The organism is Sphingomonas sp. EC-HK361 (assembly GCF_902498785.1).
GTDB lineage: Bacteria > Pseudomonadota > Alphaproteobacteria > Sphingomonadales > Sphingomonadaceae > Sphingomonas.
Window position 1 is genome coordinate 111938 of sequence record NZ_LR701492.1, and the last position, 55030, is coordinate 166967.

At 66.6% G+C, this 55030-nt stretch carries 59 protein-coding genes and 2 riboswitches (2 of these 61 cut by a window edge); of the genes, 34 read left to right on the forward strand and 25 right to left on the reverse strand.

The genetic code is table 11. The features are described 5' to 3' along the window. The 3 genes from BOS5A_RS00905 to BOS5A_RS00915 all read left to right on the forward strand — a co-directional run. A protein-coding gene (locus BOS5A_RS00905) for an EAL domain-containing protein (RefSeq protein WP_151953339.1) crosses the window boundary here: on the forward strand, window positions 1-5 show its end. Its footprint begins 2620 nt before the window's first position; only the last 5 of its 2625 coding nucleotides appear in the window; its start codon lies beyond the left edge, outside the window; its stop codon occupies window positions 3-5. 495 nt (window positions 6-500) lie between these two features. Beyond that, window positions 501-2312, forward strand: coding sequence for a ribonucleoside-diphosphate reductase subunit alpha (locus tag BOS5A_RS00910; RefSeq protein ID WP_442800492.1), 1812 nt, complete (start codon window positions 501-503; stop codon window positions 2310-2312). A gap of 64 nt (window positions 2313-2376) precedes the next feature. Continuing rightward, the gene (locus BOS5A_RS00915; RefSeq protein WP_234419134.1) at window positions 2377-2799 is read left to right on the forward strand and encodes an endonuclease domain-containing protein; all 423 of its coding nucleotides are present in this window, start codon (window positions 2377-2379) and stop codon (window positions 2797-2799) included. A gap of 71 nt (window positions 2800-2870) precedes the next feature. Here the strand turns inward: BOS5A_RS00915 and BOS5A_RS00920 are convergent, their stop codons facing one another. Beyond that, window positions 2871-3113, reverse strand: a complete 243-nt coding sequence (locus tag BOS5A_RS00920; protein WP_151953437.1) for a DUF2171 domain-containing protein — start codon at window positions 3111-3113, stop codon at window positions 2871-2873. Between the two features lie 74 nt (window positions 3114-3187). Between BOS5A_RS00920 and BOS5A_RS00925 the strand changes: the two genes are divergently transcribed. The 7 genes from BOS5A_RS00925 to BOS5A_RS00955 all read left to right on the forward strand — a co-directional run bounded on the left by BOS5A_RS00925 (window position 3188) and on the right by BOS5A_RS00955 (window position 6365). Continuing rightward, window positions 3188-3577: a hypothetical protein gene (locus tag BOS5A_RS00925; protein ID WP_442800490.1), complete on the forward strand. Its 390-nt coding sequence runs from the start codon at window positions 3188-3190 to the stop codon at window positions 3575-3577. 127 nt (window positions 3578-3704) lie between these two features. Continuing rightward, the gene (locus tag BOS5A_RS00930) at window positions 3705-3905 is read left to right on the forward strand and encodes a hypothetical protein (protein ID WP_151953342.1); all 201 of its coding nucleotides are present in this window, start codon (window positions 3705-3707) and stop codon (window positions 3903-3905) included. Then, window positions 3902-4072 carry a hypothetical protein gene (locus tag BOS5A_RS00935; RefSeq protein WP_199857156.1) on the forward strand — a complete coding sequence of 57 codons (171 nt, stop codon included), beginning with the start codon at window positions 3902-3904 and terminating at the stop codon, window positions 4070-4072. The genes BOS5A_RS00930 and BOS5A_RS00935 overlap by 4 nt, the downstream gene beginning before the upstream one ends. Before the next feature lie 17 nt (window positions 4073-4089). Next, complete coding sequence (locus tag BOS5A_RS00940) at window positions 4090-5154, forward strand: ribonucleotide-diphosphate reductase subunit beta (RefSeq protein ID WP_151953343.1); 1065 nt, start codon at window positions 4090-4092, stop codon at window positions 5152-5154. 119 nt (window positions 5155-5273) lie between these two features. Beyond that, window positions 5274-5828, forward strand: a complete 555-nt coding sequence (locus BOS5A_RS00945) for a DUF4145 domain-containing protein (protein ID WP_234419135.1) — start codon at window positions 5274-5276, stop codon at window positions 5826-5828. A gap of 11 nt (window positions 5829-5839) precedes the next feature. Beyond that, on the forward strand, window positions 5840-6109 hold the full coding sequence (locus tag BOS5A_RS00950) for a DUF4160 domain-containing protein (RefSeq protein ID WP_267903794.1): 270 nt from the start codon (window positions 5840-5842) through the stop codon (window positions 6107-6109). Further along, entirely contained in the window at window positions 6102-6365 is a 264-nt protein-coding gene (locus BOS5A_RS00955) for a DUF2442 domain-containing protein (protein WP_151953346.1), read from the forward strand. Before BOS5A_RS00950 ends, BOS5A_RS00955 begins: the two co-directional genes overlap by 8 nt. 37 nt (window positions 6366-6402) lie before the next feature. Here BOS5A_RS00955 and BOS5A_RS00960 read toward each other — a convergent pair whose 3' ends face one another. The 7 genes from BOS5A_RS00960 to BOS5A_RS00990 form a co-directional block, all read right to left on the reverse strand. After that, entirely contained in the window at window positions 6403-6576 is a 174-nt protein-coding gene (locus tag BOS5A_RS00960) for a CopG family transcriptional regulator (protein WP_234419136.1), read from the reverse strand. A 145-nt stretch (window positions 6577-6721) separates the two neighbouring features. Next, a complete protein-coding gene (locus BOS5A_RS00965) occupies window positions 6722-7144 on the reverse strand; it encodes an ExbD/TolR family protein (protein ID WP_151953347.1) in 423 nt (140 codons plus the stop codon). Between the two features lie 229 nt (window positions 7145-7373). Beyond that, complete coding sequence (locus tag BOS5A_RS00970; protein ID WP_234419137.1) at window positions 7374-9824, reverse strand: glycoside hydrolase family 31 protein; 2451 nt, start codon at window positions 9822-9824, stop codon at window positions 7374-7376. A 135-nt stretch (window positions 9825-9959) separates the two neighbouring features. Next, window positions 9960-10760, reverse strand: coding sequence for a transglutaminase family protein (locus BOS5A_RS00975; RefSeq protein ID WP_151953348.1), 801 nt, complete (start codon window positions 10758-10760; stop codon window positions 9960-9962). Window positions 10761-10776: 16 nt separating this feature from the next. Then, a complete protein-coding gene (locus BOS5A_RS00980) occupies window positions 10777-11712 on the reverse strand; it encodes an alpha-E domain-containing protein (RefSeq protein ID WP_151953349.1) in 936 nt (311 codons plus the stop codon). After that, a complete protein-coding gene (locus BOS5A_RS00985) occupies window positions 11713-13194 on the reverse strand; it encodes a circularly permuted type 2 ATP-grasp protein (protein WP_151953350.1) in 1482 nt (493 codons plus the stop codon). Window positions 13195-13396: 202 nt separating this feature from the next. Further along, window positions 13397-15388, reverse strand: coding sequence for a protein-disulfide reductase DsbD family protein (locus tag BOS5A_RS00990; RefSeq protein WP_151953351.1), 1992 nt, complete (start codon window positions 15386-15388; stop codon window positions 13397-13399). A 79-nt stretch (window positions 15389-15467) separates the two neighbouring features. On the opposite strand from BOS5A_RS00990, the gene BOS5A_RS00995 reads away from it, so the two are divergent. Then, window positions 15468-17099, forward strand: a complete 1632-nt coding sequence (locus BOS5A_RS00995) for an alkaline phosphatase family protein (RefSeq protein ID WP_151953352.1) — start codon at window positions 15468-15470, stop codon at window positions 17097-17099. Between the two features lie 95 nt (window positions 17100-17194). Here the strand turns inward: BOS5A_RS00995 and BOS5A_RS01000 are convergent, their stop codons facing one another. Then, the gene (locus BOS5A_RS01000) at window positions 17195-18121 is read right to left on the reverse strand and encodes a right-handed parallel beta-helix repeat-containing protein (RefSeq protein WP_151953353.1); all 927 of its coding nucleotides are present in this window, start codon (window positions 18119-18121) and stop codon (window positions 17195-17197) included. A 161-nt stretch (window positions 18122-18282) separates the two neighbouring features. Between BOS5A_RS01000 and BOS5A_RS01005 the strand changes: the two genes are divergently transcribed. After that, on the forward strand, window positions 18283-19707 hold the full coding sequence (locus BOS5A_RS01005) for an aldehyde dehydrogenase family protein (RefSeq protein WP_151953354.1): 1425 nt from the start codon (window positions 18283-18285) through the stop codon (window positions 19705-19707). Between the two features lie 16 nt (window positions 19708-19723). Further along, a complete protein-coding gene (locus BOS5A_RS01010; RefSeq protein WP_151953355.1) occupies window positions 19724-20875 on the forward strand; it encodes a saccharopine dehydrogenase family protein in 1152 nt (383 codons plus the stop codon). 129 nt (window positions 20876-21004) lie between these two features. Here BOS5A_RS01010 and BOS5A_RS01015 read toward each other — a convergent pair whose 3' ends face one another. The 3 genes from BOS5A_RS01015 to BOS5A_RS01025 are packed head-to-tail and all read right to left on the reverse strand — an operon-like array spanning window position 21005 to window position 23965. Next, window positions 21005-21304, reverse strand: a complete 300-nt coding sequence (locus tag BOS5A_RS01015; protein WP_151953356.1) for a hypothetical protein — start codon at window positions 21302-21304, stop codon at window positions 21005-21007. 40 nt (window positions 21305-21344) lie between these two features. Continuing rightward, window positions 21345-21647, reverse strand: coding sequence for a hypothetical protein (locus BOS5A_RS01020; RefSeq protein ID WP_151953357.1), 303 nt, complete (start codon window positions 21645-21647; stop codon window positions 21345-21347). Further along, a complete protein-coding gene (locus BOS5A_RS01025) occupies window positions 21644-23965 on the reverse strand; it encodes a ribonuclease R family protein (protein ID WP_151953358.1) in 2322 nt (773 codons plus the stop codon). The genes BOS5A_RS01020 and BOS5A_RS01025 overlap by 4 nt, the downstream gene beginning before the upstream one ends. Window positions 23966-24045: 80 nt before the next feature. On the opposite strand from BOS5A_RS01025, the gene dinB reads away from it, so the two are divergent. After that, a complete protein-coding gene (gene dinB / locus BOS5A_RS01030) occupies window positions 24046-25128 on the forward strand; it encodes a DNA polymerase IV (RefSeq protein WP_267903795.1) in 1083 nt (360 codons plus the stop codon). After that, window positions 25121-25432: a hypothetical protein gene (locus BOS5A_RS01035; protein WP_151953360.1), complete on the forward strand. Its 312-nt coding sequence runs from the start codon at window positions 25121-25123 to the stop codon at window positions 25430-25432. The genes dinB and BOS5A_RS01035 overlap by 8 nt, the downstream gene beginning before the upstream one ends. On the opposite strand, the gene BOS5A_RS01040 is transcribed toward BOS5A_RS01035, so the two are convergent. Both BOS5A_RS01040 and BOS5A_RS01045 read right to left on the reverse strand, forming a co-directional pair. Further along, window positions 25405-26319, reverse strand: coding sequence for an ROK family protein (locus BOS5A_RS01040; RefSeq protein ID WP_151953361.1), 915 nt, complete (start codon window positions 26317-26319; stop codon window positions 25405-25407). The genes BOS5A_RS01035 and BOS5A_RS01040 overlap by 28 nt on opposite strands. 3 nt (window positions 26320-26322) lie before the next feature. Beyond that, complete coding sequence (locus BOS5A_RS01045; RefSeq protein WP_151953362.1) at window positions 26323-26763, reverse strand: MarR family winged helix-turn-helix transcriptional regulator; 441 nt, start codon at window positions 26761-26763, stop codon at window positions 26323-26325. Window positions 26764-26850: 87 nt separating this feature from the next. Here BOS5A_RS01045 and hppD point away from each other — a divergent pair, with 87 nt between their 5' ends. The 5 genes from hppD to BOS5A_RS01070 all read left to right on the forward strand — a co-directional run bounded on the left by hppD (window position 26851) and on the right by BOS5A_RS01070 (window position 31802). Then, entirely contained in the window at window positions 26851-27912 is a 1062-nt protein-coding gene (gene hppD, locus BOS5A_RS01050) for a 4-hydroxyphenylpyruvate dioxygenase (protein ID WP_151953363.1), read from the forward strand. A 259-nt stretch (window positions 27913-28171) separates the two neighbouring features. Beyond that, the gene (gene hmgA, locus BOS5A_RS01055; protein ID WP_151953364.1) at window positions 28172-29449 is read left to right on the forward strand and encodes a homogentisate 1,2-dioxygenase; all 1278 of its coding nucleotides are present in this window, start codon (window positions 28172-28174) and stop codon (window positions 29447-29449) included. A 64-nt stretch (window positions 29450-29513) separates the two neighbouring features. Next, window positions 29514-29870, forward strand: coding sequence for a Rieske (2Fe-2S) protein (locus BOS5A_RS01060; protein ID WP_151953365.1), 357 nt, complete (start codon window positions 29514-29516; stop codon window positions 29868-29870). Between the two features lie 22 nt (window positions 29871-29892). Next, on the forward strand, window positions 29893-31362 hold the full coding sequence (glpD, locus tag BOS5A_RS01065) for a glycerol-3-phosphate dehydrogenase (protein ID WP_234419138.1): 1470 nt from the start codon (window positions 29893-29895) through the stop codon (window positions 31360-31362). A 59-nt stretch (window positions 31363-31421) separates the two neighbouring features. Beyond that, window positions 31422-31802, forward strand: coding sequence for a glycine zipper 2TM domain-containing protein (locus tag BOS5A_RS01070; protein ID WP_151953367.1), 381 nt, complete (start codon window positions 31422-31424; stop codon window positions 31800-31802). Between the two features lie 9 nt (window positions 31803-31811). Here the strand turns inward: BOS5A_RS01070 and BOS5A_RS01075 are convergent, their stop codons facing one another. Beyond that, window positions 31812-32981, reverse strand: a complete 1170-nt coding sequence (locus tag BOS5A_RS01075) for an NAD(P)/FAD-dependent oxidoreductase (protein ID WP_267903800.1) — start codon at window positions 32979-32981, stop codon at window positions 31812-31814. Beyond that, window positions 32978-34507, reverse strand: a complete 1530-nt coding sequence (gene proS / locus BOS5A_RS01080; protein WP_151953369.1) for a proline--tRNA ligase — start codon at window positions 34505-34507, stop codon at window positions 32978-32980. Before proS ends, BOS5A_RS01075 begins: the two co-directional genes overlap by 4 nt. Before the next feature lie 166 nt (window positions 34508-34673). On the opposite strand from proS, the gene BOS5A_RS01085 reads away from it, so the two are divergent. Then, the gene (locus BOS5A_RS01085; RefSeq protein ID WP_234419139.1) at window positions 34674-35576 is read left to right on the forward strand and encodes a DMT family transporter; all 903 of its coding nucleotides are present in this window, start codon (window positions 34674-34676) and stop codon (window positions 35574-35576) included. Here the strand turns inward: BOS5A_RS01085 and BOS5A_RS01090 are convergent. The 6 genes from BOS5A_RS01090 to BOS5A_RS01115 form a co-directional block, all read right to left on the reverse strand. After that, window positions 35573-36088 carry a CcdC protein domain-containing protein gene (locus BOS5A_RS01090; protein WP_151953370.1) on the reverse strand — a complete coding sequence of 172 codons (516 nt, stop codon included), beginning with the start codon at window positions 36086-36088 and terminating at the stop codon, window positions 35573-35575. The genes BOS5A_RS01085 and BOS5A_RS01090 overlap by 4 nt on opposite strands. Before the next feature lie 40 nt (window positions 36089-36128). Further along, the gene (gene gcvPB, locus BOS5A_RS01095) at window positions 36129-37745 is read right to left on the reverse strand and encodes an aminomethyl-transferring glycine dehydrogenase subunit GcvPB (protein WP_151953371.1); all 1617 of its coding nucleotides are present in this window, start codon (window positions 37743-37745) and stop codon (window positions 36129-36131) included. Beyond that, window positions 37742-39100, reverse strand: a complete 1359-nt coding sequence (gene gcvPA / locus BOS5A_RS01100; RefSeq protein ID WP_151953372.1) for an aminomethyl-transferring glycine dehydrogenase subunit GcvPA — start codon at window positions 39098-39100, stop codon at window positions 37742-37744. Before gcvPA ends, gcvPB begins: the two co-directional genes overlap by 4 nt. A gap of 117 nt (window positions 39101-39217) precedes the next feature. Further along, entirely contained in the window at window positions 39218-39589 is a 372-nt protein-coding gene (gene gcvH / locus BOS5A_RS01105; protein WP_151953373.1) for a glycine cleavage system protein GcvH, read from the reverse strand. 1 nt (window position 39590) lies between these two features. After that, window positions 39591-40757 carry a glycine cleavage system aminomethyltransferase GcvT gene (gene gcvT, locus BOS5A_RS01110; RefSeq protein WP_151953374.1) on the reverse strand — a complete coding sequence of 389 codons (1167 nt, stop codon included), beginning with the start codon at window positions 40755-40757 and terminating at the stop codon, window positions 39591-39593. 167 nt (window positions 40758-40924) lie between these two features. Then, a riboswitch (glycine riboswitch) is annotated at window positions 40925-41015 on the reverse strand. Window positions 41016-41104: 89 nt separating this feature from the next. Beyond that, window positions 41105-41746 carry a hypothetical protein gene (locus tag BOS5A_RS01115; protein WP_199857158.1) on the reverse strand — a complete coding sequence of 214 codons (642 nt, stop codon included), beginning with the start codon at window positions 41744-41746 and terminating at the stop codon, window positions 41105-41107. Between the two features lie 130 nt (window positions 41747-41876). On the opposite strand from BOS5A_RS01115, the gene ispH reads away from it, so the two are divergent. The 5 genes from ispH (at window position 41877) to ppa (ending at window position 45324) form a co-directional block, all read left to right on the forward strand. Next, a complete protein-coding gene (gene ispH / locus BOS5A_RS01120) occupies window positions 41877-42833 on the forward strand; it encodes a 4-hydroxy-3-methylbut-2-enyl diphosphate reductase (RefSeq protein WP_151953375.1) in 957 nt (318 codons plus the stop codon). Window positions 42834-42858: 25 nt separating this feature from the next. Next, window positions 42859-43815 (forward strand): homoserine kinase, encoded by a 957-nt coding sequence (gene thrB / locus BOS5A_RS01125; RefSeq protein ID WP_151953376.1) that lies wholly within the window; start codon window positions 42859-42861, stop codon window positions 43813-43815. Next, window positions 43812-44255, forward strand: coding sequence for a ribonuclease HI (rnhA, locus tag BOS5A_RS01130; protein ID WP_151953377.1), 444 nt, complete (start codon window positions 43812-43814; stop codon window positions 44253-44255). The genes thrB and rnhA overlap by 4 nt, the downstream gene beginning before the upstream one ends. A 62-nt stretch (window positions 44256-44317) precedes the next feature. Further along, window positions 44318-44379: riboswitch (Fluoride riboswitch) on the forward strand. A 20-nt stretch (window positions 44380-44399) separates the two neighbouring features. Beyond that, the gene (gene crcB / locus BOS5A_RS01135) at window positions 44400-44783 is read left to right on the forward strand and encodes a fluoride efflux transporter CrcB (protein ID WP_151953378.1); all 384 of its coding nucleotides are present in this window, start codon (window positions 44400-44402) and stop codon (window positions 44781-44783) included. Between the two features lies 1 nt (window position 44784). Continuing rightward, window positions 44785-45324 (forward strand): inorganic diphosphatase, encoded by a 540-nt coding sequence (gene ppa / locus BOS5A_RS01140; protein ID WP_151953379.1) that lies wholly within the window; start codon window positions 44785-44787, stop codon window positions 45322-45324. 163 nt (window positions 45325-45487) lie between these two features. On the opposite strand, the gene BOS5A_RS01145 is transcribed toward ppa, so the two are convergent. The 3 genes from BOS5A_RS01145 to BOS5A_RS01155 are packed head-to-tail and all read right to left on the reverse strand — an operon-like array spanning window position 45488 to window position 47723. Continuing rightward, the gene (locus BOS5A_RS01145; protein ID WP_151953380.1) at window positions 45488-45661 is read right to left on the reverse strand and encodes a YegP family protein; all 174 of its coding nucleotides are present in this window, start codon (window positions 45659-45661) and stop codon (window positions 45488-45490) included. A gap of 26 nt (window positions 45662-45687) precedes the next feature. Then, window positions 45688-46773 carry an NAD(P)/FAD-dependent oxidoreductase gene (locus BOS5A_RS01150; protein WP_151953381.1) on the reverse strand — a complete coding sequence of 362 codons (1086 nt, stop codon included), beginning with the start codon at window positions 46771-46773 and terminating at the stop codon, window positions 45688-45690. After that, window positions 46770-47723 carry an alpha/beta hydrolase gene (locus BOS5A_RS01155; RefSeq protein WP_151953382.1) on the reverse strand — a complete coding sequence of 318 codons (954 nt, stop codon included), beginning with the start codon at window positions 47721-47723 and terminating at the stop codon, window positions 46770-46772. The genes BOS5A_RS01150 and BOS5A_RS01155 overlap by 4 nt, the downstream gene beginning before the upstream one ends. A gap of 51 nt (window positions 47724-47774) precedes the next feature. Here BOS5A_RS01155 and BOS5A_RS01160 point away from each other — a divergent pair, with 51 nt between their 5' ends. The 8 genes from BOS5A_RS01160 to BOS5A_RS01195 form a co-directional block, all read left to right on the forward strand. Continuing rightward, complete coding sequence (locus BOS5A_RS01160) at window positions 47775-48248, forward strand: A24 family peptidase (RefSeq protein WP_151953383.1); 474 nt, start codon at window positions 47775-47777, stop codon at window positions 48246-48248. Window positions 48249-48300: 52 nt separating this feature from the next. Further along, window positions 48301-49332, forward strand: a complete 1032-nt coding sequence (cpaB, locus tag BOS5A_RS01165; protein ID WP_151953384.1) for a Flp pilus assembly protein CpaB — start codon at window positions 48301-48303, stop codon at window positions 49330-49332. A gap of 1 nt (window position 49333) precedes the next feature. Beyond that, window positions 49334-50866: a type II and III secretion system protein family protein gene (locus BOS5A_RS01170; RefSeq protein WP_151953385.1), complete on the forward strand. Its 1533-nt coding sequence runs from the start codon at window positions 49334-49336 to the stop codon at window positions 50864-50866. A 32-nt stretch (window positions 50867-50898) separates the two neighbouring features. Further along, window positions 50899-51531 carry a CpaD family pilus assembly lipoprotein gene (locus BOS5A_RS01175; protein WP_442800491.1) on the forward strand — a complete coding sequence of 211 codons (633 nt, stop codon included), beginning with the start codon at window positions 50899-50901 and terminating at the stop codon, window positions 51529-51531. Continuing rightward, window positions 51531-52820, forward strand: coding sequence for an AAA family ATPase (locus BOS5A_RS01180; RefSeq protein WP_151953387.1), 1290 nt, complete (start codon window positions 51531-51533; stop codon window positions 52818-52820). The genes BOS5A_RS01175 and BOS5A_RS01180 overlap by 1 nt, the downstream gene beginning before the upstream one ends. Before the next feature lie 37 nt (window positions 52821-52857). Beyond that, complete coding sequence (locus BOS5A_RS01185) at window positions 52858-53826, forward strand: type II secretion system F family protein (protein ID WP_151953388.1); 969 nt, start codon at window positions 52858-52860, stop codon at window positions 53824-53826. Between the two features lie 13 nt (window positions 53827-53839). Continuing rightward, window positions 53840-54853: a type II secretion system F family protein gene (locus BOS5A_RS01190; RefSeq protein ID WP_199857159.1), complete on the forward strand. Its 1014-nt coding sequence runs from the start codon at window positions 53840-53842 to the stop codon at window positions 54851-54853. 81 nt (window positions 54854-54934) lie between these two features. Further along, on the forward strand, window positions 54935-55030 hold the start of the coding sequence (locus tag BOS5A_RS01195; protein ID WP_151953389.1) for a hypothetical protein. 318 nt of this gene lie beyond the right edge of the window; the window shows 96 of its 414 coding nt (coding positions 1-96); its start codon is at window positions 54935-54937; its stop codon lies beyond the right edge, outside the window.

Genomic DNA, 55030 nt, shown 5'->3' on the forward strand with positions numbered 1-55030 from the left:
CCTGATCGATGGAAGGCCTTGCGCCGAGTTAACTGAGTCCTTCGCGCAACAGTAAATTTTTTTGCGATCGTGCATTCTTGCGCTTGAAAATCGCGCAAGCGGCAGAAGTCCACGCGTCGCGGCCAGAGCAGCCGCACAGGACGCCATTCCCGATGGTTTCGGCCGCATTTATCGACTTGCGCGCGGATTCGCTTTGGCACAATCTGTTGGGGTTGAGTTCGGGGGCGAACCCAATCGCTGGTAGAACAGCCCGTGCAACCCTATATTGCACGCACGGAGTTCTGCGCGCTTTTCACAGGCGTGCGGTCCTGTTTTGTTCTTAGGCTTGGGTCGATCTCCGTGTAGGATGGGGGTTCGCCCCCGAGTCGAACGCGCTGCCCCCGGGCAGATCGGACGACACGTCGAAGCCGGGAGCGGATGACATGGATTTCAGGGACACGAGCGAGCAGACCATGACGACCGAGACACTCAGCGCGGACGCGCCGGCCGCTGCCGAAGCGATGACATCGACCTCGATCGCGAAGCCCTATCCGGTCGAGGTCGATCACAGCCGCGACGCGCTGCTTACCGATTTCGGCAAGGACACGCTGAACGACCGCTATCTGTTGCCGGGCGAAACCTATCAGGATCTCTTCGTTCGCGTGGCCAGCGCCTATGCCGACGACGCCGCGCACGCGCAGCGCCTCTACGATTACATCTCGAAGTTGTGGTTCATGCCTGCCACCCCCGTGCTGTCGAACGGCGGCACCGGGCGGGGACTGCCGATTTCCTGTTACCTCAACTCGGTGCCCGACAGCCTCAACGGCATCGTCGATACCTGGAACGAGAATGTCTGGCTCGCCTCGCGCGGCGGCGGCATCGGCACCTATTGGGGCAATGTCCGCGGCATCGGCGAACCGGTCGGGCTCAACGGCAAGACCAGCGGCATCATCCCGTTCGTGCGCGTCATGGATTCGCTGACGCTGGCGATCAGCCAGGGGAGTCTCCGCCGCGGCTCGGCGGCCTGCTATCTCGACATCAGCCATCCGGAGATCGAGGAATTCCTCGAGATCAGAAAACCTTCGGGCGACTTCAACAGAAAGGCGCTGAACCTCCACCACGGCGTCCTCATCCCCGACGCCTTCATGGAAGCCGTGCGCGACGGCGCCGAATGGACGCTGAAGTCCCCCAAGGATGGCTCGGCGCGCGGCAAGGTCGATGCGCGTGCGCTCTTCCAGAAGCTCGTCGAGACGCGGCTGGCGACCGGCGAACCCTATATCGTCTTCGCCGATCACGTGAACCAGAACATGCCCAAGCATCACCGCGATCTGGGCCTCAAGGTTTCGACCTCGAACCTGTGCAGCGAGATCACGCTGCCGACCGGCCGCGACCATCTCGGCAACGATCGCACCGCGGTCTGCTGCCTTTCGTCGCTGAACCTCGAGACGTGGGACCAGTGGAAGGACGAGAAGGGCTTCGTCGAGGACGTGATGCGTTTTCTCGACAACGTCCTGCAGGATTATATCGACCGCCACGAACCCGGCATGGAGCGCGCCGCCTACAGCGCGGGCCGTGAGCGCTCGGTCGGCCTCGGCGTCATGGGCTATCACAGCTTCCTCCAGGCGCGTGGCCTCCCCTTCGAGGGCGCGATGGCGAAGTCCTGGAATCTCCGGATGTTCAAGCAGATCCGCCAGCAGGTCGACGAAGCGTCGATGCAGCTCGCGGTCGAGCGCGGCCCCTGCCCCGATGCCGCCGACATGGGCGTCATGGAGCGGTTCAGCTGCAAGATGGCGATCGCACCGACCGCGTCGATCAGCATCATCTGCGGCGGCACCTCCGCCTGCATCGAGCCGATCCCGGCAAATATCTACACCCACAAGACGCTGTCGGGCAGCTTTTCGGTCAAGAACCCCTATCTCGAAAAGCTGCTGAGCGAGAAGTCGAAGAACTCCGACGCGGTGTGGAACTCGATCCTCGAACATGGCGGCAGCGTCCAGCATCTCGAATTTCTGAGCGCCGACGAGAAGGACGTGTTCAAGACCAGCTTCGAGATCGACCAGCGCTGGCTCCTCGAACTGGCCGGCGATCGCACGCCCTATATCGACCAGGCGCAGTCGCTGAACCTGTTCATCCCGGCGGACGTCGAGAAATGGGACCTCTTGATGCTCCACTTCCGCGCGTGGGAGCTCGGCATCAAGTCGCTCTATTACCTGCGCTCGAAGTCGGTCCAGCGTGCGGGCTTCGCCGGCGGGGTGGAAAACGACAACACGCTCGAGAAGCCGAAATACGAGTTCGCGACGACCGATTATGACGAGTGTCTGGCGTGTCAGTGAGCTAGTATCCCTCTCCCTGCGGGAGAGGGAGGGAGCCGCGAAGCGGCGGAAGGGTGAGGGCGACGTGCAGCTCTACCAAGATCAACCCGGCGGAACCGTCCAGCGCGCTCGCGAACTTCGTCGCGAGGCGCCGGAACTGGAATGCCGCCTGCTCCGCGCGTTACGCGAAGCTTTTCCCGCGCTGAAATGGCGCCACCAGGTGCCCGTCGGCCGCTATTATGCCGACATTCTGTGTTTCTCGGAACGCCTTGTGATCGAGGTAGACGGCGATACCCACGGCGAAAGAACGGCCTATGACGAAGCTCGCACGCGCTCGATCGAGCGCGACGGCTTCCACGTAATCCGGGTGACAAACGTCGACGTAACGACGAACCTCCAAGGCGTCCTAACCCAAATCTCCTTCTCCCTCCGGGAGAAGGAAGGGACCCATGCGCAGCATGGGAAGGATGAGGCCGACCACGCCAAGGAAAAGGGCGCCGCCGCATGACCGGCACCGCCCTCACCCTTCCGCGCCTGCGGCGCTCCCTCCCTCTCCCACAGGGAGAGGGAAAGGCAGGCCTATTCCTCTTCCTCGAAGGTCACCGCAACATCGCCGTTGGCGGAGAGCCGCACCGTGTCGCCCTCGACGTCCGCGACCAGCCCGAGCGAGATGAAGTGGTGGTGTCCCTCATGAGACCCTTGCCCGCTGTCCTTCTTGGTCAGCTTGATCCGGTCGCCCTCGACCTTGTCGACGGTGCCGACATGGACACCGTCCGCGCCGATGACTTCGGCATGTTCCTTGATCTGGGCAGCATCGACCATCGTCATTCTCCTCGGGTTGGTTCGGCGGGGAAACGAGCCGCGCGGCGAATGGATGCATGCGATAGGGTCGCGGCATGACTCGCCCACATCGCTCCCCCCCCAGGGATGGTTCGACCACCCAAATCCCGTTCGGGCTGAGCCTGTCGAAGCCCCGCCCTTCTTCCATAACGGCGGGACGAACCGGCGTCGGCGCCGCGCTCCTCCTCCTCGCCGCCTGCGCACGCCAGGTGCCGAGCGCGGTGAACCACGCCGCCGACACGCCCGGCTTCCTGCTCGGGCTATGGCACGGCTTCATCTTCCCCGTCGCCTGGGTGCTGTCGCTCTTCGTGCCCGAGATCGCCATTTATGCGGTGCCGAACGATGGCGGCTGGTATGATTTCGGCTATTTCGTCGGGATCGTCTTCCTCGGCGTCGGCGCGCGCAGCACCCGCACCGTCTATGTAACCCGGCGAGCGCGGCGATGAGCTGGCAGGTCGTCATCATGTTCGGTGCGGGCACCTTCGGTTTGCGCCCGCAAACCGAAGAGTCGCCGCGGCGGGCAGCGGGGTCGGCGCAGCCGGCCACGTCTGACGGCGTGGCGGGTAAGTTACAATGACGCTCCAGATCGCCATCATGTTCGCCGTCGCAGCGGTCTTCAGCCTCACCGGTGCCGGCCTCCTGATCGCGCTCGTCCGCCCGGCTGGGCCCGCCAAGGTCTATGTCTACCGCATGGTCGGTATCATGGCGCTGTCGCTTGGCGTCGTCCTCGCCTTCTCCGCGACCGCGATGTGGCAGTGGAGCACGGAAAGATGAGCCTGCCCCTCGTCAGGGCGATCCGCCTGGTACAGCTCGCGTCGTTGCTCGCGCTCGTCGCCGTATTCCTCCGCCCCAATGCGCGGTGGAGCTTGCGCGGACGTCTGCCCGTCGCTCTCGCCGTCTTCGTCAGCAGCGCCGTCCTGCTTCTTCTCGATATCCTTTAGAACCGGAGTATCCGCCCATGTCCCTCCTCCAGGCCTCCAAGCAGTACAAGCCCTTCGAATATCCCTGGGCGTTCGAATTCTGGAAGCGCCAGCAGCAACTCCACTGGCTCCCCGAAGAGGTGCCGCTGGGCGAGGATTGCCGCGACTGGGCGCAGAAGCTCACCGATCACGAGCGCAATCTGCTGACGCAAATCTTCCGCTTCTTCACCCAGGCGGACGTCGAGGTGCAGGATTGCTACCACGAGAAATACGGCCGCGTTTTCAAGCCGACCGAGATCAAGATGATGCTGACCGCGTTCAGCAACATGGAGACGGTCCACATCGCCGCCTACAGCCACCTGCTCGACACGATCGGCATGCCCGAAAGCGAATACGGCGCCTTCCTCGAATATGCCGAGATGAAGGAAAAGCATGATTACATGCAGAATTTCGGCGTCGACAACGATCAGGACATCGCCCGCACCCTCGCGATGTTCGGCGGCTTCACGGAGGGCGTGCAGCTCTTCGCCAGCTTCGCGATGCTGATGAACTTCCCGCGCTTCAACAAGATGAAGGGCATGGGCCAGATCGTCACCTGGTCGATCCGCGACGAGACGCTCCACTGCGAGGGCATCATCAAGATGTTCCACACCTTCGTGAAGGAACGCCAGTGCCTGACCAAGGCGGTGAAGGACGACATCGCCGATGTCTGCCAGACGACGATCCGCCTGGAGGACAATTTCATCGACCTCGCTTTCGAGATGGGCCCGGTCAACGGCATGACGCCCAAGGAGATCAAGAAGTACATCCGCTACATTGCGGACTGGCGGATGAACCAGCTGGGCCTCAAGCCGATCTACATGATCGACGAGCACCCGCTGCCCTGGCTCGCCCCGATGCTGAACGGCGTGGAGCACGCCAACTTCTTCGAAGCCCGCGCGACGGAATATTCCAAGGCCGCGACGAAGGGGCAATGGAACGACGTGTGGGATTCGTTCGACAAGCGGCAAAAGGCGAAGGTGGGGAAGCCGGCGGCGAATGAGGATGCGGGCGACGCGGCTGGCGGGGATATGTTCTCGCGGGCTGGGGTTGCGGCGGAGTGAGTCGGCTTGTTATGCCACCGCAACAGCCGACATCTTTCCAGAGTGACTGCCCTCATTGTCTTTCGACTAAGTCCACGTTTACGGTAGCTTACCAATGGCCAGATCGCTTGATGTCGCATATGGCATCGGTCTTAGCGATATGCGCTGTTTGCAATCGTGGACTGATATTAAAGCTATGCTTACAGAATCCCGATTTTGCTTTTCCGAATCTTTGCGCCTTCTCGGTGGACTTTGACGTATTATTTCCGAACCCATTTGAAATATATCCAGCCGCAACATCCTATGCGCCCGACAATGTCCCTGCCAATATTCAAAGTTTTTTCTTGCAGGGTGTCGAAAGCTATCGAAGTCAGAGATGGGACGCGGCGGGATCGATGTTTCGAAAGACGCTTGATATTGCAACAAAAGCCCTTTTCCCGTCAGAGAGGTCGTCCACGCTATATAAGCGGATTACCTCTATGGTAGGTTCGGGCCTGCTCACATCTGCTATGGGTGATTGGTCTCATGAGATACGCCTTGATGGTAATGAGGCAGTTCACGATGACGAACCTGAGACTGAAGCAGACGCTCTGGCAGCACTCAAATTTACTGAGGCGTTTTTGACTTACTCCTTTACTTTACCGGCTATGGTCGAAGCAAATCGAGCTAAGCGCGAATCTACAAAGGTTGCATAGCGCCGAGACCGATGCCCATCATTTCACTCTTCTTCGGCATCATAATCCGGATGTATTTCGACGATCATCCGCCGCCACACTTCCATGCCAGTTATCAGGGTTTCGAAGCCTTCGTCCGCATCGATGACGGCGAGATCATGCACGGCTCGCTACCACGCAAAGCGGCGCGGATCGTTCGGCAATGGGCTCTCGACCACAGGGCCGAACTCATGGCAAACTGGCAGCGCGGCGCTGACTTGCTGCCGATGGAGATGATCGCCGGAGCCGACCTCGATGATTAAGCTGACCAACATCCGCCCCGAAGGCGAAGTAGCCCTGTGGCTTACCTTCTCCGACGGCTCGACCGCCCATTGGTCGGCAATCGAACTCATCGCACGCGATACGGTGATGACGCGTCCGCTTGCCGATCCCGCCTATTTCGCCCGCGCCTTTATCGAGGGCGGAGCATTGGCCTGGCCGAATGGCTTCGAGCTCTCTGCGCCAAGCCTCCACCGCCGCCTCGAGGAAGCCGGCACCCTACTCCGCCCGGCCGCTTAACAGGATCGTCGTCGCCAAGGCCGTTCACCTTTCGCGGCTAATCGCCGATCTGCGGTCGTGGCAACGGCTTTGGTGAACCCCATGATGCCAGCCAGCGCTTCACGGCATTATGCCCGATCACCCGACCCGCCTTCACATCGGCATTGGCACGCGCATCGCCCGCAGCCTCGGCGATGGGATCAGTGTCGAACAGAACGTCGTTGCTCGTCATAGGTCATCGTCCCCTCCAATCGTCGCCCCTGCGACGGCAGGGGCCTATGTCTGCTCGAATGGCCACCCAATAGAGCCATGGATCCCCGCCTCCGCGGGATGACGTGATTTGGTCATGGCGAACCAATCTAACGGTTGGCTTTCCACTACTCCACCATCCCCGCATTCCCCTCGAACCCCAGCCGCGTGATCCCCGCGCGTTTCACCGTCGCCGTCGTCTGCACGAAGGTGTCGTAGCGGGCTTGCGGGTCGGTCTTCATCACCAGCATCGCCTGCGGGTCCTGCGCCAGCGTCCCCAGCCGCGCGGCGAGCGCTGCCTGGCTTACCCTCGCCCCGTCGAGCGCCACCGCGCCGCCGCGTGCGATCTCCAGCCGGTGCATCGTCCGGGGCAGCGCCTTGTCCGGTCCCGGCTGCGGCAGGTCGATGGGGATCTGGTGCATCGTCGCGGGGAGCGTGATGATGAACATCACGAGCAGCACCAGCATCACATCGATCAGCGGGGTGATGTTGATCCCGTCGATCGGCGCGTGGCTGGTGGCGCTGTGGGTGGCAGGAACGAAGCGACGCATGGCACTCTCTCCCCGGTTGTTGTGATGGTATTACGTCACATGAAGGGCGGGATGTCAATTGGCGGAGAAGCGTTGCGGGCGGCGGCAAGTGGATGATGATAGCCTTATGGCGCGACTGCTTCGTCAAACCCTTCGAGATTGCCGCCCTCACCCTTCGCCGGCTGCGCCGCCTCTTCCCTCTCCCGCCGGGAGAGGGCCAAAAGCAGCTGGGCTGAAACCGCCCGCGTGACTACCGCGCGAAGGTCAGCCTCACCCTGCCCGGCTGATCGGGGACCACCACCGTCGTCGTGCGCGCGGTTGCATCCCAATCGCCCTTAACCGCCTTGCCACCCAGCGTGACGCGACCGGCGCGGTCGCGGGCGTGGACGATGACCGCGATCTCGCGCCACCATGGCGCAAAGCTGCCGTCGCGGCCTGCAAAGTCGACGCTCACCGCGCCGCCCTTCACCGTGCACGTGACGTGCTGGCGCAGATAGGCGCCGCGCTGGAACGCCATCGTCTTGCCGTCGTCGAGATAGATGTCGCCCGCGCAGTCCTCGCCCGGATAGACGTGGAGCTCCAGCGGCCCGTTCGGCGTCTCGGCGGTGCTCTGCGTCACCGGCTGGCGCGGCAGGATGGTGCCCGCGCGCACGAACACGGGCAGGTCGGCGAGCGTCGGCTTCACCTCCAGCGTCGTGAACGCCGGGTCCTTGCCCTTCACGCCTGCGACCGGCATCCCCGTCCAGTAATCATACCAGCCGCCGGCGGGCAGGCACACCGGATACGCCATCGGCGAGTCGGGCTTGGGATTGCCGCCGATGAGCAGCTTGTCGCCGAGCGTGAACGCCATCGACTGATCACACGAGAAGGCGGTCGCCGCGGGATAATCGTAGAACACCGGCCGGGTGATCGGGTCGCCGGTGCGCGCGTTCAGTTCGGCCAGGCCGTAGAGATACGGCATCAACCGGTAGCGCTCCTCCACGAACTTGCGCCGGATCGCGAGGTGCGCGGGGCCATCGACCCAGGGTTCGGCGCGCGGCGTGCCCGTCGCGGCGTGATCGCGGAAGACGGGGGTGAAGGCGGCATATTCGAACCACTTCGTCAGCAGGTCCGCGCTCGGCCCGCCGGTGAAGCCGCCCACGTCCGCGGCGCTATAGGAAAAGCCGGAAAGCCCGAGATTGACGATCTGCTGGATCGACAGCTTCAGATGATCCCAGCTCGACGAATTGTCGCCGGTCCACGTCACCGCATATTTCTGCCCGCCGGCATAGCTCGCGCGCGTCATCACGAAGGCGCGGTCGTCGGGGCGCAGGGTCTTCAACCCCTCATAGGTCGCGCGGGTGTTTTCCATGCCGTAGACATTGTGGATCTCCGCATGGCTGGCCGAGCGCGGGGCGAAGTCGTCGGTGTCGATGCGGTGGACGGTATCGAGCGGCATCGTCTTCGTCGGCGTGTCGAAGATCGCCGGCTCGTTCATGTCGTTCCAGAAGCCGGCGATGCCGTCGTCCAAGAAGTCCTTGAAAAGCCCGCCCCACCATTTGCGCGTCTGCGCCTGCGTAAAATCGGGGAACACCGACGGCCCTGGCCATACCGGCGCGGTATACATCGATCCGTCGGGATTGTGCAGGAAGTGGTCGCCCGCCTTGCCGCTGTCGAACGGCGCATAGCCCTGGTTCGGCGCATTCGCGACGTGGAGATCGACGATCGTGATGAGCTTGATGCCCTTCGCCTCCATGTCGGACGCGAGGCCCTTCAGGCTCGGAAAGGTCTTCGTGTTGACGGTAAACGGCCGGTTGCGGTCCTGATAATCGATGTCGAGCCAGATGACGTCGGTCGGCACGCGGTCGCTGCGCAGCCGGTCGGCGATCCCGCGGACTTCGTCGGCGCTCATATAGCTGTAGCGCGACTGCTGGTAACCGAGCGCCCACTTCGGCGCGAGCGGTGCCTTGCCGGTCAGGTCGGTATAACGCCGCACGACCTCTGCGGTCGAAGGCCCGGCGATGATGTAATAATCGATTCCGCCGCCATTGCTGCCGAAAGCAAGCGTAGCGTCGTCGCGGTGCCCGAAATCGAACCAGGCGCGCCGCGTGTTGTCGAGGAACACGCCGTAGCTGCCCCCCGCCCCACCGACCCCTATGAAGAAGGGGATCGACTTGTAGATCGGATCGGTGCTGCTCGAAAAGCCGAACGCGTCGGTATTCCAGTCGACGAAGCTGCCGCCGCGCCTGTCCACGCCGCCGGTCTTGTCACCCAGCCCGTAATAATGCTCCGCCTGCGGCATGGCCTTTCGGAGCGTGAAGCCGGGGCCGTCGAGCGAGAGCGGCGCGGCGGCATCGGCGAGGATGACCTTTCCCGCTTTGTCCGTGACGGTCAGCGCGAGCGTCTGCGGATCGACCGATACCTTGAGCGCTGCGGTGGCGAAGCCGTTGGCGCTCGGCATCGTCCTCGCCCGCGCGATGCGCGTCGCGTGCGACACCGCCCAGCTTGCATCCTCGGGCATGGTCCCACCGGGAGCGATGCGAACGCGCAGGATCGAATCGGTGAGCGCGGCGACCTGCATTGTCGCCTGCGTGCCACGCACGATCAGATCCGTGGAGGCCGGGGCGGCGGCCTGCGCAATCGCCGGGGTCGCGGTGCCGAGGCCACAGACAACCATCGTAGCAGAGAGGCTGAGCGCCAGGCGGCGGTGACGAAGCGACATCGGTGATCCTCCCAAGCCCCCGCACCTCGAATCGCGCGCGTGGAAGCGGTTTCATGCATAGCGCGGCGCGATGCGGGTGCAATCGTCCCCATCATTCCCGCGAAGAAGAAGGCCATGTCTTGGCGCTTAGGGCCGTTAGTCTTCCCGCTGAACGCTCACATCGACATCCAGGCACTCGCGCCCCTCCCCCAGCCGGGAACCCGCGACCGCGGTTGCGCCATGAGCGTCGAGCGCGACGGCGACGCGGACATGCCGATCCTCGGGCGACTGCGCGATCGTCGGGTCGAACCCGACCCAGCCGATGCCGTCGACGAAGCCCTCCGCCCAGCTATGCGGGCTTGGCCGGTGATCCCCCGCGACCGCGCTGTAACCGGAGACGAACCGCGCCGGGATGCCGAGCACGCGCGCGGCGGCGACGACGACATGCGCCATGTCGCGCGCTGTCGCCTCCGGGCCTTCGAACGCCTCCCCGGCCGTCCGGGCGGCGTCCCCCCGCTCGCGGTCCAGCGCGAACCGTGCGTTCACCGCGCCGTTCAGCGCCTGCAGCCGCGCGGCCGGGGTAACGCCGCGCGTCACCTCGTTCGCGAACGCGGTCAGCGCCGGCGAGGGCGCGGTCAGCGCGGTCGAGCGCAGGAACACCGCCGGCGGCAACGGATCGAGCGCGCCGTGCACCACCCCACCGCTCGCGCTCGTCACGACCTCGCCCGATACGGCGATCTCGATCGTGTCGATCGGCCCCTCGACATAGAGCATCGTCGTCAAATTGCCGAAGCCGTCGCGGTGCTCGCGCAGCCGCGCGTCGCAATCGACGTCGATCCGCCACGATGCCACCGTCTGGTCGTGCGAATCCTCGGGTGTCATGCGCAGCAGCTGGACGATGCGCCCCTGCGGCGCCGTGAAACGATAGGTCGTACGGTGCTCGACCGAGAGTCTCATAGAGCGGTCTGGCGCATCAGGTGAACCGGAACTGGCGGCCGATCGCCGCGTGGAGCGCATCGTTCTCCGCGATGAAGGTCTGCAGATGCTGGTGCAGCCCCTTCGCGATCACGTCCCCGGTGCGCGCACGCGCGAGCCGCGCCTGCCGTGCGCGCGCCATCCGGTCCGCCTCGCCGTGCAGCCCGGTGCGCTTGGCGAGCAGGCCAAGCACGTCGACCGTCTCCTCCGCCGCAGCGGCCAGGCTGCGCGGCAGCTCGGCCCGCGTCATCAACAGGTCGATGACGTTGGAGGGCCTCAGCCCGTCGTCATAGAGCCAGCGATAGGCGGTCACCGCGGACACCGTCTGGAGTAGCGTCGTCCACTGGTCGCGATCGACGACGCCGCCCACCTGTTCGCCCTCGGGCAGCAGCAGATGGTATTTCACGTCGATGAGCCGCGCGGTGTTATCGGCCCGCTCGATCGCCTGGCCAAGCCGGATGAACCACGTCGTCTGGTTCCTGAGCATCCGGTGGATCGCCCCTTCGAACCCCCGCGTCTCCATCTTGATCGCATCGACCAGGTTCAGCGTCGCGCTGGTGTTGCCGGGACTGGATCGGCTGTCGAACAACAGCCATGCGCGGTTGATCGCGGTCCACGCCTCCCGGGTCAGCGCGGTGCGCACCGCACGCGCATTATTGCGCGCCATGTCGAGGCAGCGCACGATCGATCCCGGATGCGACCGGTCGAGCGTCAGGAAGCGCGCCACATTCTGCTGGGTGGGCGCGCCGCCATTTTCGGCGAACGCCTCCACCCCATCGGTCACCGCGATCGCCGATTGCCACGCCGCCTCGCCCGCCGGCGTCGGCGACAGCGCATCGAGCCTGACCGTCGCCTCGACCAGCCGCGCGATGAAATCCGCCCGCTCGACATAGCGGCCGAGCCAGTAGAGCGAGGAGGCGGTGCGCGACAGCATCTAAAGAAGCGGCGCCATGGATTGGGTCTGCGTCTGCTCCTGCGCGCCGCGATCGAGCAGGACGAAGCTGTCCTTCGTGCCGCCCCCTTGCGACGAGTTCACGACGAGCGAACCCTTTTTCAGCGCAACGCGGGTCAGCCCGCCGGGCACGACCTGGACGCCCTTCGACCCGCTCAGCACAAACGGGCGGAAATCGACATGGCGCGGCGCCAGCCCATCCTCGGCGAGCGTCGGCACCGTCGAGAGCGCAAGCGTCGGCTGCGCGATATAGCGGTGCGGCTCGGCGATCAGCGCCGCGCGGAAATCCTCGATCTCGGCCCGGCTCGCGGTCGGCCCGACGAGCATGCCATAACCGCCCGACCCGTCGACCAGCTTCACGACCAGCTCCGACAGGTGATCGAGGACGTATTTGAGCGCATCCGGCTCGCGGCACCGCCACGTCTCGACATTCGGCAGCTTCGGCTCGCCGCCCGAATAGAAGCGAACGATCTCTGGCATGTAGCTGTAGATCGCCTTGTCGTCGGCGATGCCGTTGCCCGGCGCGTTGATGATCGCGACATTCCCGGCGGCATAAGCGGCGATGAGCCCCGGCACGCCGAGCATCGAATCGGGGCGGAAGACGAGCGGGTCGAGATAGTCGTCGTCCACCCGGCGATAGATGACGTCCACCTTCACCCGCCCCGCGATCGTGCGCATCCAGACGATATCGTCATCGACGACGAGGTCGGCCGCCTCGACGAGTTCGATCCCCATCGAGTCCGCCAGAAAGCTGTGCTCGTAATAGGCCGAGTTATAGTGGCCGGGCGTCAGCACGACGCAGACCGGCGCGGCCCCCGTGCCGCGCGGCGCGACCGACTGCATCGTTTCCAGCAGGCGATCGGGATAACTGTCCACCGCCGCGACGCGGAATTCGCGGAACAGTTCGGGGCAGAGTCGGACCATCGCCTCGCGATTTTCGAGCATGTAGCTGACGCCCGAGGGCGTGCGGGCGTTGTCCTCCAATACGTGAAACGCGTCGGGACCGGTGCGGACGAGATCGATCCCGCAGATATGCGCCCAGATGCCGTGCGGCGGGCGAATGCCGGCAATCTCGGGGCGGAACTGCGGGTTGCCGAGGATCAGGTCGGGCGGCAGGATACCTGCATCGAGGATTCGCCGCGCGCCGTAGATGTCGTCCAGGAAGGCGTTGATCGCCTCGACCCGCTGGATCAGCCCTTCGCTCAGCCGCGCCCATTCGTCCGCCAGGAACACCCGCGGCACGATGTCGAACGGGATGATCCGTTCCGACGCATCGCTGTCGCCATAGACCGCGAAAGTGATGCCGAGCTGGCGAAAGGTCGTCTCCGCCGATTGCTGGCGACGGCGCAATTCACCGGGTGGCGTATCGTCGAGCCAGCGTCCCAGCGCGGCCAGTTCGGGGCGTGCCCCGGAGCGGGAACCCCCGCCTGCCCCCATGATCTCGTCGAACGCCCGTTTCCCCATCGACCGAAGACGCCTCCGTAACGGTTCCGTTCCATGCTGCGTCGCATTGCTGCGCCGCACAAGGGGAATTGTCGGCGCTATGGTGCAAGTCCCCTCCGTCACCCGGCCTTGAGCCGGGGTCCCGCTGCCCTTGATGGCGGAAAGAAGCGGGACCCCGGATCAGGTCCGGGGTGACGATAATTTCTTACAGCGTCAGCATACCTTAGAGGCTGGCGAGCATCCCGGGCGTGAGAACCTGCGGCAACACGCGCGGCTCCGTGGCCCCCGGCGCATAGTAAAGATACAGCGGCACCCCGGCGCGGTTGTGTGCCTCGATGAAGCGCCCGAGCGCTGGGTCGCCATCGGTCCAGTCGCCGACCAGCACCGCGACCTTCTCCTTCGCGAAGGCCGCACGCGTCTCTTCCGTGTCGATCGCGACCTTTTCGTTGACCTTGCACGTCAGGCACCAGTCCGCGGTGAAATAGGCGAAGACCGGGCGCCCTTCCGCGCGCAATGCCGCAAGCCGTACTTCGCTGAACGGCTCGCCCGACGCTGTACTGATCGCGGCCTGCGCTGGCTTGCGCGGCACGATGACGGTTGCGACGCACGCCGTCGCCAGGAGCGCGCCTATGCCGGCGACCCCAAACCCAATTCCCCGCATCTGCCGTCGACCCCCGACCCACAGCACGATCGCCGCGAACAAGGCCGCGCCAAGCCCTGCCGTCATGCCATCGACCCCGGCCTGCCGCCCGAGCACCCACGCGAGCGCAAGCGCGGTCAGCCACATCGGCACGCTCAGGATACGCCGGAACGTCTCCATCCACCCGCCCGGTTTCGGCAGGCGTGCACGCAGCGCCGGGACGAAGCCGAGCAGCAGGAACGGCAGCGCGAGCCCGATCCCGAGCCCCGCAAACACCGCGAGCGCGGCTGGCCATGGCAGCACCAGCGCCGCGCCGAGTGCGGCCCCCATGAACGGCCCCGAACACGGCGTCGCGATGAAGGCCGCGAGCGCGCCCGTCATGAAGGCGCCGCCCGCGCCGCTCCGGTTGACGAAGCGCGGCGTCGCGAATTCGAACACGCCCGAAAGATTCAGCGCGATGCCGACGCTCAGCAGCAGCAGCAGCACGACGACGCGTGGGTCCTGCAGCTGGAACGCCCAGCCGACCGTGCTTCCGCCGGCGCGCAGGCCGAGGATGAGCGCGCCGAGCGCAAGACACACTGCGACGACCCCGGCGGTATAGCCGAGTGCTTCCCGCCGTGCCGCGGCTTCGTCGGCGTGGTTGCGGGTGAGGGCCAGCGCCTTCAGGCTCAGGATCGGGAAGACGCACGGCATGATGTTGAGGATCAGCCCGCCGAGCAGCGCGCCGGCAAAGGCGATCGCGGCAGCCTTCAGCCACCCGCCGCCGCCCGCTGAATCCGCGACGACGCCGGGGACTACTTTCACGCGCAATCCCTGATCGCGGCCGATCCGCAGCACGCCCTCGAGCGCCGCCGCCTTGCCGCTCGCCTTCGTGGCGATCAGCAGGCGGTCGCCGTCGCGCGTCACCGTCTGCGGCGCGGCGTAATCCACGACGCCGGCGGAAAGCGGAAAGAAATACGCATCGGCGAGCGGCGCGCTGGCAGGATAGGGCACCGCGATCCGCGCGGCGGCGTCCTTCACCGCGATCGTCGCGGGCGCATCGAGCGGCTTTGGAATGGCGCGCCGCCAGGCATCGAACTTCGCGTGCCGCTCAGGCTCGACCGCGCCGTCACCAACCGTGAGATCAAGCGTTAGGTCCGCCGATTCCGGCACGCAGAGCGTCGTCGTGCAGACGAGATAGTCCGTGTGCAGCCGCACCGGCAGCGCCGTCCCGGCGGCCAGCCCTGCCGGGACATGGAGCGTGACGAGCGGCGCATAGGGTCGCTCGAACACATAGTTCATCAGTCCCGCGATCAGCAGAGTCTGCGGCACCGGATACAGCGGCGCGGTGACGGTCGCCCCCTTCGGCAGCGTCCAGCCGAGCTTGGCCGGAAACCCCGCGTCGCCCGGATTTTCCCAATAGCCGTGCCACCCCGCATCGGGCCGCGTGTCCAGCGCGATCGTCACGTCCGATCCGGCGCGCGGCTGCTCGCTTTCCGCCACCAGCCGGATCGCGAGGTGGCGCGTCTGCGCGGTCGCCACGGGCGCGACCAGCAACCCCGCCAGCATCATCAAAGCGAAACAAACCCGACGCATGGCGATCCTTGTCTGACACGGCGCACCGTCCCATAGCGGGCGCCGTCTTACCGTGCACCTAAAGGACTTCGGCCTCCGCATGAAAGCGCTCATCACCAGCCTGTTCGCGGGCGCCGCCCTTTTCGTTACCCCAGCCGCCGCGCAGGACGCGCCACCCCCGGCCTACCCCGCAACCAAACCAAAACTGATCGTCGCGATCTCGGTGGACCAGTTTTCCGCCGATCTCTTTGCCGAATATCGCAACCGCTACACCGATGGCTTCGCGCGTTTGTTGAACGGCGCGGTCTTTCCGTCGGGCTACCAGAGCCACGCCGCGACCGAGACGTGCCCCGGCCATTCTACGATTTTGACCGGCATGCGCCCCGCGCACACCGGCATCGTCGCAAACAACTGGATCGAACAGGACGCGCCGCGCAAGGACAAGACGGTCTATTGCGCGGAAGATCCCAGCGTCCCCGGCACCGATCACGACCACTACACCGTCTCCGACAAGCATCTGAAGGTCCCGACGCTTGGTGAGATGATGAAGGCGGCCGATCCGCGAACCCGCGTCGTCTCGGTCGCGGGCAAGGACCGCGCCGCGGTGATGATGGGCGGCCACAAGGTGGACGAACTGTGGTGGTGGGACGGCAAGACCTATGCGAGCTATGCCGGCCGCGCGGTGCCGCCGGTCGTCCAGCGCACCCGCGATGCGGTCGCCGCACTCATCGCCAGGCCGCAGGCACCGCTGCCGCTTCCCGGCTATTGCAAGCCGCTCGATCGCGCGGTGCAGGTGGGCGACCAGACCCTCGGCACCGGGCGCTTCGCGCGCGAGGCCGGTGACGCAAAGGCGTTCCGCGCGTCACCTGCATCCGACGCCGCGGTGTTTGCGATGGCGGCGGGGCTCGTGCAGGACATGAAGCTGGGCAAGGGTCCCGCGACCGACATCATCGCGATCGGCGCGTCGGCGACCGATTATATCGGTCATGCCTATGGCAATCAGGGCACCGAGATGTGCATCCAGATGGCCGAGCTCGACCACACGCTCGGCAGCTTCTTCGCGACGCTCGACGCGACGGGGGTGGACTATGAGGTCGTGCTGACCGCCGATCACGGTGCACACGACATGACCGAGCGCCAGCGCGAGCGCGCGATGCCGATGGAGAGCCGCGTCGATCCGGCGACCGCGATCCCCGCCGTCGCCACGCAGATCGCGGCGGACCTGAAGATCGCCGAGCCGATCATGATCGGTGCCGAGGGCGACGTGTATCTCGCGAAGTCCCTTACGCCGGCCCAGCGGACACGCGTGCTGGCGGAGGCGAAGCGCCGCTACGCCGCCATGCCGCAGGTTGCCGCCGCGCTCACCCGCGACGAGATCGCCGCGACGCCGATGCCGAGCGGCCCGCCCGAGACGTGGACGCTCGCCGAGCGTGCCCGTGCCTCGTTCGACCCGGCGCGATCGGGCGACCTGCTGATCCTGCTGAAGCCGCGCGTCACGCCCATCACGAAGCCCGGCCCCGGCTATGTCGAGACGCACGGCAGCCCCTGGGACTATGACCGCCGCGTGCCGATTTTGTTTTGGCGCAAGGGGCAGCCGGGGTTCGAGCAGCCGCTGTCGGTGGAAACGGTGGACATCGCCCCGACGCTCGCCGCGACGATCGGGCTCAAGGTGTCGGGGCTTGACGGGCGCTGCCTCGATCTCGATCCGGGTGCTGGGGATAGCTGTAAATAGACCTGTCACCCCAGCGAAGGCTGGGGTCCATGTCTGGCTGGTGTGCCACCCGTGAGAGACATGGATCCCCGCCTTCGCGGGGATGACGATCGAAACTACCGCGTCTCGTACATCCTCACACCCTTCCCCAGCGTGTTCGCTCCCACCGCCAGCGTGTCGCCCGAAAGATTCGCCACAAACGCCGGCGATCGTGTCTCCCCCGGCGCCAGGCTCGCGGAGTTCCCCTCGATCTTCAGCCCCGCGGAGGAAAATGTCCGCTTCTCCGCCGCGACGACGACGAACCCGGTCCAGTTCTCCTTGTCGCGCCCCTGGACGAAGGTATTGCGCGTGATGATCCCCCGCGCGCCTTCAGGCAGGTCGATCATGTAATTGGTCTTGCGGCCCTGGGTATCGTCGAAGCTGTTGTCGGTGATGACGACCTGCGGCGCGCGGACCTTCACATAATGCCCGCCACGCCCGCGCTCGAACCGCGAATTGGTGATGGTCACGGTTCCTCCCAGCCCGAGATAGATGCCATGCGCGCAATCGGGCGTTTCGTCGCACTGGCCGAGGCCCGAAAAGGTCGAGTGGTCGATCGTGATCTTCTGGTTCGACGGATTCCCGCCAAGGATGCCCTCCTGGCTGTCGAGGAACATCGAGTTGCGCACCACCAGATCGCCGATCTCGGTGCGAATGCCGGCGCCATTGCCGTCATCGACCCGCATGTTGCGGAACACGATGCCGTCGACGACGGAACCCGATCCGCGCAGCACGAACGCCGCCTTCCCCTCGCACGTCCCCCCGTCGAAGATGACCTTGCCGGCCTCCGCCGCCTTGTAGGTGATTCGCCCGCCGGTCTGCACCGTGCAGTCGCGGTAGGTGCCGGGCGCGATCAGGATCGTCGCGGTGCGGTCGCGGATCGCGGTCACGGCATCGTCGAGATGGCTGTAACCCTCGCCTGTCTCGGCAATGGTGAACGGCGCGCTGGTCTGGCTGGCGGCCGGGGCCGCGAACAGCAGGGCGAGAAGAACGGCGTGTCTCATGCGCCATCTGTAATCGGGCACGCCGCACGCGTCATCGGCACACGCGCCCGCGCACCGTATCGCCGCGGGACAGTCCCGTTTCGCCTTGCAACGAATCCGGGAGCAGGCGCATGATCGGCGGCGATACCCGATCTTCGAATCGACCGCTGGAGAGTGAGGCCATGAAGAGCTACCTGAAGCACTATATCGACGGCGCCTGGGTCGATAGCGAGGGCGGCACGCGCCATCAGGTCATCGATCCTTCGACCGAGCAACCCGTCAGCGAGATCACCCTAGGCACCGCCGCCGACGTGGACAAGGCCGTCGCCGCCGCAAGGCGCGCGTTCGAAAGATGGTCGCAATCGAGCGTCGCGGACCGCCAGGCGCTGCTCGGCCGGATCATCGAGGAATACAAGGCGCGCATCCCCGATCTCGCCAAGGCGATGAGCGAGGAAATGGGCGCCCCGATGGCGCTGGCCAGCGCCGCGCAGGCGCCCACCGGCCTCGCCCATTTCGCCGCCACGCTGAAGGCGCTCGGCGAGTTCCGTTTCGAGGAACAGGTCGGCCGCGCGACGGTCGTCCACGAACCGCTCGGCGTCGTCGCGATGATCACGCCCTGGAACTGGCCGCTCAACCAGATTTGCGCAAAGGTCGCACCCGCGCTCGCTGCGGGCGACACGATGATTCTGAAGCCATCCGAGGAAGCGCCGGGCTGCGCGGTGATCCTCGCCGAGATTCTCGACAAGGCGGGTGTGCCGGCAGGCGTGTTCAACCTCGTCAACGGCGACGGACTGGGTGTCGGCGCGGCGCTCAGCAGCCACCGCGATGTCGATATGGTGAGCTTCACCGGATCGACCCGCGCGGGAATCGCGATCGCGCAGGCCGCAGCGACGACGGTGAAGCGCGTCCATCAGGAGCTCGGCGGCAAGGCGGCGAACCTAGTCCTGGAAGGCGCGGACCTAAAGGCGGTGTTGCCGCCCACGGTGGCCGGCGTGCTCGCCAATTCCGGCCAGAGCTGCATCGCCCCCACCCGCCTGCTCGTCCACGAAAGCCAGGTCGCCGAAGCGACCGCGATCGTGAAATCGATGATGGAGCAGACCCTCGTGGGCGACCCCTCCGAAGTCGGCGCGCATATCGGCCCGGTCGTCAACAAGGCGCAATATGAGAAAATCCAGGGCCTCATCCAGTCCGCGATCGACGAGGGCGCGACCTTGGTGACGGGTGGCCCCGGTCGCCCAGATGGTCGCAACGCCGGCTTCTACATCCAGCCGACGCTCTTCACCGACGTGACGCCCGAAATGCGGATCGCACGCGAAGAGACGTTCGGCCCCGTCGCGACGATCACGGCCTATGCCGATCAGGACGAGGGCATTCGCATCGCCAACGCGACCGAATATGGGCTTTCGGCCACGATCTCCGGCGACCCCGCAAAGGCCGCCACGGTCGCGCCGAAACTGCGCGCCGGGCTGGTCACGATCAATTCGTGGAGCCCCGATATCGCCGCCCCGTTCGGCGGCTACAAGCAGTCGGGCAACGGCCGCGAGAACGGCAAATACGGCCTCACCGACTTCATGGAAGTGAAGACGGTGGTCGGCTTGCCCGCTTGATCGGAGGAGATCGACGATGGCGCGCGATTTCGACATCATCGTCTACGGCGCAACGGGATTCACCGGTCGCCTCGTGGCGGAGTATCTGGTGCAGACCGGCGCCACGCGCTGGGCGATGGCCGGCAGATCGCCGTCGAAGCTCGGGGAGGTGCGCGACAGCATCGGCGCGCCGACGGACACGCCGCTCGTCACCGCCAATGCCGACGACCCGGCAAGTCTCAAAGCGATGGCGGAGCGCGCGAGCGTCATCCTCACCACCGTCGGGCCGTATCAGCTCTACGGCAGCGATCTGGTCGCGGCCTGCGCGGCGACGGGCACCGCCTATGTCGATCTGTGCGGCGAACCGGCCTGGATGCGGGGGATGATCGACGCGCACGAGAGTGCGGCGAAAGCGAGCGGCGCACGAATCGTGTTTTCTTGCGGGTTCGATTCGATCCCCTTCGATCTCGGCGTCCTGACGCTTCAGGAAGCGGCGATGGCTCGCTTCCGCCAGCCATGCCCGCGCGTGAAGGGCCGGGTGCGCACCATGAAGGGCGGCTTTTCGGGCGGCACCGCGGCCAGCCTCAAGGCGACGCTCGCCGCGGCGGCGCGCGATCCCTCGCTCCTCAAGCTGCTCGCCAGCCCGTTCGCGCTGACCCCCGGCTTTTCCGGCCCGCACCAGCCCGCGGGCCTGCTGCCCGAATACGACCCGTCGCTCGGCGCGTGGGTCGCACCGTTCATCATGGCGCCGATCAACACCAAGAACGTCCACCGCACGAATTTCCTGACCGGCCACCGCTACGGCACCGATTTCGTCTATGACGAAATGATGGTCGCTCCCGGCCTTGGCGACATGGGCAAGGCGGCAGCAGAGGCGATCGCCAGGATCAACCCGCTCGCCTCCGACAAGGGACCAAAGCCCGGCGAAGGCCCTTCGAAGGAAGAGCGCGATACCGGCCATTACGACATTCTGTTCGCCGGGCTCATGCCCAATGGCGACCGGATCGACTGCGTCGTCACCGGCGACCGGGATCCCGGCTATGGCTCCACCAGCAAGATGATCGCGGAAACCGCGCTGTGCCTCGTCGAAAGCGAAGGCGATGGCGGTATCTGGACCCCCGGCGCGCTGCTCGGCGCAAAGCTGCGCGACCGGCTTCAGGCGAAGGCAGGGCTGACGTTCACGGTCTGAGGACCCCGCATTCGGCAAGCTGAGGGCCAAATGCCCCTGACCGTTCGTGTCGAGCGCAGTCGAGACACCGGGCGAAACTTTTGCGTTCCCTTCCCCGACTTCGCTCGAAACAATCGGAATCGGGTCGCCCTATCCCGCGAACAGCGCCGCGGTCGCAGCAGCGAGCGTCGCGCCCAGCACCGCCAGCCCCGCGCGCCGGCGGCGCTTGCGGGTCGCCTCCTCATAGGCCGGAATGTCGAGGTAAAACTGCCCCGGCCGCGTTTCGTGGATGACGCCCGCATCCACCATCCGTTCGAACTGTCGCCGGCGAACGCGCCGATCGGCCACGAAACCGACAGCCTTGTCGGGCGTGACCGCGTCATGCGCCATGAAGTGCGAGACGACATCCCGCCTGGCCTTCGCCACTACCGCCGCCGCTGCCGTCGCCATCACCGTCCCTCGTGTGTTACAAAGGCGATACAGTAAGGCGTCAGCCGCGGTAGAACAAGACCGCGATTGCCGCGATCAGCACCGAAATGGCGATACCGATCATCGCACGCGTCTGCGCCCGCCGCGTTTCGGCCGCCGCATGGCGATCGAGATCGAACCAGAGCTTGCGCGCTGGCGTCGCGCGGACCACGCCGTCCGCAACCAGCGCTGCCAGCGCCTTGGCCTCGGCGGGATTACGCGGCACGAAATCGATCGCATCGTCGGGGCCGATTGCGTGACGATCCATGAAATACGGCGCGATCGTTCCGCGAACGCGGTGCGGGCGCAGATGGGCGTCGCTCATCGCCGCTTCCTGCCTTGATGGCGGATGTTCGCGGGCCGGCCGCGCCGCTTGATCTCGCGGGCCGGCCGATTGCCGCGCTGGGGCGCCGCTGCCCGCTTCCCTTCCGGCATTTCGAAGCGCAGCGCGCCCGACACCGGGTTCGACTCGGCAAGCCGCAGCGGCAGCGTCTGGCCGAGCGCATAGGTCTCCCCGCTCGTCTCCCCCACCAGCGTCCGCGCCGCCTCGTCGAAGAGGAAATATTCGCCGCCCAGATCACGCACCGGCATCAGCCCGTCGCCGCCGATTCCTGCAACGGTTGCGAAGAAGCCGAAATTGGTGACGCCGGTGATCCGTGTCTCGACGATTTCGCCCACGCGATCGGCGAGGAAGGCGGCGACATAGCGATCGATCGTATCGCGCTCCGCCTCCATCGCGCGGCGCTCGAGCTGGCTGATCGACGTGCCGATCTGGTCCATCCCCGCCGCCTCGCTTTCGGTCAACCCGCCGGGGCCGAGCTTGTAGGCGGCGACCAGCGATCGGTGCACAAGCAGATCGGCGTAGCGGCGAATCGGCGAAGTGAAATGCGCGTAGCTGCCGAGCGACAGGCCGAAATGCCCGTGATTTTCGGGGCCATAATAGGCCTGTGTCTGCGTGCGCAGCACCTGCTCCATCACCTGCGGGCGGAAATCCGCATCACCGATCCGGTCGAGGATCCGGTTGAAGGTCGCCGGCTTGACGACCTGGCCGAGCGCAAAGGGCACATCGAACGTGTCGAGATAGTCCTTGAGCGCAACGAGCTTCTCGCGGCTCGGCGGCTCGTGATCGCGGTACATGACCGGCGCCTTCCTGGCCTCCAGCGCCTTCGCCGCCGCAACATTGGCGGCGATCATGTAATCCTCGATCAGCCGCATCGAATCGAGCCGCTCGCGCGGGGCGACCGACAGGATGCGCCCCTTCTCATCAAGCACGACGCGGCGTTCGGGGAGGTCGAGGTTCAAGGGCTCGCGCGCGTCGCGCGCCTTCGCCAGCGCGGCCCAGCAGCCCCAGAGGGGTTGGAGGGCCTTTAGAACCTCCCCGGAACGGGGAGGGGGACCGTCCGCAGGACGGTGGAGGGGGGCTTCCGCCAGCGTATCGTTTGTGGCTGGTCCCCCTCCACCAGCTTCGCTGGTCCCCCTCCCCGTGCCGGGGAGGAATTGATCGGCGACCGCCTGCGCATCCTCATACGCGATATTCGCCGCGATCCGCACCACCGCGCGAGTGAACCGCCATGATTTTAGCGTCCCATTCGCCGCAACCTGGAGATGACACGCCAGCGCCGCGCGGTCCTCCCCCGCCTTCAGCGAGCACACCTCCGCCGACAGGATCTCAGGCAGCATCGGCACGACGCGGTCGGGGAAATAGACGCTGTTGCCGCGCCGCCGTGCTTCGCGGTCGAGCGCAGAGCCGGGGCGCACGTAAAAGGATACGTCGGCGATCGCGACCACAGCCTTCCATCCGCCGGGATTGCCCGGATCGTCGTCGGGCGCGGCCCACACCGCATCGTCATGGTCGCGCGCATCGGCGGGATCGATCGCGACGATCGGCAGATGCGTCAGGTCCTCGCGCTCCTCACCAAGCGACTGCTTCGCAATGCGCTCCGCCTCGTCGAGCGCATCCTGCGAGAACGCATCGGGAATCCCGAGCTTGTGTATCGCGATCAGCGAGAAGCTGCGCGGCGCGAACGGATCGCCCAATCGCTGCAAGACCCGCACCGTGATCCGCGGCGGACGCCCGGCCATTTCCGCAAGCACGAGGTCGCCCGCCTCGGCATCGCCGGTGTCGGACACTGCGAACTCGCGCCGCTCCTTCTTCTCGACGCCCGTGAGCCAGTACCGGTCGCCCTCGCGGCGCAGCACGCCGAGTATCTGTTCCGAACTGGCAGCCAGCACCTTCATCGGATGCGCGATCCAGCCGTTTCCCGCTTCCTCCGTCCGCGCGAGAACCCGCGCTCCGATCGCCAACGCACCACGCTTGCGCTCGCGCACGCGCAGCCGCGGCGCCGGCACCTCGGCGTCCCAGCGTTCCGGCGCCGCCCACACATTGCCGCCGTCATCGACATCGACGATCCGAAGCACGGTGACCTTCGGCAACCCGCCCATCTTGTGGAAGGCGCGGCCCGGGGCGCTGTCGATCAGCCCCTCGTCCGCCATGTCCTTCAGCAGCGCCTTCAGCGCAATCTTGTCCTGCGCGGTGAGCGCGAAGGCGCGCGCGATCTCGCGCTTGCCCGCGGGCGTGTCGGACGTCTCGATGAAGTCGAGGATTTGCTGGCGGGTGGGAAGCCCCGGTCTGGCTTTGCGCATGTCCCTTCCGGGATAGGGCCTCCATGCGGCCACGTCACGCGGCTTCAATCCGCGCCCGTCTGCGTTTAGAAGAACGAACCGTGACCGGCAGCGAGCCTCCTCCCCTACGCAAGATCATCCATGTCGACATGGACGCCTTCTACGCGAGCGTGGAGCAGCGCGACGATCCGGCGCTGCGGGGCAAGCCGGTCGCGGTCGGCGGATCGAGTGCGCGCGGCGTCGTGGCCGCGGCCAGCTACGAAGCGCGCGTGTTCGGCGTCCGCTCCGCCATGCCCTCGGTCACCGCGATCCGGCGCTGCCCCGATCTCGTCTTCGTGAAGCCGCGTTTCGACGTCTACAGCGCGATCAGCCGCCAGATTCGCAGCATCTTCGCCGACTATACCGATCTGATCGAACCGCTGAGCCTCGATGAAGCCTATCTGGACGTGACCGACGACCGCCACGCGCTCGGCTCCGCAAAGGCAATTGCCGAGGCCATCCGCGCGCGGATCAAGGCGGATACCGGCCTCACCGCTTCGGCCGGGGTCAGCTACAACAAGTTCATCGCGAAGCTCGCCTCGGACCAGAACAAGCCCGATGGCCTCTGCGTGATCCCGCCGCACAAGGGCGCGGCGTTCGTCGCGTCGCTGCCGGTCAAGCGCTTCCACGGCGTCGGCCCGGTGACGGCGGCGAAGATGGCGCGGCTGGGGATCGAGACCGGCGCCGATCTGCGCGACCGCGGAATCGCGTTCCTGCGCGCCAATTTCGGCTCCTATGCCGACTATCTTTACGGTGCGGCGCGCGGGATCGACGAGCGCCCGGTGCGCAGCAACCGCCCGAACAAGTCGATCGGGGCGGAGCGGACATTTTCAGAGAATCTCAGCGCGGACGCGGACTATGCGGACGCACTGGCGCGGGTCGCCGATGCGGCGTGGGAGCGCATTGCGCGCAGCGGCGAACGCGGGCGCACGGTGACGTTGAAGCTGCGCCACGCCGATTTCACCACGATCACCCGCGCCAAATCGCTCGTCGATCCGGTCGCCGACAAGGCCGAGTTGCTCGCGATCGGTCACCGCCTGCTCGGCCCGCTGCTGCCGGTGCCGGGCGGGTGCCGGCTGCTGGGGCTGACGCTGTCGGGCATTGTCCGCGACGAGCCCGAACAGCCGGCGCTGCCGCTTGGATAAGATGCTGCGCGCGGTCGCCGTCATCGCACTTGTGCTGGCGGCGTTCATCGCGCCCAGCCTGTTCGTCCCGCCGAAGCCAGTGCTCACCACCGCGCGGATCACGAAGATCGTCGCCGTGCCGGGCGAGCCGGCGCGCGTCCTCATCGTGCGAGGCACGACGGGACAGATCGGCGGCGCGACGATACGCGCCACGCGTCTGCACTGCGCGGTCGGCGAGCGTGTCCGCGCGCTCATCCGCGACGGCCACCTCCTGCCCGATCCGTCGCGCTGCCTGCGTCAGACCCGCGCGCGATCCTCCAGATGATGGGCAAGCGCCAGTTGCCCGAGCACGACCGCACCTAGCGGCCCGGCATTGTTGCCGAGCGCTGCGGGCACGACATAGCTCTCCATCGCATCGAGTTCGGCCAGCGCGACATAGCCGCCAAGCGTCGCCTTCAATCGCTCGCGAACACGCGGGAACAGGAACTGACTGCCCGTCATCACGCCTCCGCCCATCACGATCCGGCGCGGTATGCCGGTGAGGACCAACGTGCCGAGCAACTGCGCAAGCGCATGCGCTACGCCGTCCCACACCGCGTCCTCGGGGGGAATATCCTGACCAGCGCGCCCGGTCCGCGCCGCGATCGCGCTTCCCGCCGCAAGCCCCTCGACGCATGCGCCGTGAAAGGGGCACGACCCGGTCCAGTCGTCACCCGGCAACCGCACCGGGCGGACATGACCGAGCTCCGAATGCGTCAGCCCATCGACAGGCCTGCTGCCAGCGACCAGCCCCACGCCGATCCCCGTGCCCACCGTCACATAGGCCAGATCGCCCAGCCCCTTTGCGGCGCCCCAACGCGCTTCCGAGAGCGCGGCCCCGACGACATCGGTGTGGAACCCCGTCGGCACGCCGTAGCGCTGCTGGAGCCGGCGGGCGACATCGGTATGCGCCCAGCCGGGCTTGGGCGTCGTCGTGATCTGGCCGTAGTCCGCGGCATCACGGTTGATCCCTATGGGGCCGAAACTCGCGATGCCGATGCCGGCGAACCCGCGCCACTGGTCGAGCGCCGCCTCCAGCGCCGGCAGCGTCTCCTCGGGCCGCGTCGTCGGGATGCGCACTTCCTCATGGATCGCGTCCGGCCCACTCGCCAGGATCGCGATGCACTTGGTGCCGCCGAGTTCGATCCCGGCGATGAGCGGCGTTTCGGTCATGGGTCAGGATTCCTGCGCCGCCGCGTCGATCCGTCGCAGCATGGTGTTGAACGCGTCCAATTCTTCGCCGCTGAACCGGGAGAAAATGCGCGCCTCCAGCTCCAGCGCCTTGGGTGCGACCGCGGCGTAGAGATCACGCCCGGACTCGGTGAGCGACAGCAGGTGTGACCGCTTATCCTGCGCATTGGGGCTGCGCGCCATCAGCCCGCGATCGACCAGCGCGATCGCGGCGCGGCTGACGGTCACCTTGTCCATCCGCGTCTTCTCGCCGATGGCCTGCTGGGTGATCCCGTTGCTTTCCGCCACCACCGCGACGAGGCGCCACTCAGGGATCGAGAGCCCGAACAGTGATTCATAGGCCCGCGCGATCCGGTCGCTGACGAGGTTCGACGTGATCGACAGCCGATAGGGAAGGAACCCGTCGAGGCGCAGGCGGTTGGTCATCCGACAAGTGGTAGCATTTGACACCGCCGCGCCAAGCGCCGATATTGGTATCAATTGTTACCACCCAGCGACACGGAGTTCCCCGACATGGCGCGCGACGAAACCAATCCCCTTGGCCTCGACGGCTTCGAATTCTGCGAGTTCACCTCGCCCGATGCCGACACGCTCGCCGGCCAGTTCGAAGCGATGGGCTTTGTGGCGTCGCACACCCATCCGACGAAGGACGTGACCCGCTACAAGCAGGGCCGCATCAACCTGCTGCTCAATCGCGAGAGCGCGGGCCAGGCCGCCGATTTCCGCGCGGCACACGGCCCCTCCGCCAGCGGCATGGCATTCCGCGTCGCCGATCCGAAGTCCGCCTATGAGCACGCGATCAGCGAGGGCGCGAAGGCAGTCGATGCCGCCGCGGGCACGCTCGGCGCGGAAAGCTGCGTGATCGAGGGGATCGGCGGGTCGTATCTCTATCTGGTGAAGGCCGGCGCGGACCTCTACGCCGACTGGACCGAAATCCCCGGCTGGGAAGCCGCGGAAGCCGAGAACAATGTCGGACTCGACCTGCTCGATCACCTCACCCACAATGTCCGCCGCGGCGAGATGCGGACCTGGTCGAGCTTCTACGGCAAGCTCTTCGGGTTCGAGGAGCAGAAATATTTCGACATCAAGGGCAAGGCGACCGGCCTCTTCAGCCAGGCGATGATCGCCCCCGACAAGGCGATCCGCATCCCGCTCAACGAAAGCCAGGACGAGAACAGCCAGATCGAGGAATTCATCCGCGAATATCAGGGCGAGGGCATCCAGCACCTCGCGCTGACCACGCCCGATATCTACACCACCGTCGAGCAACTGCGCGAACGCGGCGTGAAGCTGCAGGACACGATCGAAACCTATTACGAACTCGTCGACAAGCGCGTCCCCGGCCACGGCGAGGACCTGGAGCGGCTGCGCAAGAACCGCATCCTGCTCGACGGCAATGTCGGCGACGAGGGGCTGCTGCTCCAGATCTTCACCGAGAACATGGTCGGCCCGATCTTTTTCGAAATCATCCAGCGCAAGGGCAATGAAGGCTTCGGCAACGGGAACTTCCAGGCCTTGTTCGAGAGCATCGAACTCGATCAGATTCGCCGTGGGGTGATCAAGGTCGACGCGTGATGAAGGTTCACGAAAAGGCGCAAAGACGCGTAGAGTTTTCACGCGGAGGCGCGGAGACGCGGAGAAAGGGCGCTTGTTCAAACGCCTTGCCGCGTCAGCGGCCTTATCGATCGAGACTCTCGGATTGCTGGGAGATCTCGCTGACGCGACACGCTTGCCCGAAGAACGACAATCTCCGCGTCTCCGCGCCTCCGCGTGAACCAAATCGTCTTTGCGCCGCCGCGCCTTCGCGTGAACATCTTCACATCGGAGCACCGCGATGACCGACTACATTCCCGGCTTCGCCAACCACGTCTCTACCGAGGCCGTTCCCGGCGCGCTGCCGATCGGCCGCAACTCGCCGCAGAAGCCCGCCTTTGGCCTCTACACCGAACAACTTTCGGGCACCGCCTTCACCGCGCCGCGCCACGAGAACCGGCGCAGCTGGCTCTATCGCATGCGCCCGTCCGCCGAGCATCCCCCCTTCACCCGTTACGAAGGCGCCAGGCGTTTCGCCCCGGGCACGGTCGACGACCCGATCGCGCCGAATCGCCTGCGCTGGGATCCGGTCGATGCCCCCGCCCCCGGCACCGATCTGGTCGACGGCATGACGACGATGCTCGCCAACCGCGACCCTGCCGATCTCGAGGGCGTCGCGGTGCATGTCTACGCCGCCAACGCCGACATGGACGCGCGGGTGTTCATGGATGCGGACGGCGAGCTGCTGTTCATCCCGCAGTCCGGCCGCCTCACGCTGCTGACCGAACTCGGCCGCGTCGACATCGCCCCCGGACAGGTCGCGCTCATTCCGCGCGGCGTGCGCTTCCGTGCGCTGCTGCCCGATGGCGAGGCGCGCGGCTATGTCGCGGAGAACCACGGCGCGCTGTTCCGCCTGCCCGATCTCGGGCCGATCGGTGCGAACGGACTCGCCAATCCCCGCGATTTCGAGACGCCGGTCGCCTGGTTCGAGGACCGCGACGACGCGTTCGAGATCGTCCAGAAATATCAGGGGAGCCTCTGGACGACGACGCTGGACCATTCGCCCCTCGACGTCGTCGCGTGGCACGGCAACCTCGCCCCGTGGCGCTACGATCTCTCGCGGTTCAATACGATCAACAGCGTCAGCTTCGATCATCCCGATCCGTCGATTTTCACCGTCCTGACCTCGCCCAGCGACGTGCCCGGCCGCGCCAACGCCGATTTCGTGATCTTCCCGCCGCGCTGGATGGTCGCCGAGGACACGTTCCGCCCGCCCTGGTTCCACCGCAACATCATGTCCGAGGCGATGGGGCTGATCCACGGCGCGTATGATGCCAAGGCGGAGGGCTTCCAGCCCGGCGGGCTGTCGCTCCACAACATGATGGCGGGCCACGGCCCCGATGTCGCGAGTTGGCAGAGCGCGTCGAACGCGGAGTTGAAGCCGCACAAGATCGACGGCACGATGGCGTTCATGGTGGAGAGCTGCTGGGCGTATAAGCCCACGCGCTTCGCGCTGGAACATGCGCAGCCGGACTATGACGCCTGCTGGGCCGATTTCCCGAAAGCGCGACTGCGGTGAAGATAGTGTGTCCCCGCGGAGGCGGGGACCCAGTCTGGGCTCCCGCCTCCGCGGGAGCACATCGATGACCGAGCGTCTTACCGCTACACCACCGGGAATCACGCTCGCCCCGCTCACTCTCATCCCCGACGGCAAGGCCCGCAACTTCGTCCTCGAGATGCGCGCCGGGCGCTTCCACGGCTTCGTCGTCCGACAGGGCGACACCGTTCGCGGCTATGTCGATCGCTGTCCGCACATGGGTGTGCCGATGACGCAAGTCCTGGACGACTATCTGACACCGTCCGGGGACCTCATCGCGTGCAGCTGGCACGGCGCGCTCTTTCGCATCGACGACGGCGTGTGTGTCGGCGGCCCCTGCACCGGGCAGGCGCTGACGCCGTGGCCGGTCACGCTCGCGGACGGGACGATCACGACCGCGTGACGTCGCGCCAAGCCGCCGCTAGATGACAGCGGTGACCTACGATCTCCTCATCATCGGCGGCGGTATCAACGGCTGCGCGATCGCGCGCGAAGCCGCGCTCAATGGCCTGAAGGTGCTGCTCGTCGAGAAAGGCGATCTTGCCGGCGCGACCTCGTCAGCCTCGACCAAGCTGATCCATGGCGGTCTGCGCTATCTCGAATATTACGAGTTCAAGCTCGTTGCCGAGGCGCTGCGCGAGCGCGAGCGACTGGTGAAGGCCGCGCCGCACATCATCCATCCGCTGCGCTTCGTCCTGCCGCATGAAAACGCGGTGCGGCCGTGGTGGATGGTGCGGCTCGGCCTCTATCTCTACGATTTCCTCGGCGGGCGGATGACGCTCGCGCGCTCGCGCGGGCTGCGCAAGGGCGATGACGCCTACACCGACCCGCTGAAGGCCGGCGACCGCGGGTTCGTCTATTCCGACGCCTTCGTCGATGACTCGCGCCTCACTGTCCTCAACGCGATCGATGCGGCCGAGAACGGCGCGGAGATCGTCACCGGCGTCGCGCTGGAATCGGCGCGTCGCGATGGCGACCTGTGGGCTGCTACGCTGTCCGATGGCCGCACCGTCACCGCGCGCGCACTCGTCAACGCGGCGGGGCCATGGGTGCACCAGATGCTCGCCAAGCTCGGCGTCAATTCCGCTTCGAACGTGCGGCTGGTGAAGGGCAGCCACATCGTCGTGCCCCGGCTGTATGACGGCGAACACGCCTATATCCTCCAGCAGCCCGATCGGCGCATCGTGTTCGCGATCCCCTATCAGGACGGATCGACCGAGATCGGCACCACCGACGTGCCCGTCAATGCCCCCGAGGACGCTGTGATCGACGCCGACGAGATCGCCTATCTGTGCGACGCGGTGAACCGACATTTCAAGGCGCAGATCACGCCCGCGGACGTCACCTCGACCTGGTCCGGCGTCCGCCCGCTCTACGACGACGGCGCGAGCGAGGCGAAGGCGGTGACGCGCGACTATGTGCTGGAGCTCGATACGAACGGCCCCGCGCTGCTCAGCATCTTCGGCGGCAAGATCACGACCGCGCGGCATCTGGCCGAAGAGGCGCTGGGCAAGCTCGCCGCGCCGCTCGACCTCGATTTCCACCCGCGCACCCGCGCGCGGGTTTTTCCCGGCGGCGCGATCGGCGATTTCCCCACGTTCCGGGCGAAGGTTCTCGCGACCTGGCCTTTCCTGGGCGAGACGCGCGCCGACCGCATGGCGCGCGCGTATGGATCGCTGCTCCCTGCGCTCATGGACGGGGTGACCGACGAAGCGGGCATGGGTCGTGCGTTCGGTGCGGGTCTGACCGAGGTCGAGGCGCGCTGGATGCAAAGCCGTGAATGGGCGCGCACCCCGGAGGACGCCCTGATGCGCCGCTCGAAACTCGGCCTGCACATGACCGACGCAGAGCGGGAGGCGTTTGCCGATTGGTGGGAAAACGCCGATGCGGATTGAGCCAATCGCCGGATAGGACCGTTGTGCTGACCTGATTGAGATCAAGGAGCAAGCCCCCGATGAAGATGAAGTTCGCCGCCGCCCTCGCCGCCGCAGCCGTCACCTTGCCGGTCGCGATTCCGACCGCCGCGCAGGCGCAGCGCCATGACTATCGCTGGCAGGGCGACGGCAATCGCCGCGACTGGAACCCGCAGGACAGCTATCGCAGCGGCAACTACCGGGAGCGCCGCCTCGGCCGCAACGACCGCATCTACAAGGGCCGCGACAACCGCTATTACTGCAAGCGCAATGACGGCACCACCGGGCTGGTAATCGGCGCAGTCGGCGGCGGCGTGCTCGGAAACCTCGTCGGCGGCGGCACGCTCGGCACGCTGCTCGGCGCCGGCGGCGGTGCGCTGCTCGGCCGCTCGATCGACCGTGGCAACGTGAAGTGCCGCTGATCGGCTAGGCTAGATGGCCTGGGCGGCGGCCCACCCGCTCGCCCAGGCCCATTGGAAGTTATACCCGCCGAGCCAGCCGGTCACATCGACTGCCTCGCCGATGACGCGGAGGCCCGGTACGCGCCTGGCTTCCATCGTCTGTGATGACAGGTCCGCGGTGCTGACGCCACCGATCGTGACCTCGGCCTTTGCGAATCCCTCGGTGCCGTTGGGACTGAAGCGCCACCCGGCGAGCGACCGTTCCGCGGCCTCCAACGCCCTGTCGGTCGCGTTGCCGAGTTCGGCCGCGATCCCGATATGCTCGGCGAGCGCCTCGGCAAGCCGATCGGGCACCGCGCCCGCAATCGCCCGACGCAGCGTCGTCCGCGGTTGCTGGCGTTTCGCCTCACGCAGCCAGCCCGGCTTGCGATCGGGCGCCATGTCGATCGCCAACGTCTCGCCGTGCCGCCAATAGGACGAAATCTGAAGGATCGCCGGCCCCGACAGGCCGCGGTGCGTGAACAACGCCGCCTCGCGAAACGCCGCCTTGCCGCATTTCGCAACGACTTCCGTTGCGACGCCGGCGAGCGACCGGAACAGCACCTCGTCCCCGCCAAGCGTGAGCGGCACCAGCGCCGGGCGCGGCTCGACGACCTTCAACCCGAAGCGGCGCGCCAGATCATAGGCAAAGCCGGTCGCCCCGATCTTCGGGATCGATGGCCCGCCGGTCGCGATGACGAGGGCGGGTGCCTCCGCCTCCCGCACGCCATACCGCACCCGAAACCGCGAATCGGCGTGATCGACCGCCGTCACCGCACCGCCCAGCGCGAGATCGACCCCGCCTTTCGCGCATTCGTCCAGCAGCATCGCGACGATCTGCCGCGCCGATCCGTCACAGAACAGCTGCCCCAGCGTCTTCTCATGCCACGCAATGCCATGGCGCTCGACCAGCGCGAGGAACTCGGCTGGTGTGTAGCGCCCGAGCGCCGACTTCGCGAAATGCGGGTTCTGCGACAGGAACCGGTCAGGCGCCGTCCCCAGATTCGTGAAGTTGCACCGCCCCCCGCCCGAGATCAGGATCTTGCGCCCCGGCTCGTCATTGTGATCGATGAGCAGCACGCGCCGTCCGCGCTGCCCCGCAACCGCGGCACACATCAGCCCCGCAGCCCCCGCCCCGAGTACGATCGCGTCGTAAGTCAGTAGGAGCGCCCGATCAGCACGCGCTCGACCGCGGGATCGCCGGTGAAGACGCACGCGCCGCTGGCTGTGTCCTGCCCCATCGGCGCGTTGCGGATGGTCAGTTTCAGCGTCTTCAGCCGCTCGACGACTGTGTCGAGCGCCACGCCCGTCGGCTTCGACCAGGCCACATCCGCCCAGCCCGGCCGCGTCGCGTCGGCAAACATCGCCTCGATCCCCGCCCAGTCATCGACCGGCGCGATATTGGACTTGAGCCGGCCCTGCGCTTCGCCGAACAACGCCGCCTGGATATCGTCGAGCATCTCCGCGGTCTCGGCGACGAAATCGCCGCGTGCGACGACGCGGCTGTCGAGCTTGCCGTCCTCGCGGTAGAGCCGGTCGCGGCGGATGACCGACACGTTGCCCCCCGCCACATCGCGCCCGCCGACCTCGATGACGATCGGCGCGCCCTTCTTCACCCAGCCCCAGCGCTTCGTCGCCGCCTTGGCGGGTTTCAGGTCGAGCAGCGCACGCACCGGTTCGCCAAGCGCGGTCTGTGCGGCCAGTTCCTTCTGCAAATCCTTGCAATACGCGACGATCGCGGCGTCCTCGGGCGCATCGCGGAGCATCGGCACGATCACCACCTGCCACGGCGCGATCCGCGGCGGCACGCGCAGGCCGTCGTCATCGCCGTGGACCATGATGACCCCGCCGATCATCCGCGTCGACACGCCCCAGCTCGTGGTATTCGCCAGCTCCAGTTCGCCGCCTGCATTCTGGAAACGGATGTTCTGCGCCTTCGCGAAGTTGGTGCCGAGGAAGTGGCTGGTGCCCGCCTGGAGCGCCTTGCCGTCCTGCATCATCGCCTCGATGGAATAGGTCGCGACAGCGCCGGGGAAGCGCTCGTTCTCGGGCTTCTCGCCCGCCACGACCGGCAGCGCGAGACACGTCTCGGCAAACTCGCGGTAGACCTCGAGCATCTTGAGCGTCTCTTCGCGCGCCTCGTCCGCCGTCGCGTGCGCGGTATGCCCCTCCTGCCACAGGAACTCGGACGTGCGCAGGAACATCCGCGTCCGCATTTCCCAGCGCACCACATTGGCCCACTGGTTGATGAGCACGGGCAAATCGCGCCACGACTGCACCCAGCGCGCGAACGCGGTGCCGATCACCGTCTCGGACGTCGGCCGCACGACGAGCGGCTCCTCCAGCTTCGCTTCGGGATCAGGCACGAGCCCGCTCTTACCGTCCGCGATCAGGCGGTGATGCGTGACGACCGCCATCTCCTTGGCAAAGCCATCGACATGCTCGGCCTCCTTCTCGAAATAGGAGAGCGGGATGAACAGCGGGAAATAGCAATTCTCGTGTCCCGTCGCCTTGATGCGGTCGTCGAGCAGCCGCTGGATGCGCTCCCAGATGCCATAGCCCCACGGCCGGATGACCATGCACCCACGCACGCCGCTCTCCTCGGCCAGATCGGCCTCGGTGATGACGGACTGGTACCAGGCCGCGAAATCGGCCTCGCGCGTGACGGGGAGTGCGTGTTTGATCATGCGCGGCGCTTAGCGGGCGGAATCTTTTTCGTCACCCCGGACTTGGGAACCCGCCAAAGTAATACTTTGACGGGAACCCTTGCTCCGGGGTTCAGCGTCCCACAAGAAGCTCAGATGAAGTGCGCGCGGGACGGTGGACCCCGGAACAAGCCCGGGGTGACGTTTTTTGAATAGCGACCGCATCTACCCCGCCATCGCCCTGCGGCTCGCTTCAGTATTTTTCTTCGCGCTGATGAATGCCGGCATCAAGCTGGCCGAGGCGTGGGGCGCGACGCTCGGCGAAATCCTGTTCTTTCGGCAGTTCGGCGCCTCCATGGTGGTGACGGCGGTCATCGTCAGCGGCCCCGGTATGGCGTCTGTCGCGACGCGGCGGATGCCTGCGCATGTGCTGCGCGCGGCGGTGGGGCTTACCAGCATGGCGTTTACCTTTGCCGCGGTCATGGCGCTGCCGCTCGCGGAGGCGACGATCATCGGGTTCACCGTGCCGATCTTCGCAACGATCCTCGGCGCGCTGATCCTGCGCGAGCCGACCGGCATGCACCGCTGGGCGGCGGTGCTCGCGGGGTTCGCCGGCGTGCTGATCGTGACCCAGCCCGGCCCGCATAGCCATTTCCCGGTCTGGGGCGCGGTGTGCGGGCTGATCGCGGCGTTCCTGACCGCCAACGTCTCGATCCTGCTGCGCCAGATCGGGAGGACCGAAGCGGCATTGACGACCGTATTCTGGTTCTCCGTCCTTTCGCTGCTGCCGCTGAGCGTCGTCTACGCCTTCAAGGCGCAAGCACATGATGCCGCGACATGGGCGGTGCTGCTCGGCATCGGGGGCGCGGGCGGTGCTGGGCAGATCGCGATGACCAATTCGCTGCGCCTCGGCCCCGTTTCCGTCGTCGTGCCGATGGATTATACCAGCCTGTTATGGGCGACCTTGCTCGGCTGGCTTGTCTTCGCGACGCTGCCCGCGAACGCCACATGGTTCGGTGCGCCGATCATCATCGCATCGGGGCTCTACATCGTCTGGCGCGAGCATGTCCGCCGGCAGGAAGAAACGCAGGCAGCGGTGCCGCAGGGCTAGGCGCGCGCCGCCGCCAACAATCGCTTCGCGCGCAGATACATCTCGACCCGCTGTGCGGTGAACAGCCCAAGCGCGAGCGCGATCAGCATGTCGGTGACCGCGAGCGCATTCAGATGCAGCGCATTATCGCTGACGAGCGCAACGCGCGCGATCTGGCGCACCGCGACGATCGCGACGATGAACAGGACGGCCGCAGGAGATGCGACCTGATTGAGCGCGTGCGTCTCCGGATCGACGGTGATCCGCATCATCTTGCCGCGCTGCCAGCCGAGCCCCGCGCCGAGCAGCAACGCGACCGCGCAGAACAGCCAGGCCAACCCGCGCGGCGGGGTCGCGATAAAGGTGGCGACCGCGACCGCACCGTAGAGCGCCGGGAGCACCCATAGCCGCTCCAGCTTCAACGGCCGCACCCGGCTCATCCGCCGCCAGCGAAGCGCGAAGACGACCACCATGATGGCGGCCGTGATCGCGTAGCTGATCCACGCATTCGGCTGGACCGTGTGTGCCTGCATCCTTCGCCCCCAACCCCTCGAGTCCAGATGCAGGCTAGCGTCACTCCGCGGCTTGCGCCAGCGGCGGCTCCTTCCACACCAGCACCGGCTTGCGGGCCGCCAGCGTCTCGTCGAGCCGTGCGCGCGGTGCGAAGTGCGGCGCCGATTTGAGGCTCGCGTCCCCCGCCTTCGCCCGCTCCGCGACCGACCGCAGCGCACCGATGAACTGGTCGAGCGCGGCCTTCGATTCGGTCTCGGTCGGCTCCACCAGCATCGCGCCGTGGACGACGAGCGGGAAATAGACGGTCATCGGATGGAAGCCCTCGTCGATCAGCCCCTTCGCGACGTCCAGCGTCGAGAAGCCATCGGCGAGGTTGTCGTCGCTGAACAGCGCCTCGTGCATGCACGGCCCCGAGCCGCCGAACGGCGCGTCGAGCACGCCATCGAGGCTGCGCAGCACATAGTTCGCGTTGAGCACCGCGTCCTCCGCGACCTGCTTAAGCCCGTCCGCGCCGTGGCTCAGGATATAGGTCAGCGCACGCGTGAACATGCCCATCTGGCCGTGGAACGCGGTCATCCGGCCGAAGCTGTGCGGGTGATCCTCCCCGACCGTCTCTTCCTCGACCAGCTGGATATGCCCGTCGGCGTGGCGTGCGGTGAACGGCAGCGGGCCGAACGGCGCGAGCGCTTCGGAGAGAACCACCGGCCCCGACCCCGGCCCGCCGCCGCCATGCGGGGTGGAGAAGGTCTTGTGGAGGTTGATGTGCATCGCATCGACGCCGAGATCGCCCGGGCGCACCCGCCCGACGATCGCGTTGAAGTTCGCGCCGTCGCAATAGACGTAACCGCCAGCTTCATGCACCGCGTCCGAGATCGCCTTCAGGTCGCGCTCGAACAGCCCGCAGGTATTGGGGTTGGTGATCATCACCCCGGCAACGTCGGGGCCAAGCCGCGCCTTGAGCGCCGCGAGATCGACGCGCCCCTCGTCGGTCGCAGGAATGTCCTCGACCTGGAAACCGGCGAACGCCGCGGTGGCGGGGTTCGTGCCGTGGGCGCTTTCCGGCACGAGGATGACCTTGCGGTGCCCCTCGCCGCGCGCCTCGAGCGCCGCCTTGATGCACAGGATCCCGCACAGCTCGCCGTGGGCACCCGCCTTCGGGCTCATCGCGACGCCGTACATGCCGGTCAGCTCGATCAGCCAGACCGCAAGCTCGTTGATGACCTCCAGCGCGCCCTGCACCGTATCGACGGGCTGGAGCGGGTGGACATCCGCAAAGCCGGGCAGCCGCGCGACCTTCTCGTTGAGCCGGGGATTGTGCTTCATCGTGCAGCTGCCGAGCGGGAACAGGCCGAGGTCGATCGCGTAATTCTGCCGGCTGAGGCGGGTGTAGTGGCGGACGGCTTCGGGTTCGGACAGGCCGGGAAGGCCGATGGAAGCGGTACGGGCGAGATTGCCCAATTTGTGCTCCCGCGAAGGCGGGAGCCCAGTCTGGGTCCCCGCCTCCGCGGGGACACAAGCAACGTCGGTAAAATCCACCCCCGTCGTCTTCGCATCGCCGATCTCGAAGATCAGCGCTTCCTCCAGCATCAGCGCCCGATTGCCGGTGAAGGTCGCGGCAGCAGCCCCTTCGCGCGTGGCCATCTCCGGGCGCCAGCCGCTCTGGTTGATCGCGCTCATGCCAACACCTCCTCAAGCGCCGAGGCCAGCGCCTCGACATCCTCCGACGTCGTCGTTTCGGTCACCGCGACGACCAGTCCGTTCGCGAGCGCGTCCTCGCCCGGGTAAAGCCGTCCGAGCGACACGCCGGCAAGGATGCCCTTGTCGGCGAGCGCGCGAACGATCGGGCGCGCCTCCTTGCCGAGATCGATCGTGAATTCGTTGAAGAACGCGTCGTTGATCAGCCGAACGCCGGGCAACCGCGCCAACCGATCGGCCGCCGCTACCGCGCCGGCGTGATTGGCCTCCGCCAATCCGCGCAGCCCCGCCTCGCCGAGAAGCGTCATGTGGATCGAAAACGCCAGTGCGCACAGCCCTGAATTCGTGCAGATGTTGCTCGTCGCCTTCTCGCGCCGGATATGCTGCTCGCGCGTCGACAGCGTCAGCACGAAACCGCGCTTGCCATCGGCATCCACCGTCTCACCGCAGAAGCGGCCGGGCATCTGGCGGATATATTTGTCCTTGCAGCCCATCAGCCCGACATACGGTCCGCCGAACTGCAGCCCGACACCGATCGACTGGCCCTCGCCGACGACGATATCGGCATCCATCTCGCCCGGCGATTTGATCGCGCCCAGCGCCACCGGCTCGGTCACCACCACAATCAGCAGCGCCTTCTTGGCGTGCGCCGCATCGGCCAGCGGGCGCAGGTCGGCGATGCGGCCGAGGATATCGGGATACTGGACGACGACGCACGATGTCTCGTCGTCGATCTTCGCGATCAGCGCGTCGAGGTCGGTTTCGGCGGACAGCGCAGGGACGGACGTGTCGAGCGCGTCGCCGGTATATTTCGCCATGGTCTTCGCGACCGACACGTAATGCGGATGCAGGCCGCCGGACAGGATCGCCTTGCCGCGCTTGGTGATCCGCCGCGCCATGCCGATCGCCTCCCAGCACGCAGTCGATCCGTCGTACATCGACGCGTTCGCGACATCGGTGCCGAGCAGACGGGCGACCTGCGTCTGGAACTCGAACAGCATCTGCAGTGTGCCCTGCGCGATTTCCGGCTGATAGGGCGTGTAGGCGGTCAGGAACTCGCCGCGCTGGATCAGGTGATCGACGCTCGCCGGCACGTGATGGCGATAGGCGCCGCAGCCAAGGAAGAACGGCACGTCGCCCGCGACGATATTCTTCGCGGCCAGCACCTTCATGTGCCGCTCGACCGCCATCTCGCTGGCATGGTTGGGCAGGCCGTGGATGGGGCCGTCGAGCCGGGCTGCTTCGGGCACATCGACGAACAGGTCGTCGATCGACTTCGCACCGATGACGGCGAGCATCGCCTCGCGGTCGGTCTGGGTCAAAGGCAGGTAACGCATTGGTCAATCGCTCCCCCCTCCCGCTCGCGGGAGGGGTCGGGGGTGGGCTTGGAGACACGCAGCCGGGGAACGGGATTTCCCACCCCCAGCCCCTCCCGCAAGCGGGAGGGGGGAAACTCACAACTTCGCGACGAACGCCTCATAAGCGGTCTCGTCCATCAGCTCCTCGAGCTCGCTCGTGTCGGAGAGCGTGATCTTGAAGAACCAGCCATCGGCTTCCGCATCTGTGTTCACCAGCGCCGGTTCGTCGGCAAGCGCGGGATTACCCTCCAGCACCGTGCCGGAGACGGGCGAATACACGTCCGACGCAGCCTTCACGCTTTCGACGACTGCGGCCTCGTCGCCCTTGGCGAGGCGCTTGCCATCCTCCGGCACGTCGACGAACACGATGTCGCCGAGCTGGCCCTGCGCATAGTCGCTGATGCCGACGGTGCCGATCTCGCCATCGACGTCGATCCATTCATGGTCTTCGGTAAAGTAACGGCTCATCTTACTTCACTCCTCGGAAGTAGCGGTGGGGGACGAAAGGCATGGGCGCGACGGTCGCCTGGTGGACCTTGCCGCGCTGGGCGATCTGAACGGTGGTGCCGGGGGTTGCCATCGCGGCGGGCACATAGGCCATCGCGATCGGCGCGCCGACGCTGGGCGCGAAGCCGCCCGAGGTGACGCGACCCACATCGCTGCCGTCCGCATCGACGACCGTCGCGCCCTCGCGCACCGGCTGGCGACCCTCGACCAGCAACCCGACTCGTTTCACGATCGGGCCAGCCTCACGCTCGGCAAGGATACGCGCGGCACCGGGAAAGTCGGCCGCCTCGCGTCGGCGCTTCGACAGCGCGAAGCCGAGGTCGGCCATGACCGGCGATGTCCTGGCATCGAGATCATGCCCGTAAAGCGGCAGCCCCGCTTCAAGCCGGAGCGAATCGCGCGCGCCGAGGCCGATCGGCTTGACCGCATCGAGAGCGCACAGCGCGTCCGCAAAACGCTCCGCCGCCTCGGCCAGAATCGAGATTTCCAGGCCATCCTCGCCGGTATAGCCCGACCGGCTGATCCACAGCGGCACGCCGTCCCAGTCGAACGCGCCGGCGGTCATGAAGGTCAGCGCCTCGACCCCCGGCATCAGCCCGGCCGCAGCCGCGACCGCCTTCGGCCCCTGCACCGCGAGCAGCGCCTGATCGTCCATCAGGTTGATCGTGATGTCGTCGGGCAGCACATCGATGATGTGGCCGATATCGTCATATTTGGTCGCGCCGTTGACGACCATGTAGACCTCGTCGTCCCCGTTTTCGCCTTTGCGGCGCGTGACCATCAAGTCGTCGAGGATCCCGCCATCATCCGACAGCAACAGCGAGTAGCGCATCCTGCCCTCGCCCAGCCCCGTCACGTCGCCGGGCACGAGCGCCTCGATCGCCTTCGCAACATCGGGGCCGGTGAAGACCAGCTGCCCCATATGGCTCACATCGAACAGCCCGGCCGATCGCCGAGTCCACAGATGCTCGGCCATGATGCCGTCATACTGGATCGGCATGTGATAGCCCGCGAACTCGACCATTCGCGCGGCGCGATCGCGGTGCCAGGCATCAAGCGGCAACATCTGCGTCTCGGGGGCCTCCGCCTCCTCTTCGTCGATCGCAGTATCGGTGACTTGGTCGCTCATGGCGCTGGTCTCTCGTCGAAGGGGCGAACGCACGGCACCACCGGCGCCGGACATACTCGAACCCCCTCTGTCACGGGACCTGAGAGCTTTGACCGCGCAGGATCTCCGCTGCGGCTTACCCCTTCGGTGGGGCGCGCCTGAAAGGCCCGCCCGCTTTCCAGAGTGTCTTGGCGTGCGCGGTCCCGTCTGCCTGAGAGATTCCGGGGTGGTTGCTCCTTCGGCGGCGGGCTTGGGCCCGCTCTCTCCCGCGCATGCCCAGCCGGTCGCCCGACTTCGACGCTCTCGCCTCTGGCGAGCGCGCCGCCGCGAGTCAATCGACGAAAGCGCGCAGCCTCAACGAACCGCGCTCAACGAACCGCATTATAGCGCAGCTGATCGTTGGTAAGCTGGAAGCCGACCATCGCCTCGAAGCTGGCGCGCAGCACGGCCTGCCGCACCGCCGGCGTCGACAACGGATCGACCGCGGCATCCTGGTCGCCGGCCTTGCGCGGCTTGGTCAGCTCCTTGCGCACGTCGTCGGGCAGCGTCGCCGCCGCGCGCGAAACCATGCTGGTCGCCTGCCCCGTCGTCGATGCGGTCGCCTGGCCCGCATCGAAATGCAGGTTCACCTGGCTGACGCGCTTGGCGATGACCGAGCTGCCGCCGCGAACGATCGTGATGAAATACGGAAGCACGACGTCGCGCGCCGCGTCGGTGCGGGTGCGCCGGCCGCGAACCTCGAAGTTCACCGTCGTCACCACGTCGGTGCCGGTATCGTCGCAGGTACCGCGCACGTTCGTCATGTTCGCGACGACGTCGATCGCGTTCTCGTCACGGCTCGCCGGCGGATCGAACAGCGTCACGTCGCCGGTGCCGGCCGGCACGCCGACGATCGGACAGGCCGAACGCACCGCGGTGATACCACCCGACGCGTCGATCTCGCCGCTCTTTGCGCAGCCGGCGAGCGCGGTTGCGGCGACGGCAATGAGGGCGAGAGACTTGACGTTCACAGGCGGTGCACCTTCTGCGCAAATGGCACGAGGGGACCCGGCCGCGATCACCGCGCCCAGGCCCCCGATTGCCGCGCACCATAGGAACCGGCTTTCGTGCGCGCAAGCAATGGCGTAAGCGGCGGTGGTGATGACCGATGCCGACAAGCCCGCCCTCGATCTCCTCATTGCCGCCCCGCGCGGTTTCTGCGCCGGAGTGGACCGTGCGATCCGTATCGTCGAGCTCGCGATCGAGAAGCACGGCGCGCCCGTCTATGTCCGCCACGAGATCGTCCACAACAGGTTCGTCGTCGATACGCTGAAGGCGCAGGGCGCGATCTTCGTCGAGGAACTCGACGAAGTGCCCGATGGCGGACACGTCGTCTTTTCGGCGCACGGCGTGCCGAAATCGGTCCCCGCCGATGCGCGCAGCCGGGGCCTCGATTATCTCGACGCCACGTGCCCGCTGGTGTCCAAGGTCCACCGCCAGGCCGAAAAGCTGGTCGAGGCGGGGCGCCACATCGTCTTTATCGGCCATGCCGGCCACCCGGAAGTGATCGGCACGTTCGGCCAGGTGCCCGAAGGATCGATGAGCCTCGTCGAAACCGCCGCCGATGCGGAAGCCTTCGCGCCGGCCGATGCATCGAACCTCGCCTTCCTGACTCAGACCACCCTGTCGGTCGACGACACGGCGGAAATCGTCGCGACCCTCCAGCGCCGCTTCCCCGCGATCCAAGCGCCGCGCGGTGAGGACATCTGCTACGCGACCTCGAACCGGCAGGCCGCGGTGAAGGCGATTGCCGCGAGCTGCGACGCCGTGCTGGTGATCGGAGCGCCCAATTCGTCCAATTCGCTGCGCCTCGTCGAAGTGGCGCAGCGCGAAGGGGTGAAGGCCCAACTGGTCCAGCGCGCGGCCGATCTCGACTGGTCGCTGCTGGACGGTGTCGGCACGCTCGGTATCACCGCGGGCGCGTCGGCACCGGAATTGCTGGTCCGCGAACTCGTCGATCTGCTCGCGACTCGCTTCGCGATCGTAGAGCGCGAGGTCGAGACGACGCGCGAGTCGATCGCCTTCAAGCTGCCGCGCGGCCTCAACGTCGCGGCCTGATCGCCGTCGCGAACCGGAGGCAGGCTTGGCGGTCTACACGCAGGTTTCAACCGAAGCGCTCGCCGATTTTCTGGCGCGATATGACGTGGGCGAGCTCGTCTCGGCCAAGGGCATCGCGGAAGGCGTCGAAAACTCGAACTTTCTCGTCGACACGACGCGCGGACGCTTCATCCTGACGCTATACGAGAAGCGCGTCGCCGCGGGTGATCTCCCCTTCTTCATGGCACTTCTCGATCATCTCGACGCGAAGGGCCTGCCGGTGCCGCCCGCCATCCCCGATCGCGAAGGCGGCGTGATCCAGCATCTGGAGGGGCGGCCGGCGTGTCTCATCAAGTTCCTGCCCGGCGTCTCGCTCTCGCACCCGACCGCGGCGCAGGCGCACGCCACGGGCGAGGCATTGGCCAACATGCACCGCGCGGTCGCGGACTTCGCGCCATCGCGCCCCAATTCGATGGGGTCCGAGACGTGGATGCCGCTGTTCGAGCGGTGCGGCCGCAGCCTCGATACGATCGCCCCCGGGCTGCACGACGATCTCGCCCGCGCGCTCGACCATGTCCTCGCCGCGTGGCCGCGCGATGGCGACCGGATCGCCATCCACGCCGATCTGTTTCCCGACAACGTCCTGATGCTGGGGAACAACGTTACCGGGCTGATCGACTTCTACTTCGCCTGCACGGACCTGCGCGTCTACGATCTGGCCGTCACGCACAGCGCGTGGTCGTTCGACGCCAGCGGCCGGACCTATCATCGCGCGATCGGCGAGGCGTTGATCGCAGGCTATGCACAACATTTCCCGCTAAGCGACGAGGACCAGGCGGAGTTCACGACGCTTGCCAGTGGGGCATGCATCCGCTTTGCGCTGTCGCGCGCCTGGGACTGGCTGAACACCCCCGCCGACGCGCTCGTCACCCGCAAGGACCCGCTCGCCTATATGCGTCGCCTCAACCAGTACGGCCCGGCGCTGGGGCTGCGCGCCGCGTGACCGATGTCGAGATTTTCACCGATGGCGCGTGCAAGGGCAATCCCGGTCCCGGCGGCTGGGGCGCCGTCATCCGCAGCGGCGCGCATGAGAAGGAACTGTCGGGCGGCGAAGCGCTGACGACCAACAATCGCATGGAGCTGATCGCGGCGATCGAGGCGCTGAACGCGCTCAAGCGGCCGTGCCGCGTGACCCTTTCCACCGACAGCCGCTACGTCATGGACGGGCTGACCAAGTGGATTCACGGCTGGAAGCGCAATGGCTGGCGCACCGCCGACAAGAAGCCGGTCAAGAATGCCGAGCTCTGGCAGGCACTGCTCGCCGCGACCGAGCGCCACGAGATCAGGTGGGAATGGGTGAAGGGCCATGCCGGCCACCCCGAAAACGAGCGCGCCGACACGCTCGCCAGCAACGCCGCGCTATCGGTCGCGCCGAAGCGGTGACGCCGCACGACGGCGTCCTCCCGTCCTCGCTTGGCAAGGCGGGCGCATTTCGACTATGCGCGGCCGGCGAAGGGAATGGGGTCTCCCGACAACCGCCGATCCGGCTGATGACTCCTGCTGACAGCTGAATGCCGAGGTGGGATGATGGCCGCGTTTCTGATCGTGTTTCTGGGTGCCGGGATCGGCGGCATGGCCCGCCACGGCGTCAACCTGTTCGCCGTCCGTGTTATGAGTGTGGACTTCCCGTGGGGGACGCTGGCCGTCAATGTCGTTGGATCGTTCCTGATGGGGCTGATCGCTGAATATTTCGCCATGCGCACGCATCTGCCGCAGCAGTGGCGGCTGTTCCTGACGACCGGCGTGCTCGGCGGCTTCACGACCTTTTCCGCGTTCTCGCTCGACACGGCTCTGCTGGTCGAGAAGGGGCGCATGATGACTGCACTGGGCTATGCGCTGGGCAGCGTCGTTCTTTCCGTGGGGGCGCTGTTCGCGGCGCTTGCCCTCGTCCGTTCAAGTTTGAGGATCTGAAATGAGCATCAATAGCCTTTCCTACGGCCCCAACGCGCCGGAGGACGTCAATGTCGTGATCGAGGTGCCGATCGGCGGCGAACCCATCAAATACGAGATGGACAAGGACACCGGCACACTGATCGTCGATCGCTTCCTCTACACGCCGATGCGCTATCCGGGGAATTACGGCTTCATCCCCAATACCCTGTCCGACGACGGGGACCCCTGCGACGTGCTGGTCGTCAACACGCGCCAGATCATTCCCGGCGCGATGCTCAGCGTGCGCCCGATCGGCGTGCTGCTGATGGAGGACAATGCCGGCGAGGACGAGAAGATCATCGCCGTCCCGTCAAGCAAGCTGACGCGGCGCTACGACCGGATTCAGGAAGCGACGGACCTTCCCGAGATCACGCTGGAGCAGATCGAGCACTTCTTCACCCACTACAAGGATCTTGAAAAGGACAAGTGGGTGAAGATCAAGCATTGGGGCGATAAGGCCGAGGCACACAGCCTCATCCGCGCCTCGATCGAACGCGCAAAGGCCGCGAAAGCGGATTGAGGAAAGGCATTGATTCGTCACCCCAGCGAAGGCTGGGGTCCATGTCTGGCTGAAGTGCCACCCGTGAGAGACATGGATTCCCGTCTTCGGCCTAAGGCCGAAGTTTATCCTGAGCGCCTGCCTTGCGGGCAGTCGAAGGGCGGGAATGACGATGTGCGATTGCCTAAGCGTCCTCGACCGCCGCGCCGGGGCCGTTCTTCAAGACGGATTCGATCGCGTTCTTCGCGCTCGCCTTGCTGGTATAGCCTTCGGTCCAGAAGATCGTTTCGGCATTATATTTGAACTTGGCGACATACTCGCCCTTCTTGTTCTGCTCGATCACGAACTTGTGCGCCATGATGCTCTCCTGCAAAACGTCTCCCGTTAACACAGGTTAGCGCGAAATCGTGCCGGTGCATAGCGCGCGGGATCGACCGCGCCGGGCGCGTCGCCGAGGATCAGCCGCGCGGCGAGATCGGCGGCGGCGGGTGCGGTCTGGATGCCGAACCCGCCCTGGCCCGCGAACCAGAAGAAGCCCGGCACCGCGCCGTCGAAGCCATAGACCGGCAGACGATCGGGCGCGAAGCTGCGCAGACCCGCCCAGCGCCGCTCAACCGCGGCGACGCGCCAATCGACGACGTGCTCGAACCGGTCGATCGCGACGGCAACATCCATTTCCTCCGGAGCCACATCGATCGCTTCGCTCTCAATCTCGTCATGCGGGCTGAGCCACAGCCGCCCACCCGCTTCCGGCTTGAAGTAGAAATCGCCGCGCAGTCCGGCGATGTGGGGAAGATCGGCAGGCGGGGCCGGTTCGGTCCGCAGCTGCACCATCGTGCGGCGAAAGGCACGGATGCCGAGCGGCGTCACGCCTGCCATTGCAGCGACAGGATCTGCCCACGCGCCCGCCGCATCGACCAGGATATCGGCGGAAAAAACCCCCGCCGCCGTCGTGAGCCGCCAGCCAGCGCCGCCCCGCTCCGCCGATCGGAGCGCAGCGCGAGTTCGAAGCACCGCGCCAGCGCGCCGCGCCCGTGCCAGCGCATCGCCGTGACAGGCACCGACATCGATATAGGCACAGCTCGGCTCGTGCACCCCGATGGTCCATCCGGCGCGCAGGCCGGGAATCCATTCCGCGGGATCGACCTGCGCGAGCGCCACGCCGGTGCCTTCAAACTCGGCGAGCATCGCCTCGGCCAGTGCCGCATCGTCCGCGCCGCCGATATGCAGCGACCCGAGCGGCTCCAGAAAGCCGCCCGCCGAAAGCGCTGGCCCCGATGCGGTCGTCAGCGGCTGGATCGCCGGCCCGCCATAGGTTTCGGACCAGAAGGCGGCGGAGCGGCCGGTGGCATGGTATCCGGGCTGGTCCTCCGCCTCGAGCAGCAGCACGCGCGCGCGGTCGCCGATCCCGGCGGCCAGCGTCGCGCCGGCGATCCCTGCGCCGACGATGGCGATGTCGAAATCGCTCACCGGCCGGTTTGACCGCTAACGGGCGCCCTCGCGTCGAGAAAGGCGTCGATCGCCGCCAGCGCGCAGGTACGCACCGGCTCGGCCTCGCGCAGGATCTCGTGCGCCGATTCGTCACCGAAGCGGACGAGCGCACAGTCGGGCAACTGTCCCGCGACGGCGATCGCCGCCTTGGGATCGACGAGTCCGTCCGCCTCCGCCACCAGCATCGCGATCGGGATGTGCAGCGTCAGCAGCCGCGGATCGCGCTGCTGCGCGCGGGTCGAGGCAAAGGCTTCCGCCAGCCAAGCCCAACTCGGCGGGCCGAGCCGGATATCGGGCTTGGCCTGATACCACCACTCCTCGTCGGTGTAGCGATCATGGTCGTGGGTCAGCAGCGACTCGCGCGACTTGATCGAATGCGGCCGTTCATTGTGTTTCCACGCCCCCCGCGCCGGATCGCCGACGCGCGTCAGCAACCGCGCGAGCCCCTCCCCGCCACGCGCACCAATCGGGCTGTGCAATCCGAGCATCGGCGCGACGAGAACGACCGAATTGGGATCGATTCGCAATTCCAGCAGCGCGCGGAGCACCAGATGCCCGCCCATCGAATGCCCCATCACGACATGCGGACCGGCCCCCGATTTCCAGTCGGCGTAGAAATCAGCGAGGTCGTCGATCCACGGCGCGAAGCTGTCGGCGTGTCCCACATTGGGTGCGGGCGACAGGCGCCCGGAACCGCCCTGCCCGCGCCAGTCGAACGCAGTCACCGACCAGCCGCGTGCATGCCAATGCGCGTAAATCTCGAGATATTTCTCGATGATGTCGCCGCGTCCGCCCTGGAACAGGATCGCCCCGCGCCCGGCAGGCGACGGCCAGTGGAAGCGGCGAAGCGGCCAGCCGTCGCGCGCCGTCCAGCGATCGATCGTGGCGTCTTCGGGATAGGCGCGGCGGAAAACGGTGGCTTTGGTCATCAACCGACGTGGTTACGTTTTGGCAAGCCATCTCGTCTAGGGCTGGATCGGATGGGGTGGGACAATCTTTCCTTCGCGCTGCTCGGCGCGCTTGGCCTTCTGCTGGTGTCGGCAGGGATCGAGGACGCGCGCCTGCGCACCATCGCCAACTGGAAGAACGCCGCGATCGCGCTCATGGCGCCGCTGTGGTGGTGGTCCACCGGCGTCGCGCCCTGGCCCGATCTCGCCTGGCAAGTGGGGCTGGCCCTGCTGGTCTTTGCCGCCTTCTGCGCGGCGTTCCATTTCGGCCAGATGGGCGGCGGCGATGTGAAGCTGATCGGCGCGCTGGCGCTGTGGCTGCCCGCTGTTCCGCTGATGCAGATGCTGCTGGTCATGTCGATCGCGGGCGGAATCGTCACGCTGGTCATGCTGGCGGCAAGTAAGTTTTACAAAAACAGGGGTCCGATCGAGATTCCCTACGGCGTCGCTATCGCAATCGCGGGTCTTCTGTCGATCCGCGAACCACTCCTTAACCAAATTACGTGAATGCTTAAGGCCGGATCAACCGGTTCTGCAGTCCCGAAAGGCATGATGGACCATGGATAGTCGCAAGATCGTCTTGCTGGTGGGGGCGCTGTTCGTCGCCGCACTTACCGCATTCTTCGCGCGCTCCCTCGTCATGGGCAGCGCCGCGCCGCAGGCCAATGCCGCGGTCGCCGCGCCCGTGGTCGATGGACCCGAAGTCCTCGTCGCCACGCGGGCGCTGCCCGTCGGCACCATCCTCGATCCGACCGCGCTGAAATATCAGCCCTGGCCGAAGGAGCTGGTCGATGGCGCCTATTTCCTGAAGCAGCAGACCGACATGAAGTCGCTGCTCGGCACCGTCGTTCGCAATGCGATCACCGCCGGCCAGCCGGTTACTCAGGGCGCGCTCGTCAAGCCCGGCGACCGCGGCTTCCTGGCGGCTGCGCTCGGGCCGGGCATGCGCGCGGTCACCGTGCCGGTCTCCGCCCAGACATCGGTCGCTGGCTTCGTCTTTCCGGGCGACCGCATCGACCTGTTGCTGACCCAGACGGTCGCCGGCGGCGGCGATGGCCCGCCGCTGAAGGCTTCGGAGACGGTCATGCGCAACCTGCGCGTGCTGGCGACCGATCAGCGCACGAGCGACGACAAGGACGAAAAGGGCAACACCGTCGTCCACACCTTCTCGACCGTGACGGTCGAAGCGACGCCCAAGATCGCGGAGCAGATCGCGGTCGCCCAGACGCTCGGGTCGCTGTCGCTTTCGCTGCGTTCGATCGCGGACAATTCCTCGGAACTGGAACAGGCGATCGCCAGCGGCGACGTGAAGGTGCCGGCGGACGGCGACATCAAGGCCGAAAAGGCGATGATGGTCCAGCTCGCCAGCCAGCCGCAGAGCGGCAGCTCGTCCTACGCAACGGGCGCCGACGTGTCGCGCTTCCAGCGCCGCACCGTGCCCGGCAAGAGCGCCGATACAGGGATGATGACCGCAGGCGGCGCGCCTGCACCAGCAGCCTTTCCGGGTGGAGCCACCGCTCCAGTCGGACCCGTCGTGCGCATCGCGCGCGGCAACAACGTGACCGTTCAGCCGGTCGGGGGGAAGAACTAAGATGCGCATCGCGATGAAGCCCTTGGGCTGGACGCTGGCGGCGGCGCTGGTCGCGGCTGGCGGCACCCTGCCCGCAACCGCCCCCGCCCAGGCCGGCACCGGCGCCGGCGGCCCGACCGTCCAGATCGCCACCAACCGCGGCGAACTGATCCGCCTTTCGCGCCCGATGAGCGACATCTTCGTCGCCAACCCGGACATTGCGGACGTGCAGGTGCGGTCGCCGACGTCGCTCTACGTCTTCGGCAAGAAGCCCGGAGAGACGACGATCTCGGCCACATCGAAGGCAGGCGCGGTCGTCTATGCCGCGACCGTCCGGGTCGGCAACAACTACGACTCGATCGGCGGGATGCTCTCGCTCGCCATGCCCGAGGCGCACATCACCGCGACCCCGATGAACGGCCTGGTGCTGCTCACCGGCACCGTCGCCGGCCCCGATGACGGCGCCGAGGCCGAGCGCCTCGTTCAGGCCTTTGTCGGCAAGGACACCCAGATCATCAGCCGGCTGAGGACCGCGACGCCGTTGCAGGTGAACCTGCAGGTCCGCTTCGCCGAGGTCAGCCGAAGCTTCGTGAAGAACATCGGCAGCAACCTGCGTTTCGCCCAGCCTCGCAGCGGCGATTTCACGGCGGTAGGCGTATCCGGCAAGCCGGGCACGATTACCTACGACCCCACGACCGGCAACAAGACCTCAACGTATCAGGAAGGCGCGCAGCGTGGCACGCTCGGCATCGCCGGCCGCCTGCTCGGCGCCGACTTCCTGAGCACGCTCGACCTGGGCGAGACGGTCGGTCAGGTGACGACGCTCGCCAACCCGAACCTGACCGCGCTGTCGGGCGAAACCGGCACCTTCCTGGCCGGCGGTGAAATCCCGATCCCGATCAGCCAGGGACTCGGCGCCGTCTCGGTCGAATACAAGCAATATGGCGTCAGCCTCGCCTATACGCCGACCGTGCTCAGCGACGGTCGCATCTCGCTTCGCGTTCGTCCGGAAGTATCGCAGCTGACCGCCGACGGCGCGGTGCAGCTGAACGGCACCACGATCCCGGCGCTGACCACGCGACGCGCGGAGACGACGGTGGAACTCGGCTCCGGCCAGAGCTTCATGATCGCCGGCCTGCTGCAGAACAGCCACAACAACCAGATCGACAAGATCCCCGGCGTCGGCGACATTCCGATCCTCGGCTCGCTGTTCCGCTCGAACGGATGGAAGCGCAACGAGACCGAGCTCGTCATCGTCATCACCCCGTATCTGGTGAAGCCGGTGAACGCGAACGACATCGTGCTGCCGACCGACGGGTATCAGGCGCCGACCGATCTCGGCCGCGTGCTCCTGGGCCAGCTGGCGTCGGGCAAGAGCGGGATGGACCGGCCGAAGCCGACCATGGCCCCATCGGTCGCCCCGCAGCCGACCTTCGGGGCCGCAGCTCCCGTCGCGCCGGGTGCACCGATCGCGCCCGCCGCAACCACCGATCCGCGCATCGCCGCACCCAAGGGCAAGAAGGGCGCAAGCCCGGCCCCCGGGTTCAGCAACTGATGGCCGCCGAAACGAGGACCGCATCCGCCATGATGAAGCACCTTTCCCTCGCCGCCGTCCTTGCCCCAGCGCTCGCGCTGGGGGCCTGCGCCGGCACCCCCAATCGCGGCCTCGAATCGGTGCACCAGCCGGTCGTCAGCCGTTCCGACTATGCCTTCGACCTGACGGCGAGCGGCAACGGCCTTGCCCCCGGCGAACCGCGCCGGCTCGCCGGCTGGCTCGACTCGCTCCACCTCGGCTACGGTGACCGTGTCGCGATCGACGATCCGGCCGGCTACGGCGCTGCCCGCGCCGATGTCGCGGCGACGGTCGCCCGCTACGGTCTGATCCTCTCCGACGACGCGCCCGTCACCGGCGCGACCGTCGCACCGGGCACGATCCGCATCGTCGTCAGCCGCACCAGCGCGCGCGTGCCGGGCTGTCCCGACATGAGCCGGGTCAGCGGGATCGAGTTCGAATCGAACACCAGCTCGAACCAGGGCTGCGCGATCAATTCGAACCTGGCCGCGATGGTCGCCAACCCTGGCGATCTCGTTCGCGGCCAGCCGGGCAGCACCGCCTATGATCCAGCCGTCGGCACGCGCGCGATCGACGCGTTCCGCAAGGCGACCCCCACCGGCGGCGGCGGCACCACCGTCAAGTCCGAAAGCACCGGAGGCAAGTAATGAACGCTCCATGGAAATCCACCGGCGCGAGCTTGCGTGAACCCTTCGTCGCCTTCGTCTGCGACGAAACGACGGCAGAGGCGCTGCGTCCGATCGTCGCAGAGCAGGGCTGGGCCCCGGAAAAGGTCAACAAGGGCGGTCTGCGCAATGCCGTGCAGACGCTCTCCGTTTCGGCCAGTCCGCACGTGCTGTTCGTCGATCTCGCCGAATCGGGCGATCCGCTGAACGACATCAATGCGCTCGCCGAAGTCTGCGAGCCCGGCACGATCGTGATCGCGGCGGGCCAAGTCAACGATGTCCGCCTCTACCGCGATCTCGTGGCGAGCGGCATCCAGGATTACCTGCTGAAGCCGCTGAACGCGGACATGCTGCGCGACACGTTCGCGCAGGCGCAGTCGATCCTCGCGACGCCGAAGGTCAACGAAGCGGCCTCGGTCCGTCCGCACGTCTCCACCGCGATCATCGGGGTACGCGGCGGTGTCGGCGCCTCGACGCTGGCGACCTCGATCGCGTGGCTGATCGCGCAGAAGGAAAACCGCACCACCGCACTGCTCGATCTCGACGTGCATTTCGGCACCGGCGCGCTGGCCCTCGACCTCGAGCCGGGCCGTGGCCTGACCGACGCGATCGAGAACCCGAGCCGAATCGACGGGCTGTTCATCGAACGCGCGATGGTGAAGGCCTCGGAAAAGCTTTCGGTGCTCTCCGCCGAAGCGCCGATCAACGCGCCGATCATGACCGATGGCGCCGCCTTCTATCAGTTGCAGGAGGAAATGCGCTCCGCGTTCGAAGCGACCGTGGTCGACCTGCCGCGTTCGATGCTGGTCCAGCACCCGCACCTCGCCGCCGACATCCAGGTCGCGGTCGTGGTGGCGGAGCTGACGCTGGCGGCCGCGCGCGACACCATCCGCATCCTGTCGTGGCTGAAATCGAACGCCACCCAGGCGCAGGTCGTCGTCGTGGCGAACCGGATGCAGAGCGCCGGCCAGATCGAGATCACCCGCAAGGACTTCGAGAGCTCGATCGAGCGCAAGATCGATTTCGTCATCCCGCTCGACCACAAGCTGGCGGCGCAGGCGGCAAAACTCGGCAAGCCGCTGGCGGAAGCCGGCAAGACATCGAAGACGGTCACCCCGATCGCCGAGATCGCGCAGCGCATCTGTGCTGTGGTCGATGCGGTGGACGGCGGCGCGCCCAAGTCGGCGGGCAACAAGAACGCATCGCTGCTCGGCAAGTTCGCGGACCTGAAGGGGCTGATGCCCGCCAAGCCGAAGCAGCCCAAGAAGTGATGCGCAGCGCCGCGGCGCAGGGTGAGGGAGTGAGCGAATGATGCCGGTGATCGTCCTGGGCGGTGGGCTGTTTGTCATTCTGGCGATGGTCGTGCTCGCCTTTTCGGGGCCATCCACGGCCAAGGCGGGCAACCGCCGGCTCGCGACGCTGCGCGAACGCCACTCGACCGCGCCGCGCGCCGCGATGGAAGCGCAGTTCCGTCGCATCACCGGGCGCAGCGCGACCAAGATGGACGTGGCGGCAGGCCGCTTCCTGCCCAATGTCGCCCAGCTCAAGAAGCGGCTGGCGATGACGGGCAAGTCCTGGTCGGTCGGCCAGTACGGCATGGCGACGCTCGGCATCGCGGTCGTTCTCGCGCTGCTGCTGTCGCTGCGTGGCCTGCCGCTGCTGCTCGCGCTGTTCGTCGGGCTCGGCGTCGGCGCCGGCTTGCCGCATTTCCTCGTCGGTATGTTTATCAAGAAGCGCATCGCGAAGTTCAACGCGAAGTTCCCCGATGCGATCGAACTGCTGGTTCGCGGCCTGCGTTCGGGCCTGCCGATCACCGAGACGATGAGCGTCGTCGCTTCCGAAGTCCCCGGCCCGGTCGGCGAGGAATTCCGCTCGGTGTCCGACAAGATGAAGATCGGCCGGTCGATGGATGCGGCGCTTCAGGACACCGCGGACCGGCTCGGCACGCCCGAATTCCAGTTCTTCGTCATCACCATTGCGATCCAGCGTGAGACGGGCGGCAACCTGGCCGAAACACTGTCGAACCTCGCCAACGTGCTGCGCCAGCGCATGCAGATGAAGCTGAAGATCCGCGCGATGTCGTCGGAATCCAAGGCGTCGGCCTATATCATCGGCGCGCTGCCCTTCATCGTGTTCGGCATGATCTGGATGATCAACGGCAGCTACATGCAGAACTTCTTTAGCGATCCGCGGCTCATCATCGCTGGCTGCGGCGGCCTGGTCTGGATGGCGATCGGCGCCTTCATCATGGCCAAGATGATCAACTTCGAAATCTGAGGGCGGCAGAACCATGGGACCTTCGACAGTGCCCGGCGGCGGCCCGACCCTTCTGGGGATCGACGTCTATTCGGTGGCGACGCTGCTTTCGGGCGTTGCGGCCTTTGCGGTGCTCGTCGCGATCTACGCCGCGCTCAGCGTGCGCGATCCGATGGCGCGGCGCGTGAAGGCGCTCAACGATCGCCGCGAGCAGCTGAAGGCCGGCATCACCGCCTCCACGTCGAAGCGGCGGGCGAAACTCGTCCAGAAGAACGAAACCGCGGATCGCCTGCGCAGCGTGCTGTCGTCGCTGAAGGTTCTGCAGGACGAGCAGGTGAAGGCGGTGCAGGTGAAGCTGCTCCAGGCCGGCATCCGCAAGAAGGAATGGGCGGTGGCGGTCATCTTCGGCCGGCTCGCGCTGCCGATCGTGGTCGGCGGGCTGATGCTCTACATCGTCTACGGCACCGACATGTTCGCCGATTATTCGGCGCTGAAGCGCTACGGCATCGTCGCGGTCACCTTCATCCTCAGCTACAAGGCGCCCGATCTCTATCTCAAGAACAAGGTAACGAAGCGCAGCGGCGCGATCCGCAAGGGCTTGCCCGATGCGCTCGACCTGCTCGTGATCTGCGCCGAGGCTGGCCTGACCGTCGATGCCGCCTTCCACCGCGTCGCGCGCGAGCTGGGCAAGGCCTATCCCGAACTCGGCGACGAATTCGCGCTGACCGCGATCGAACTCGGGTTCCTGACCGATCGCCGTCAGGCGTTCGACAATCTGGCCACCCGTGTCGATCTGGAAGCAGTGCGCGGCGTCGTCACCACGATGGTGCAGACCGAGAAATACGGCACCCCGCTCGCCTCTGCGCTGCGCGTGCTGTCGGCCGAATTCCGCCACGAACGCATGATGCGCGCCGAGGAAAAGGCCGCGCGGCTGCCGGCGATCATGACGGTGCCGCTGATCCTGTTCATCCTGCCGGTGCTGTTCATCGTCATCCTCGGCCCGGCAGCCTGCTCGATCAGCGACTCGTTCATCCACGGCGGACATTGATCCTGCGTCCGGGCCTGCTGCGGCGGGCCCGGAACGCCTGAGCGCGGCGATAGTTGGGTTCCCGTAACAGGAGCTTCTACGATGCTTTTCACCACCCCGACGCAATATGCCGCCCTTGCCGTCGCGCTGATCGCGGGATGGCTGTTCGGGCTGGCCAGCCATCCCGGCGGCCGCCGC

Coding starts and splice junctions, on each gene's coding strand:
- BOS5A_RS00990 (WP_151953351.1), bottom strand. CDS start 15,388: ATGCGTCGGGTTTGTTTCGCTTTGATGATGCTGGCGGGGTTGCTGGTC.
- BOS5A_RS01185 (WP_151953388.1), top strand. CDS start 52,858: ATGATGCCGGTGATCGTCCTGGGCGGTGGGCTGTTTGTCATTCTGGCG.
- BOS5A_RS01180 (WP_151953387.1), top strand. CDS start 51,531: ATGAACGCTCCATGGAAATCCACCGGCGCGAGCTTGCGTGAACCCTTC.
- BOS5A_RS00975 (WP_151953348.1), bottom strand. CDS start 10,760: ATGAGACTCTCGGTCGAGCACCGTACGACCTATCGTTTCACGGCGCCG.
- BOS5A_RS01145 (WP_151953380.1), bottom strand. CDS start 45,661: ATGGCGCACAAGTTCGTGATCGAGCAGAACAAGAAGGGCGAGTATGTC.
- hppD (WP_151953363.1), top strand. CDS start 26,851: ATGGCGCGCGACGAAACCAATCCCCTTGGCCTCGACGGCTTCGAATTC.
- cpaB (WP_151953384.1), top strand. CDS start 48,301: ATGGATAGTCGCAAGATCGTCTTGCTGGTGGGGGCGCTGTTCGTCGCC.
- BOS5A_RS00910 (WP_442800492.1), top strand. CDS start 501: ATGACATCGACCTCGATCGCGAAGCCCTATCCGGTCGAGGTCGATCAC.
- ppa (WP_151953379.1), top strand. CDS start 44,785: ATGAGCATCAATAGCCTTTCCTACGGCCCCAACGCGCCGGAGGACGTC.
- BOS5A_RS01060 (WP_151953365.1), top strand. CDS start 29,514: ATGACCGAGCGTCTTACCGCTACACCACCGGGAATCACGCTCGCCCCG.
- BOS5A_RS01070 (WP_151953367.1), top strand. CDS start 31,422: ATGAAGATGAAGTTCGCCGCCGCCCTCGCCGCCGCAGCCGTCACCTTG.
- BOS5A_RS01175 (WP_442800491.1), top strand. CDS start 50,899: ATGAAGCACCTTTCCCTCGCCGCCGTCCTTGCCCCAGCGCTCGCGCTG.
- BOS5A_RS01040 (WP_151953361.1), bottom strand. CDS start 26,319: ATGACCGAAACGCCGCTCATCGCCGGGATCGAACTCGGCGGCACCAAG.
- BOS5A_RS00960 (WP_234419136.1), bottom strand. CDS start 6,576: ATGACGAGCAACGACGTTCTGTTCGACACTGATCCCATCGCCGAGGCT.
- BOS5A_RS00970 (WP_234419137.1), bottom strand. CDS start 9,824: ATGTCGCTTCGTCACCGCCGCCTGGCGCTCAGCCTCTCTGCTACGATG.
- gcvH (WP_151953373.1), bottom strand. CDS start 39,589: ATGAGCCGTTACTTTACCGAAGACCATGAATGGATCGACGTCGATGGC.
- BOS5A_RS01010 (WP_151953355.1), top strand. CDS start 19,724: ATGGCGCGCGATTTCGACATCATCGTCTACGGCGCAACGGGATTCACC.
- BOS5A_RS00985 (WP_151953350.1), bottom strand. CDS start 13,194: ATGGGGAAACGGGCGTTCGACGAGATCATGGGGGCAGGCGGGGGTTCC.
- BOS5A_RS00940 (WP_151953343.1), top strand. CDS start 4,090: ATGTCCCTCCTCCAGGCCTCCAAGCAGTACAAGCCCTTCGAATATCCC.
- gcvPA (WP_151953372.1), bottom strand. CDS start 39,100: ATGCGTTACCTGCCTTTGACCCAGACCGACCGCGAGGCGATGCTCGCC.
- BOS5A_RS00950 (WP_267903794.1), top strand. CDS start 5,840: ATGCCCATCATTTCACTCTTCTTCGGCATCATAATCCGGATGTATTTC.
- BOS5A_RS01025 (WP_151953358.1), bottom strand. CDS start 23,965: ATGCGCAAAGCCAGACCGGGGCTTCCCACCCGCCAGCAAATCCTCGAC.
- BOS5A_RS00935 (WP_199857156.1), top strand. CDS start 3,902: ATGAGCCTGCCCCTCGTCAGGGCGATCCGCCTGGTACAGCTCGCGTCG.
- BOS5A_RS01020 (WP_151953357.1), bottom strand. CDS start 21,647: ATGAGCGACGCCCATCTGCGCCCGCACCGCGTTCGCGGAACGATCGCG.
- BOS5A_RS01045 (WP_151953362.1), bottom strand. CDS start 26,763: ATGACCAACCGCCTGCGCCTCGACGGGTTCCTTCCCTATCGGCTGTCG.
- BOS5A_RS01190 (WP_199857159.1), top strand. CDS start 53,840: ATGGGACCTTCGACAGTGCCCGGCGGCGGCCCGACCCTTCTGGGGATC.
- BOS5A_RS01015 (WP_151953356.1), bottom strand. CDS start 21,304: ATGGCGACGGCAGCGGCGGCGGTAGTGGCGAAGGCCAGGCGGGATGTC.
- glpD (WP_234419138.1), top strand. CDS start 29,893: ATGACAGCGGTGACCTACGATCTCCTCATCATCGGCGGCGGTATCAAC.
- hmgA (WP_151953364.1), top strand. CDS start 28,172: ATGACCGACTACATTCCCGGCTTCGCCAACCACGTCTCTACCGAGGCC.
- BOS5A_RS01090 (WP_151953370.1), bottom strand. CDS start 36,088: ATGCAGGCACACACGGTCCAGCCGAATGCGTGGATCAGCTACGCGATC.
- BOS5A_RS00930 (WP_151953342.1), top strand. CDS start 3,705: ATGACGCTCCAGATCGCCATCATGTTCGCCGTCGCAGCGGTCTTCAGC.
- BOS5A_RS01170 (WP_151953385.1), top strand. CDS start 49,334: ATGCGCATCGCGATGAAGCCCTTGGGCTGGACGCTGGCGGCGGCGCTG.
- ispH (WP_151953375.1), top strand. CDS start 41,877: ATGACCGATGCCGACAAGCCCGCCCTCGATCTCCTCATTGCCGCCCCG.
- BOS5A_RS00925 (WP_442800490.1), top strand. CDS start 3,188: ATGACTCGCCCACATCGCTCCCCCCCCAGGGATGGTTCGACCACCCAA.
- gcvT (WP_151953374.1), bottom strand. CDS start 40,757: ATGAGCGACCAAGTCACCGATACTGCGATCGACGAAGAGGAGGCGGAG.
- BOS5A_RS01155 (WP_151953382.1), bottom strand. CDS start 47,723: ATGACCAAAGCCACCGTTTTCCGCCGCGCCTATCCCGAAGACGCCACG.
- BOS5A_RS01005 (WP_151953354.1), top strand. CDS start 18,283: ATGAAGAGCTACCTGAAGCACTATATCGACGGCGCCTGGGTCGATAGC.
- BOS5A_RS00955 (WP_151953346.1), top strand. CDS start 6,102: ATGATTAAGCTGACCAACATCCGCCCCGAAGGCGAAGTAGCCCTGTGG.
- BOS5A_RS00945 (WP_234419135.1), top strand. CDS start 5,274: ATGGCATCGGTCTTAGCGATATGCGCTGTTTGCAATCGTGGACTGATA.
- BOS5A_RS00980 (WP_151953349.1), bottom strand. CDS start 11,712: ATGCTGTCGCGCACCGCCTCCTCGCTCTACTGGCTCGGCCGCTATGTC.
- BOS5A_RS00995 (WP_151953352.1), top strand. CDS start 15,468: ATGAAAGCGCTCATCACCAGCCTGTTCGCGGGCGCCGCCCTTTTCGTT.
- crcB (WP_151953378.1), top strand. CDS start 44,400: ATGGCCGCGTTTCTGATCGTGTTTCTGGGTGCCGGGATCGGCGGCATG.
- proS (WP_151953369.1), bottom strand. CDS start 34,507: ATGATCAAACACGCACTCCCCGTCACGCGCGAGGCCGATTTCGCGGCC.
- BOS5A_RS00920 (WP_151953437.1), bottom strand. CDS start 3,113: ATGGTCGATGCTGCCCAGATCAAGGAACATGCCGAAGTCATCGGCGCG.
- BOS5A_RS01160 (WP_151953383.1), top strand. CDS start 47,775: ATGGGGTGGGACAATCTTTCCTTCGCGCTGCTCGGCGCGCTTGGCCTT.
- BOS5A_RS01000 (WP_151953353.1), bottom strand. CDS start 18,121: ATGAGACACGCCGTTCTTCTCGCCCTGCTGTTCGCGGCCCCGGCCGCC.
- BOS5A_RS00965 (WP_151953347.1), bottom strand. CDS start 7,144: ATGCGTCGCTTCGTTCCTGCCACCCACAGCGCCACCAGCCACGCGCCG.
- gcvPB (WP_151953371.1), bottom strand. CDS start 37,745: ATGAGCGCGATCAACCAGAGCGGCTGGCGCCCGGAGATGGCCACGCGC.